The 57,671-nt window shown below is 38.1% G+C and carries 49 protein-coding genes (2 of these 49 running past the window's edge); 47 read left to right on the top strand and 2 right to left on the bottom strand.

Annotated elements, in window-relative coordinates:
• From G622_RS0102620 to G622_RS0102555, 14 genes are all read left to right on the top strand, one after another.
• Positions 1-282, top strand: the 3' end of a protein-coding gene (locus tag G622_RS0102620; RefSeq protein ID WP_026509375.1) for a chitobiase/beta-hexosaminidase C-terminal domain-containing protein. The gene continues 1,173 nt to the left of window position 1, outside the view; 282 of the gene's 1,455 nt are visible here — the last part of the coding sequence; its start codon lies beyond the left edge, outside the window; its stop codon occupies positions 280-282.
• A gap of 97 nt (positions 283-379) precedes the next feature.
• Complete coding sequence (locus G622_RS0102615; protein WP_026509374.1) at positions 380-1,255, top strand: sulfide/dihydroorotate dehydrogenase-like FAD/NAD-binding protein; 876 nt, start codon at positions 380-382, stop codon at positions 1,253-1,255.
• 26 nt (positions 1,256-1,281) lie between these two features.
• A complete protein-coding gene (gene gltA / locus G622_RS0102610; protein ID WP_026509373.1) occupies positions 1,282-2,673 on the top strand; it encodes an NADPH-dependent glutamate synthase in 1,392 nt (463 codons plus the stop codon).
• A gap of 61 nt (positions 2,674-2,734) precedes the next feature.
• On the top strand, positions 2,735-3,223 hold the full coding sequence (locus G622_RS0102605; RefSeq protein WP_026509372.1) for a hypothetical protein: 489 nt from the start codon (positions 2,735-2,737) through the stop codon (positions 3,221-3,223).
• Entirely contained in the window at positions 3,223-3,702 is a 480-nt protein-coding gene (gene rlmH / locus G622_RS0102600) for a 23S rRNA (pseudouridine(1915)-N(3))-methyltransferase RlmH (RefSeq protein WP_026509371.1), read from the top strand. The genes G622_RS0102605 and rlmH overlap by 1 nt, the downstream gene beginning before the upstream one ends.
• On the top strand, positions 3,699-4,727 hold the full coding sequence (locus G622_RS0102595) for a PhoH family protein (protein ID WP_026509370.1): 1,029 nt from the start codon (positions 3,699-3,701) through the stop codon (positions 4,725-4,727). Before rlmH ends, G622_RS0102595 begins: the two co-directional genes overlap by 4 nt.
• A gap of 3 nt (positions 4,728-4,730) precedes the next feature.
• A complete protein-coding gene (locus G622_RS0102590; protein ID WP_026509369.1) occupies positions 4,731-5,975 on the top strand; it encodes a hypothetical protein in 1,245 nt (414 codons plus the stop codon).
• Entirely contained in the window at positions 5,959-6,462 is a 504-nt protein-coding gene (ybeY, locus tag G622_RS0102585) for an rRNA maturation RNase YbeY (protein ID WP_026509368.1), read from the top strand. Before G622_RS0102590 ends, ybeY begins: the two co-directional genes overlap by 17 nt.
• A gap of 31 nt (positions 6,463-6,493) precedes the next feature.
• The gene (locus tag G622_RS0102580; protein WP_026509367.1) at positions 6,494-8,119 is read left to right on the top strand and encodes an oligosaccharide flippase family protein; all 1,626 of its coding nucleotides are present in this window, start codon (positions 6,494-6,496) and stop codon (positions 8,117-8,119) included.
• A 116-nt stretch (positions 8,120-8,235) separates the two neighbouring features.
• Entirely contained in the window at positions 8,236-9,468 is a 1,233-nt protein-coding gene (locus tag G622_RS0102575; RefSeq protein WP_026509366.1) for an NAD(P)/FAD-dependent oxidoreductase, read from the top strand.
• On the top strand, positions 9,465-11,747 hold the full coding sequence (locus G622_RS21425; protein ID WP_081675149.1) for a 5-formyltetrahydrofolate cyclo-ligase: 2,283 nt from the start codon (positions 9,465-9,467) through the stop codon (positions 11,745-11,747). Before G622_RS0102575 ends, G622_RS21425 begins: the two co-directional genes overlap by 4 nt.
• Positions 11,744-13,012, top strand: coding sequence for a glutamate-5-semialdehyde dehydrogenase (locus G622_RS0102565; RefSeq protein ID WP_026509365.1), 1,269 nt, complete (start codon positions 11,744-11,746; stop codon positions 13,010-13,012). Before G622_RS21425 ends, G622_RS0102565 begins: the two co-directional genes overlap by 4 nt.
• 15 nt (positions 13,013-13,027) lie before the next feature.
• Positions 13,028-14,110: a class II aldolase/adducin family protein gene (locus G622_RS24240; RefSeq protein WP_049945651.1), complete on the top strand. Its 1,083-nt coding sequence runs from the start codon at positions 13,028-13,030 to the stop codon at positions 14,108-14,110.
• 125 nt (positions 14,111-14,235) lie between these two features.
• On the top strand, positions 14,236-15,318 hold the full coding sequence (locus tag G622_RS0102555; protein ID WP_026509364.1) for a lactonase family protein: 1,083 nt from the start codon (positions 14,236-14,238) through the stop codon (positions 15,316-15,318).
• A 264-nt stretch (positions 15,319-15,582) separates the two neighbouring features.
• Here G622_RS0102555 and aroC read toward each other — a convergent pair whose 3' ends face one another.
• The gene (gene aroC / locus G622_RS0102550; RefSeq protein WP_026509363.1) at positions 15,583-16,692 is read right to left on the bottom strand and encodes a chorismate synthase; all 1,110 of its coding nucleotides are present in this window, start codon (positions 16,690-16,692) and stop codon (positions 15,583-15,585) included.
• A 189-nt stretch (positions 16,693-16,881) separates the two neighbouring features.
• On the opposite strand from aroC, the gene G622_RS24235 reads away from it, so the two are divergent.
• The 14 genes from G622_RS24235 (at position 16,882) to G622_RS0102480 (ending at position 35,346) form a co-directional block, all read left to right on the top strand.
• Positions 16,882-17,973 (top strand): M15 family metallopeptidase, encoded by a 1,092-nt coding sequence (locus G622_RS24235; protein WP_049945650.1) that lies wholly within the window; start codon positions 16,882-16,884, stop codon positions 17,971-17,973.
• Positions 17,974-18,204: 231 nt separating this feature from the next.
• Positions 18,205-19,386, top strand: a complete 1,182-nt coding sequence (tgt, locus tag G622_RS0102540; RefSeq protein WP_026509362.1) for a tRNA guanosine(34) transglycosylase Tgt — start codon at positions 18,205-18,207, stop codon at positions 19,384-19,386.
• A gap of 75 nt (positions 19,387-19,461) precedes the next feature.
• Positions 19,462-19,824 carry a preprotein translocase subunit YajC gene (gene yajC / locus G622_RS0102535; RefSeq protein WP_044912737.1) on the top strand — a complete coding sequence of 121 codons (363 nt, stop codon included), beginning with the start codon at positions 19,462-19,464 and terminating at the stop codon, positions 19,822-19,824.
• A 181-nt stretch (positions 19,825-20,005) separates the two neighbouring features.
• Entirely contained in the window at positions 20,006-21,112 is a 1,107-nt protein-coding gene (gene leuB / locus G622_RS0102530) for a 3-isopropylmalate dehydrogenase (RefSeq protein ID WP_026509360.1), read from the top strand.
• Positions 21,087-22,730 (top strand): ArnT family glycosyltransferase, encoded by a 1,644-nt coding sequence (locus tag G622_RS0102525; protein WP_026509359.1) that lies wholly within the window; start codon positions 21,087-21,089, stop codon positions 22,728-22,730. The genes leuB and G622_RS0102525 overlap by 26 nt, the downstream gene beginning before the upstream one ends.
• Positions 22,731-22,817: 87 nt before the next feature.
• Positions 22,818-24,482, top strand: coding sequence for a dihydroxy-acid dehydratase (ilvD, locus tag G622_RS0102520; protein WP_026509358.1), 1,665 nt, complete (start codon positions 22,818-22,820; stop codon positions 24,480-24,482).
• A 35-nt stretch (positions 24,483-24,517) separates the two neighbouring features.
• Complete coding sequence (ilvB, locus tag G622_RS0102515) at positions 24,518-26,203, top strand: biosynthetic-type acetolactate synthase large subunit (RefSeq protein WP_026509357.1); 1,686 nt, start codon at positions 24,518-24,520, stop codon at positions 26,201-26,203.
• A 15-nt stretch (positions 26,204-26,218) separates the two neighbouring features.
• Complete coding sequence (locus G622_RS0102510) at positions 26,219-27,712, top strand: L,D-transpeptidase (RefSeq protein ID WP_026509356.1); 1,494 nt, start codon at positions 26,219-26,221, stop codon at positions 27,710-27,712.
• A 199-nt stretch (positions 27,713-27,911) separates the two neighbouring features.
• Complete coding sequence (serC, locus tag G622_RS0102505; RefSeq protein WP_026509355.1) at positions 27,912-28,994, top strand: 3-phosphoserine/phosphohydroxythreonine transaminase; 1,083 nt, start codon at positions 27,912-27,914, stop codon at positions 28,992-28,994.
• Between the two features lie 44 nt (positions 28,995-29,038).
• Positions 29,039-30,208 carry a phosphoglycerate dehydrogenase gene (locus G622_RS0102500; protein WP_026509354.1) on the top strand — a complete coding sequence of 390 codons (1,170 nt, stop codon included), beginning with the start codon at positions 29,039-29,041 and terminating at the stop codon, positions 30,206-30,208.
• Positions 30,209-30,210: 2 nt separating this feature from the next.
• A complete protein-coding gene (locus G622_RS0102495; RefSeq protein WP_026509353.1) occupies positions 30,211-31,446 on the top strand; it encodes a DUF1015 domain-containing protein in 1,236 nt (411 codons plus the stop codon).
• A 256-nt stretch (positions 31,447-31,702) separates the two neighbouring features.
• Positions 31,703-33,151 carry an aminotransferase class I/II-fold pyridoxal phosphate-dependent enzyme gene (locus tag G622_RS0102490; RefSeq protein ID WP_026509352.1) on the top strand — a complete coding sequence of 483 codons (1,449 nt, stop codon included), beginning with the start codon at positions 31,703-31,705 and terminating at the stop codon, positions 33,149-33,151.
• Positions 33,152-33,209: 58 nt separating this feature from the next.
• Positions 33,210-34,073, top strand: a complete 864-nt coding sequence (gene speE, locus G622_RS0102485; RefSeq protein WP_026509351.1) for a polyamine aminopropyltransferase — start codon at positions 33,210-33,212, stop codon at positions 34,071-34,073.
• A gap of 10 nt (positions 34,074-34,083) precedes the next feature.
• Positions 34,084-35,346, top strand: a complete 1,263-nt coding sequence (locus G622_RS0102480; RefSeq protein ID WP_026509350.1) for a saccharopine dehydrogenase family protein — start codon at positions 34,084-34,086, stop codon at positions 35,344-35,346.
• 123 nt (positions 35,347-35,469) lie between these two features.
• Here G622_RS0102480 and G622_RS0102475 read toward each other — a convergent pair whose 3' ends face one another.
• Entirely contained in the window at positions 35,470-35,835 is a 366-nt protein-coding gene (locus G622_RS0102475; protein ID WP_026509349.1) for a response regulator, read from the bottom strand.
• Positions 35,836-35,982: 147 nt separating this feature from the next.
• Here G622_RS0102475 and G622_RS0102470 point away from each other — a divergent pair, with 147 nt between their 5' ends.
• From G622_RS0102470 to mutS, 19 genes are all read left to right on the top strand, one after another.
• The gene (locus G622_RS0102470) at positions 35,983-36,675 is read left to right on the top strand and encodes a tRNA threonylcarbamoyladenosine dehydratase (RefSeq protein ID WP_026509348.1); all 693 of its coding nucleotides are present in this window, start codon (positions 35,983-35,985) and stop codon (positions 36,673-36,675) included.
• Between the two features lie 34 nt (positions 36,676-36,709).
• The gene (gene nspC, locus G622_RS0102465; RefSeq protein ID WP_026509347.1) at positions 36,710-37,885 is read left to right on the top strand and encodes a carboxynorspermidine decarboxylase; all 1,176 of its coding nucleotides are present in this window, start codon (positions 36,710-36,712) and stop codon (positions 37,883-37,885) included.
• A gap of 130 nt (positions 37,886-38,015) precedes the next feature.
• Complete coding sequence (gene upp, locus G622_RS0102460) at positions 38,016-38,645, top strand: uracil phosphoribosyltransferase (RefSeq protein ID WP_026509346.1); 630 nt, start codon at positions 38,016-38,018, stop codon at positions 38,643-38,645.
• Positions 38,646-38,737: 92 nt separating this feature from the next.
• Complete coding sequence (gene aguA / locus G622_RS0102455) at positions 38,738-39,988, top strand: agmatine deiminase (RefSeq protein WP_026509345.1); 1,251 nt, start codon at positions 38,738-38,740, stop codon at positions 39,986-39,988.
• 126 nt (positions 39,989-40,114) lie between these two features.
• Positions 40,115-41,038, top strand: coding sequence for an N-carbamoylputrescine amidase (gene aguB, locus G622_RS0102450; protein WP_081675148.1), 924 nt, complete (start codon positions 40,115-40,117; stop codon positions 41,036-41,038).
• Between the two features lie 95 nt (positions 41,039-41,133).
• A complete protein-coding gene (locus tag G622_RS0102445) occupies positions 41,134-41,382 on the top strand; it encodes a ferrous iron transport protein A (RefSeq protein ID WP_026509343.1) in 249 nt (82 codons plus the stop codon).
• 11 nt (positions 41,383-41,393) lie between these two features.
• On the top strand, positions 41,394-42,848 hold the full coding sequence (gene gltX / locus G622_RS0102440; RefSeq protein WP_044956959.1) for a glutamate--tRNA ligase: 1,455 nt from the start codon (positions 41,394-41,396) through the stop codon (positions 42,846-42,848).
• A complete protein-coding gene (locus G622_RS0102435; RefSeq protein ID WP_026509341.1) occupies positions 42,838-44,670 on the top strand; it encodes an ATP-dependent helicase in 1,833 nt (610 codons plus the stop codon). The genes gltX and G622_RS0102435 overlap by 11 nt, the downstream gene beginning before the upstream one ends.
• Positions 44,671-44,812: 142 nt before the next feature.
• Positions 44,813-45,949, top strand: coding sequence for a DUF4349 domain-containing protein (locus tag G622_RS0102430; protein WP_026509340.1), 1,137 nt, complete (start codon positions 44,813-44,815; stop codon positions 45,947-45,949).
• Positions 45,950-46,126: 177 nt separating this feature from the next.
• Complete coding sequence (locus G622_RS24230; RefSeq protein ID WP_049945649.1) at positions 46,127-48,127, top strand: ATP-binding protein; 2,001 nt, start codon at positions 46,127-46,129, stop codon at positions 48,125-48,127.
• A gap of 14 nt (positions 48,128-48,141) precedes the next feature.
• Complete coding sequence (locus G622_RS0102420; protein WP_026509339.1) at positions 48,142-49,203, top strand: response regulator; 1,062 nt, start codon at positions 48,142-48,144, stop codon at positions 49,201-49,203.
• Between the two features lie 14 nt (positions 49,204-49,217).
• Positions 49,218-49,961, top strand: coding sequence for a response regulator (locus G622_RS21405; RefSeq protein ID WP_044912773.1), 744 nt, complete (start codon positions 49,218-49,220; stop codon positions 49,959-49,961).
• Positions 49,962-50,078: 117 nt separating this feature from the next.
• Entirely contained in the window at positions 50,079-50,864 is a 786-nt protein-coding gene (locus G622_RS0102410; RefSeq protein WP_026509338.1) for a DUF6033 family protein, read from the top strand.
• A gap of 12 nt (positions 50,865-50,876) precedes the next feature.
• Positions 50,877-51,224 (top strand): DUF1292 domain-containing protein, encoded by a 348-nt coding sequence (locus tag G622_RS0102405; RefSeq protein WP_049945648.1) that lies wholly within the window; start codon positions 50,877-50,879, stop codon positions 51,222-51,224.
• A gap of 211 nt (positions 51,225-51,435) precedes the next feature.
• Positions 51,436-53,403: an alpha-amylase family glycosyl hydrolase gene (locus tag G622_RS21400; RefSeq protein WP_049945647.1), complete on the top strand. Its 1,968-nt coding sequence runs from the start codon at positions 51,436-51,438 to the stop codon at positions 53,401-53,403.
• A 1-nt stretch (position 53,404) separates the two neighbouring features.
• Positions 53,405-54,022, top strand: a complete 618-nt coding sequence (locus G622_RS21395) for a DUF5662 family protein (RefSeq protein WP_330363549.1) — start codon at positions 53,405-53,407, stop codon at positions 54,020-54,022.
• The gene (gene pepT, locus G622_RS0102390) at positions 54,019-55,293 is read left to right on the top strand and encodes a peptidase T (protein ID WP_242832939.1); all 1,275 of its coding nucleotides are present in this window, start codon (positions 54,019-54,021) and stop codon (positions 55,291-55,293) included. Before G622_RS21395 ends, pepT begins: the two co-directional genes overlap by 4 nt.
• Positions 55,290-56,747 (top strand): tRNA (N6-isopentenyl adenosine(37)-C2)-methylthiotransferase MiaB, encoded by a 1,458-nt coding sequence (miaB, locus tag G622_RS0102385; RefSeq protein ID WP_330363548.1) that lies wholly within the window; start codon positions 55,290-55,292, stop codon positions 56,745-56,747. The genes pepT and miaB overlap by 4 nt, the downstream gene beginning before the upstream one ends.
• A gap of 59 nt (positions 56,748-56,806) precedes the next feature.
• On the top strand, positions 56,807-57,671 hold the start of the coding sequence (gene mutS, locus G622_RS0102380; RefSeq protein ID WP_026509334.1) for a DNA mismatch repair protein MutS. It continues 1,781 nt past the right edge of the window; 865 of the gene's 2,646 nt are visible here — the first part of the coding sequence; its start codon is at positions 56,807-56,809; its stop codon lies beyond the right edge, outside the window.

The following is a 57,671-nucleotide window of genomic DNA, read 5'->3' as shown; positions in this document are numbered from 1 at the left end:
AGACAAAGCATAATATCTATTTTGTTAAAGCTTGATATTCTGCTTGATTCCACAGGAAAAGTCAGAAGTGAGGAAGGACATTTTGATTATGTCTACGGCGGTGATATTGAAATAGAAGGCTCAGGTCAATACTATAAATTCGTAGAAACACATGTTTTTCCTGATGGTCATACAAGTGAAACAGGTCTTTTGTATGCGGTTAATACACATGATGGAAAAGTAAACAGGCTTGGCTATGATTCAAGCGGAAAATATACTCTTATTACCATATCTAACCGATAATTTAACGCTTTAATATGTCAAAGCTTGAAAATAGGTTGTATATAATATATATTTAGAATAATATTCAATTAGCAAATTTAAATTCAGGAGGAGAGCAATGTTCAAAATTTTAGAGGCTAATGAGCTAGCTGCGAATATCCATCAGCTTATCGTAGAAGCTCCCCGTGTTGCCGGCACATGTTTACCTGGACAATTTCTTATTGTTCGTGCCGAAGAAGACGGAGAGCGTATACCACTTACAATCTGCGATTATGACAGAGAGAAGGGTACGGTTGAGCTGGTAGTGCAGGCGCTTGGAGCAGAATCAAGAAAAATCTGCCGTAAAAAGGCAGGAGAATTCCTTGCTGATGTTGTAGGACCTTTAGGTAATGCTTCAGACCTTTGTAATGAGGATATTGAAGAACTTAAAAAGAAAAAAATAGTATTCATAGCAGGTGGTGTAGGAACAGCTCCTGTTTATCCTCAGGCAAAATGGCTTAAGGAGCACGGCGTAGACTGTGATGTTATCATTGGAGCCAAGAATAAGGATCTCGTAATCCTTGAAGACAGATTTAAGACTGTTTGTAACCTGTATGTTACAACAGATGACGGATCTTATGGAAGAGAAGGTATGGTAACAAAGTGTCTTCAGGACCTTTATGACGAAGGTAAGAGATATGACCATTGTGTAGCTATCGGACCGATGATCATGATGAAATTTGTATGCAAACTGACTAAGGAACTTGGAATTCCAACTGTTGTCAGCATGAATACTATCATGGTTGATGGTACTGGTATGTGTGGTGCATGCCGTCTTACAGTTGGTGGAAAGGTTAAGTTCGCCTGTGTAGATGGACCTGAATTTGACGGTCATGAGGTTGATTTTGACCAGGCCATGAAACGTATGAGACTTTATCAGACCGAAGAGGGTCGTCTTGCTCTTAAAGAACAGGAGGGCGATACTCATCATGGCGGTTGTGGAAACTGTGAATAAGGCTTTTTAAAGGATGGAGATAAAAGATGGCACAAGACGTTTGGACAAGAGTTCCGGTTCGCGAGCAGGATCCTAAGGTTCGCGCTACCAATTTTGATGAGGTTTGCCTGGGATATAATGAACAGGAGGCAATTGATGAGGCAACAAGATGCCTTAATTGTCCTAATCCCCAGTGTGTAAAAGGATGTCCTGTTTCAATCAATATTCCTAAGTTTATACAGGAGCTTAAGGAAGGCAATGTAGAAAGTGCATATCAGACTATTAGTGAATCAAGTGCACTTCCCGCAGTATGCGGACGAGTATGTCCTCAGGAGAGCCAGTGTGAGGGCAAGTGTATCAGAGGTATCAAGGGTGAAGCCGTATCTATCGGTAAACTTGAAAGATTTGTTGCTGATACTGCAAGAGAAAGAGGAATTAAGCCTCAGGGTGCTAAGGAAAAGAAGGGTAAGAAGGTTGCCATTATCGGTTCAGGCCCTGCAGGTCTTACCTGTGCGGGAGATCTTGCAAGACTTGGTTATGAAGTTACAATTTTCGAGGCACTTCATGAAGCAGGTGGAGTTCTGGTTTATGGTATTCCTGAATTCCGTCTTCCCAAGGATGCAGTTGTTAAGAAGGAAATTGAAAACGTTGAATCACTCGGCGTTAAAATTGAAAAGGACGTTGTTATTGGTAAGTCCGTAACAGTTGATTCCCTCATGAAGGATGAAGGCTTTGAAGCTGTATTTATAGGTTCAGGTGCAGGTCTTCCCAGATTCATGAATATTCCCGGAGAACAGGCTCTTGGCGTATTCTCAGCTAATGAGTTTCTTACAAGAAGCAATCTGATGAAGGCATTCTCTGAGGATAGTACTACACCTATTATGAGACCTAAGAAATGTGTTGTTGTAGGTGGTGGTAACGTTGCAATGGATGCTGGCCGTACAGCTTTAAGACTTGGAGCAGAAGTTCATATTGTTTACAGAAGAAGTGAAGAAGAACTTCCTGCAAGAAAAGAAGAAGTTGAGCATGCTAAGCAGGAGGGAATCATTTTTGACCTTCTCTGCAATCCTGTTGAAATTCTTGAAAACGAAGATGGATGGGTAAAAGGCTGCAAGTGCATCAGAATGGAACTTGGCGAGCCTGATGAGAGCGGAAGAAGAAGCCCTGTTGAAATTCCCGGTTCTGAATTCGAAATTGAGTGCGATGCAGTAATTATGTCACTTGGTACAAGCCCTAATCCTCTTATTTCAAGCACAACTGAGGGACTTGAGATCAATAGAAGAAGATGTATCGTAGCTGAAGAAGAGAATGGTAAGACATCAAAAGAAGGTGTATTTGCCGGCGGTGATGCTGTTACAGGTGCAGCTACCGTAATTCTTGCCATGGGTGCAGGTAAAGCTGCAGCTAAAGGTATTGATGAATATTTAAGTAATAAGTAATTATTCTTGCCTTCTCCCTTTATGGGAGGAGGCGGCGCTTTGCGCCGGATGAGGGAGGAATATGGTATATCAAAGTAGTGCGCAAAAAGCTGAGGACAATCAGTCATCAGGCATTATGCTAGTTACTGTTGGAGCTATAGGTCTAATCGGGGATATCATCTTTCTTATAAAAAATCCACTTGACATGCCAATGTTTAATAAATATCTCAGTTGCGGAGTTATGGGAGCACTTTTTGTGCTGTTTTTTGTTATGGGGATTTTAGCAGTTAGAAGCTATAAGATCTTTAAGGATAAGGCAACTGAGGAAGGTACGGTTATTGATAAAATAGCTAAATGGAGTGAGCAGGAACTCACTTATGAAAATATTGAAGAGCATATGTATGATGACGACGAAGTATATGAGAAGCTTACAGATAAAGAAGATCTATACTTCAAACGTTCAGAATATATAAAGAAAAGAATAATGAGACAATACGTAAACGTCAGCGAAGAATTAATAGATGCTTTTGTTGATGATTATTACGAGAAAATTTTTGGAGATGAAAATTGATAGCTATAGATATTCTCTGTGTTGGAAAGATTAAAGAGAAATATTGGAATGAAGCTATATTGGAATATACCAAGAGACTTTCCAGATACTGCAAATTGAATATTATAGAAGTTCAGGATGAAAAGACTCCTGATAATGCCCCGGAAGCAATAGAAAAACAGATTAAAGAAAAAGAAGGGGAAAGGCTTCAAAAAAACATGGATTCCAAAGCTTTAAAGTTTGCCCTGGCAATTGATGGGAAAAAGTACTCATCTACAGGATTTGCAGATACTATTGATAGAGAAAGCGTAAAGGGATACAGCAAAATGCAGTTTATTATAGGAGGTTCGCTTGGCTTGTCTGATGAAGTATTACGGACATGTGATCGGAAAATCAGTTTTTCTGATATGACATTTCCGCATCAGATGATGCGTGTAATCCTACTGGAACAGATTTATCGTGCATACAGAATAATAAACGGAGAACCATATCATAAATGAGTAATATTACTGAGAAAACGATGCATCTTGGGATTGAAGAGATGCAAAGTATATTTGGACAGCATGACAAGTATATTAGAAAAATAGAGGATAATCTTAAAGTTGAAATAATAGACAGAAGTGGTGAACTTCATATTATCGGAGCTTTAGATAACGTTAAAAAGGCTTACGATATAATAAGCGAACTGGCAGATCTTTCTGAAACAGGATCAGAGATTGAGGAACAAAGTGTTAATTATGCTATTCAGCTTTCAGAGGATCCATCTGAGGATGAAGAAGAATCCCAGGGCAATATACTTACTCAGATCGATGGGGATGTAATATGTCATACAGTTAACGGAAAGCCTATAAAGCCTAAGACATTGGGGCAGAAGAAGTATGTAGATGCCATCAGAAAGAAAATGATCGTATTTGGACTTGGTCCTGCCGGAACAGGTAAAACTTATTTGGGAATGGCAATGGCAATTACGGCTTTTCAGAAGGGAGACGTGGAGAGGATAATCCTGACAAGACCTGCAATAGAGGCAGGTGAAAAGCTTGGATTTTTACCTGGAGATCTTCAAAGTAAGGTAGATCCATATTTAAGGCCGCTATATGATGCGTTATATCAGATAATGGGCGCCGACAATTTCGTTAAAAATATGGAAAAGGGACTGATTGAAGTTGCACCTCTTGCATATATGAGAGGCCGAACTCTGGATAATGCTTTTATTATTCTGGATGAAGCACAGAATACAACCCCTGCACAGATGAAGATGTTTTTGACAAGAATTGGTTTTGGATCGAAGGTCATCATTACCGGAGACTCTTCACAGAAGGATCTTCCTGCTGATACAAAATCCGGACTTGATATTGCCCAGACGGTTTTAAAGAAAATTGATGATATTGCTTTTTGCAATCTTACAAGCAGAGATGTAGTAAGACATCCATTGGTACAGCAGATTGTTAAGGCTTATGAAGATTTTGAGAAATCTAAAATAAATGAAGATAAGAAAAAAGCAATAAAGAGGCGGGAAAGACATTAAATCATGGACAGTAGCATAGAAATTAAAGACAATATTGCAAGAACAAAGTCACTTAACAGAAAAGAGGGTATAATAAAGCTTCTTTTTGCTTCGATTTTTATAGTAACGGGGTTAATGCTGTTTGGATTTTCTATTCTATATAATTTGAAGCCGGAAGTGATTATCAGAAATACATTTACAGGTTTTTTATGTGGCGGAATCCTGATTTACATGCTTAATGATGCCGGAGAGAGAAAACTTTTTTCCTACGATAATGGGCAAAAAAGAAACAGGTTTGTAATTTCATACTTTGCCTGTCTGATCATTTCCATGGTGTTGCCGCTTGTGACGGTTGGGGTTTGGCCATATCTGTTTATTTTTCTTTTTTTGGGACTTTTCTCAACCAATGAAATAGGTCTTTTTTCAGGATCGATGCTGGTTATCTTTTCGGTAATGCTGGAAAAGGAAGGCTCATATGCAGAGTTTTTCATGTATTTTCTTGCAGGCGCTGTTATACTCGTACTTTTGCGGGATATAAATGAAACAACTAAAATCGGTATACCAATTTTTATATCTATTTCATTGCAGTTAACTTTGATCGTTGCTTTTGATATACTTTTTCAAAATAAATCATTGTCTTTTGCAATGCTGATCGTGCCAATAGTAAATATTTTAATAAACATTATTTTGATGTTTATACTGCTTAACATGTTTGGAGTATATGTCATTAGAAAGAGTAATGACAGGTATATGGATATAAATGATACAGAGTATCCACTACTGGTACAGCTTAAGGAAACAGATAAGGATGCATACTTTAAAGCTATCCATATTGCATACCTTGCTGAAAGAATCGCACTGGATTTGGGGCTTAATGCAAGAGCAGTAAAAACCATGTCCTATTATTACAATATTGGTGTGATTGATGGTTCCAAGTCCTGGGAGGATGTAAAGCATTTTTACCTGGAAAACAATTTCCCTGAGGAAGCTATTATTTATCTTGAGGAATATATAAAAAATGATAGGAGTAAGCAACTTTCAAAAGAAGCGGGTATAATATATATGAGCGAAACTCTTATCGAATCAATTTTGTATTTGTTTGAAAAGAACAAAGATACAAAAATTAATTATGATGATCTTATAGAGAAAATTTTCCGTCATAAACTGGAAAATAAAGAATTATATAACTATAATATTTCACTTTATGAATTAGAGCGAATGAAGACACTTATGAAGAAGGAGAAGCTTTATTATGATTTTCTTCGTTGATAATGAGGTGGATGCCAATTTTTCATTTGATATTGAAGAGTTGGCGAAAAAAGTTGCAGCCAGAGTACTTGAGACCGAGGGCTGCCCTTTTGATGTTCAGATAAGCCTGGTTATAACCGATGATGAAGGAATAAAGGAGATGAATGCAGAATTTAGAAATATAGATTCTGCCACAGATGTTTTATCCTTCCCTAATATTGATTTTGAAGAGCCCGGAGATTTCTCTGTGGTAGAGGGGGCCCAGAGAATTGATGTAATAGATCCTGAGAGCGGGCTTGTTGTTTTAGGGGATATCGTGATAAACGAAAAAAGAGTTCGCGAGCAGGCCAGTGAGTACGGTCATAGCGAACTGAGGGAATTTGCATTTCTTGTTGCTCATTCCATGTTGCATCTATGTGGGTATGATCATATGGAGGAAGATGAAGCAGCTGTAATGGAGAAAAAGCAGGAAGAAGTTTTACAGTCACTTAATATTACCAGAGACTAAAGTTTCATTAAGTGAAAGGTGGGAGTTTGGTATGAGTAAAAAGATGAGGATAAGACCTGATGTCGTTTTGGCATCCGCTATGATTTTTATACTTGCGATTATGGCACTGCTTGTTGTTTTTTTTGATATAACCGGTGCAGACGGGGTAGGCTTTCTTGCAGCACCCATATCACTTTTCATAATTGCTTATTGCGTTTTTATTTGCGCCTTTGAATCGACAACCAGAGAGATGGTCCGCCAGAGATTAAGCAGAGGTCAGATGTTATCTGCAAAAAAGAATGTAAGGCAGCTAATGATAATAAGCGTTGTATTTGGCATTGTTTTATCTTTAATGGTTGCAGTGTTTGCTATAGTTTTTGCTCAGTTTGTATTTCACTCACCAAGAAGCTTCTATGTTTTGCTTTTGGTTTCACCTGCATTTTTATTTTTGAGCATTCAGGGGGTATTAAGAGGTTATCTTAGTGGCTCGGGATTTGCCATTGTTTCAGTTGTTTCTGATGCAATTTTGACGATCATTACAGTCATTACTATTTTCTTTCTTTCAAACGCTATATATGATTACGGAAAAAAAGTCGATGCGTTAATGCATGTAAATGATATAGCACCAGCCTATGGAGCAATAGGAGCTGCACTTGGAATATCATTAAGTTCAATAATTAGTTTTATATTTGTTGTAATAATGGTTTTGATCAGGAGAAATGATTTAAATGAATTAACTCAAAGCAGTGCTCCTGTGAATTTAAAACAGAAAAATGAATGCGTTAAGGATCTTATTATAAGTGGAATAATAGCATCTACAGGTGGTTTGCTACTGTTCATTGATGAATGTATATATCTTAATGTCGCTCATCACCTTCATCCGCAGGAGAGCAATATAGATAATTGGGGCATATACATTGGTCAATGTGTTGCTTTGGTTGTATTTTTTGTATTTGCTTCATCAATTCCTTTTGTAAAATCATGGTTCGGCGTTCATATAAGTATTGTGAAGAAAGACTACAAAGCAGCAAGAGTAAGACTTCAGAGTCTTATTCATTTTGAAGCAATGCTTATTTTCCCTATTGTAATATGGATGATGATTCTGGCGAAAACCTTTAATACGGTTATTTTTGGAAAAAGTAATGAAGCCGGTATAGACATGGTTATTCTTTCAATACCGATAATTATTCCAGGGGCTATTATTGTTTTCCAGACATTCCTTCTTAAGCAGCTGAAGAATAATCTGATCATGATGAGTAATCTGATTTTAGGAGTAGTGATTCATCTGGTGGTTTTGATGGCGATGAGTTATGCCGGCGGCTTTGGAATACATGCGTCAATTGCTGCGTTTGCTGCAATGTTTATAATCCAGGGCATACTGGGAATGATAGAGATAAAAGTGATGCTGGATGTCAATTTTATGATGGTAAGAAACATTGTGATGCCTTTAGTTGCAGCTACTTTGGCAGGTCTTGTGGCTTTACTTATTGACAGATTACTTGTTAATCTCATAGGAGAGATTCTGACATTGATAATTGCTATCGTACTGGCATTTGTTCTATACATGCTTTTGCTTATTGTTTTAAAGAGTGTCAACAGATACGAGGTAGAGCGCATGCCTTTAGGTGACTATTTTGCCATTGTCTCCGATAGAATTTATGGTGACAGTAATCGTTAATGTGCATCTTTTTGTGAGCTTCTGATATAAAGCGGCGTTTTTAGAGAAGAGCTGGTTATTGTCAGCGAACGTTTATGGGGCGATTATTATATGCAGAGTGAAAGGGATATTAAGAATTGTCTTTGAATAATCATGTAATTGTTTGTGGGGCAGGTGCTTCAGGACTTTGCGCTGCTATAGCTGCTGCAAGGGATGGAGCGGATGTTACTGTAATTGAAAAAACTGATTCATGTGGGAAAAAACTTTCCATGACCGGAAACGGCAGATGCAACCTTTCCAACCTGAATATATCCGAAGATGATTATAATCTCAACGCCAGAAAAAGGATGAAGAATTGGCTAAGAACTTTCGGAGTCCATGAGACATGTGAATTTTTCACATCGTTAGGGCTTGTGATTAATAGTGAGGATGGTTATCTTTATCCGGTATCAGGTCAGGCGACTTCTGTTGTAAATGTTCTTGTTAACGAGTGTAAAAGACTTGGAGTCAGGTTTATTTTCAATGAGCAGTTAAAACATATCTCAAAGAACGATGATGGAAGTATCAGCTTAAAGTCAGACAAAAATGAGTATTCATCTAAAGCTGTAATCCTGGCGATTGGTGGGCTTGCAGGGCCTAAAACCACCGGTTCTACAGGTGATGGATATTATATATGTGAAAAGCTTGGATTGGAGAAGAAACAGACTTTCCCTGCTCTTGTGGGTCTACTTTCAGAGGACGATACGCTCCCTGCAAAAAGCGGCGTAAGAGCCTTGGCTAACGTGACATTTCTTATAGGTGATGAAGTTATATGTTCTGAGTATGGCGAAGTACAGATAACGGAGAAGGGTGTTTCCGGGATACCTGTCATGCAGGCATCAGGAATCATTGCTGAACATATTTCCAAGAACAGACCGGTAACCTGTTCTATCGACTTTTTTCCGCAATATAGTGACGATGAATTCAGTAACCTTATTAAAGGGCTTATCAGTCTTCCAGGAGAGAGGAGACTTTCTGAATTATTGGAAGGTTTCTGTAATTCAAACATTAATGAGATGATTCTGAAAAGAATGAAGTTCAGCGGCTCAATGAAGATAAAAAATATTGGAGAGTCGATGCTTATTTGTATATTGCAAAAATACAGGGATCTGAGAATTGAAATAAAGGAACCTGCAGAATATAAAAAAGCGCAGGTTACCAAAGGCGGAATAAGCCTTGGTGAACTTGACGATAATCTTCAGGCAAAGAAAGCTCCCGGAGTTTTTGTTGTAGGGGAACTTTGCGATGTTGATGGAAGATGTGGCGGTTATAATTTGCAGTGGGCATGGACCAGCGGTTATATAGCAGGAGAGGTGGCGAGCTGCTTATGATAAGAATTAGTTCTGTAAAATTAGTAAATAGTGGTACTGAGCGCTTACCTCAAAATAGGGAAGAACAGTACGATCAGTTAAAAAGGAAACTGACAAAAAAGGTTTCAAAATTATTAAAAGTCGATATATCGGATATAAGTGAACTTATAATAAGAAAACATTCAATTGATGCACGGAAGAAAACCGAGATAATGGATGTCTATGTTGTCGACGTTTGTATAAATAAAAAAGGCTTTACTGAAGAAAAAGTATTAAAGAAATCCGGATGTAAATCAGCTGCGATTGTAAGTGAAAAGAAATATGTTTTTCCGAATAACCGCAAAGAGGATAATGAATTAAAAAGAGACACGGGCGATAATCCGGGAAGACCTATTATTGTTGGTTCAGGTCCTGCGGGACTATTTTGCGCATATGAGCTTGCTGTCTCAGGCTATTGCCCGATAGTTATCGAACGTGGAATGGACATAGACAAAAGGCATGAAGCTGTAGAAGCTTTCTGGAGAGGTGAAGCGTTGTTACCTGATGGCAACGTACAGTTTGGCGAGGGCGGAGCAGGTACTTTTTCTGATGGTAAACTTAATACCATGGTCAAAGATAAGAACGGGCTTGGTTATGAGTGCCTGAAGATTTTCCATAATTTCGGAGCTTCTGAAGATATATTGTATGAATCCAAACCGCATATTGGTACGGATGTATTACATACTGTAATCAAAAATATAAGAAATAAAATAATTGAAATGGGTGGTGAATTCTATTTTCAGAAGAAAGTGAATTCACTTATCATAAAGAATAACAAAATAGGTGGAGTTGTTTGCGAGGATGGTCAGGAATTCATATCAAATGTAGTTGTACTCGCAATAGGACACAGTGCAAGGGACACTTTTTATGCATTGAATGATCAGGGAATTACTATGGAACCCAAGGCATTTGCTGTCGGTCTTAGGGTTGAACACTCCCAGGCTCTAATCAATAAGTCCCAGTATGGTATAGATAATCCTACAAGCCTTCCTCCGTCACCATATAAGGTAACCGCAAGGAGTAGTGACGGACGCGGAGTATATTCATTTTGCATGTGTCCGGGAGGATATGTAGTTAATGCATCTTCTGAAGATAAAAGATTATGTGTTAACGGAATGAGTTATTCGGGTAGAGATGGTAAAAATGCCAATAGCGCTATCGTAGTAACTGTTGAGCCGAAGGACTTCGGATCAGATGAAATACTTGCCGGTGTTGAATTTCAGAGAAAGCTTGAGGAAAAAGCTTATCAACTCGCAGGAGGTAAGGTTCCGGTAGAATATTTTGATGATTTTAAGAATGGTGTCTTAGGTATTGAAATAAATGCTACGGATAAAAGTAAGAGAAATCTTCCCTGTATAAAAGGTTTATGGGAATTTGCACCTGTACATGAGATACTGCCTGATGACATCAACAAATCCATTATTGAAGGAATGGGTCATTTTGGCAGAATGATTGAAGGATTTGATTCAGACGAAGCAATCTTTTCAGGTGTAGAAGCTAGAACCTCATCACCTGTCAGAATGACAAGAGATGAGAATTACGAGGCAGTCGGCATAGAAGGTCTATACCCTTGCGGTGAAGGAGCGGGGTACGCAGGTGGCATTACTTCTGCTGCCATGGATGGAATCAGGACTGCAGAAAAGATCGCAATTCATTATAGAAGCGGCAAAAGTTTTTACAGAGATATGGCCAAAAATAAGAGAGATAATTTGGATAAGGATATCAGGAAGAAGCTTGATGATAAATTATCTTTAAATATACAAAATTCCTATGAGTATAAAGATGCCAGTAATATTCTTATCTACTATAGTGCCAAAGGCGAAGCGGATACGACTTCAATTATTGATAAGGCTATTGCTGATGGAAAAAAGGTTTATTGCCCCAAAATAACAGATATAAAAAATAGAGTTATGGAATTTGTGCGAATTAATTCAAGATCAGAATTGAAGGATGGAAAATATTCTATTCCTGAGCCGACTTTAAATAATAACTCTGAAATATTTACCGCAAATAAAGAGAATACTCTGGTTATTCTTCCTGGACTTGTTTTTGATAAATCCGGAAACAGAATAGGTTATGGCGGTGGGTATTATGACAATTTCCTGATACGCTTTAGTGATGAATTAACTAATGGAATGATGAAAAGTGCAGCAATAGGATATGACTTCCAGCTTATAAAGGAAGACTTATCATGTTATATGAATAAACACGATGTCAAGGTGACCACAATACTGACAGACAAGGAGACAATACGTTTATGAGTACAGGAGCTAATATTAAAGACACTATAAACAGCATGGGTAAGAAGGCTTTTGATGCAAAGTTTGAACTTTTGAAGCTTGACGAAGAAAGCAAAAACCAGGTTCTTTTAAAGGTTGCTGATGCTCTGGTTGAAAACACCGCTAATATCTTAACTGCTAATGAACGTGATATAGAGCGAGGACTTGCAAATGGCATGCATGAAGGACTCCTTGACAGATTAAGACTAACTGACAACCGTATTAATGATATGGCTGAAGGCATAAGACAGGTTGCAGGACTACCTGATCCTGTAGGGACAGTCATGGATGACTGGACATTGGAAAACGGACTTAATATTAAAAAGGTTTCAGTACCGCTTGGAGTTATCGGGATTATCTATGAATCAAGACCCAATGTTACTGCGGATGCTTTCAGTCTGACATTTAAAGCAGGTAATGTTGTAATACTGAAGGGTGGTTCTGATGCTATCGAATCCAATATGGCAATAACTAATGTAATTCGTGATGCAATCGAAAAGGAAGGATATTCGAAAGATTTTATTCAGCTCATTCCCTTTACTGACAGAAGTGCTGTTAATGAGCTGTTGGCACTTCGTGAATATGTAGATGTCATTATTCCAAGAGGAAGTGCAAGACTTATAAAAACAGTCTGTGAAAACAGTAAGATTCCTGTAATTGAGACAGGAAGCGGTAATTGTCATATTTATGTTGATAAGGCTGCTGATATAAATAAGGCTATTCCGATAATCATTAATGCTAAAACTCAGAGAATAGGGGTATGCAATGCCGCTGAATCTCTTGTAGTGCATAAGGACATCATGGAAGAGTTTCTTCCAAAATTCAAGGAAGAAATGGCTAAAAATAATGTTGAACTTAGGGCTGATGAGGAATCCATAAAGATCCTGACTGATGCAAAGCCTGCTACAGAGGCAGATTTTGGAACGGAATATCTTGACTACATTCTTTCTGTAAAAACTGTTAATAATGTAGATGAAGCGATAGAACACATTAATAAATATAATACCGGACATTCTGAAAGCATTATAACCGAGGATAAGGAAACAGCTGAGAAGTTCCTTAAGGGAATAGATGCTGCCTGTGTATATGTAAATGCTTCAACAAGATTTACTGATGGTTTTCAGTTTGGCTTTGGTGCTGAGATTGGAATAAGCACTCAAAAGCTTCACGCAAGAGGACCTATGGGACTTAAAGAGCTCACCTCATATAAATACGCCATCACAGGTGATGGACAAATAAGAAAATAGTGGAAGATTATTTTTATGAAGACAAAAGAAGAATTACAAAGATTAAGGGAGGAGATAATCGAGACTTGTCTCTCTCTTCTGGAACAGGGACTTATAGTAAGAACATGGGGGAATGTAAGTGCCAAGATTGATGAAAAGCATTATCTCATTACACCAAGCGGAATTAAATATGAGGACCTGACACCGGAAATGTTACCTATAGTTTCCATAGAGGATAATTCATATACCGGTGATTATAAACCTTCCAGTGAAAGCCTTGTTCACGCAGCAATCTACAGCATAAGAAATGATGCGGAGTTTATTATTCACACACATCAGGTATATGCTACCTGTGTGGGGGCTCTGGGGAAGAAACGTTTAAAGGCAGAACATAAAGAGAAGAAAGTTGTTTTTCCTGTGGCACAATATGCGCTGCCCGGTACTAAAAAGCTTGCAGATAATGTAAAAGAGGCATCGAGTAAAAATGCCGATGCAAGAAGTATAATTATGGCTAATCACGGTATTGTTGCATTTGGTCATAATGCAAACGACGCCTATAAAGAGGCCCTTAAGCTTGAGATAGCTGCAAAGAAATATATCTTTAATATTTGTAAGACTGATATTTCAAATGATGTAGAAGAAGGATTTTCAAGTAAACTGGAAGATGGTAAAATAGTTTACCAAAGAAGCGATACGCCTGAACGAATTAAGCTTATTCATCAGACGATATATTCGAAAAGACCTGATATTTCCTACATTTTTCATAATAAATCAGAGGCTGTAATGACTATCTCCAGAAGAGTTAATCATATGAGGCCGCTTTTGGATGATTTTGCTCAGATTATCGGAACCAGCTTGAGGATTCCCACATCAGAAGGAACACCTCTTAGTGTAAAGAAAAATATAAATGCGGTTTTTGCATATAACGATGGTGCGTATTGCCTTGGAAATACTGAAGATGACGCGAAAGCTGCGGCAATTGTTCTGGATAAAGGATGCATTGCTCATATTGCTGTAATGCGTTTTGGTGAAGGACGATTTATCTCATTGTATGATTGTTCCAAGATGAACAGAAACTACAGAAAAAATTATAGTGTCCTTGCAAATTCTGTAAAATAACATAAAATTAAACTATGAATTCTTGAGCGCAATAGGAATAGCGTTCAAAAAATCTAGTCCAATACGATTTATGAATTTCTGAAGAATTCATGGATCTATAAATAACTAAACATGAGGTGACAGATATGGCTAATGAAAATGATAAATATGTAGCTTATGTTGCGAGCTACACTTCAGGATCAAAAGATAACTATGGTATCAGAATCTATGATGTTGATGTAAAAAACGGAAGAATGACTGAGAAGGAGAAAGTAAAAATCACAAATTCTTCTTACATCGTTCTGTCACACAGTAAGGAAACACTTTACTCTATTACAGATGCCGGTGTTGAAGCTTATCATATTGAGGATGATGGAAGTCTTACGATTCTCAATAAGGCATCAATTAATGGTATGCGCGGATGCTATATAAATATGGATCAGTTTGACAGATTCCTTATTTGTGCAGGATATCATGACGGTAAAGTAACAATACTTAAGCTGAATGATGATGGAAGCATAGGTGAGATCACTGATGAGAAGTTCCATAAGGGACTTGGAACCATTGCGGGACGAAATCATACACCGCACGTTCAGTGTATAAAAGTGACCAAGGATAATAAATATCTCCTTGCAGCTGATCTTGGAATGGACAGAGTAAATGTTTACAAATTCGATACTGAGCATGGTAAGATTTCTGATATTGATGTGATTCACTGCGATCAGGAATCATCACCGAGACATATGCAGTTCTCTAAGGACGGAAAATTCCTTTATGTTGTTTTTGAACAGCAGTGCAGCATAAATGTTTATACGTATTCTGAGGAAAAGGGATTACCTTCCTTTGAAGAAATTCAGTCAGTTCAGAATTCTGATGAGCAGGACACAATAGGTGTAGCCAGCAGTGCGCTTAAATTCTCAGATGATTACAATTATCTTGTAAGCTCTGTTGCAGGCGAGAACAATGTTGTTATTTACAAGGTAGATAAGGAAACAGGACTTCTTACCAAAAAGATTGAACTTCCTATTTCAGGAGAATATCCTAAGGACGCTTGCCTGTTCCCTGATAATAAGCATCTTGTTTCACTTAATCAGGAATCAAGTACAATGACATTTTTCAACGTTGATTTTGACAACAATACTCTTGTAATGAATGGACCTGAGCTTGAGGTAGACAGACCGAACTGTATCATATTCCATAAGCTTGGTCAGAGAGTTAAGGTAAGATAAAGATTTCGATAATATTATAAGGATAATAAAAAGTGGACTTTCTGAGTTGAAAGCCCACTTTTTTTATTCAATAGGAAATTCCTTCGGATTTCCTATTGAATAAAAAGCGCTCCGCTATGGATGCGACTGGTGCGCAGATGAATTTTGCAAGCTAAAGCTTGCGCGCACCAGCGCGCAAAGAGTCGCGAGCGACTCTTTGTTCTGTAGGAAATTCCGTTGGATTTCCTACATGACTGTTGGATAAGTAAGAGTTCACTGTAACACTTAAATGTCATTACCGTAAAAATCTGTTATGTATGTCATTTTAGAATGCATATTTGAAATGAGGAGATCAAGTATTGTAAATGCACACATGCACTCAACAACTACAACAGCTCTTGGGACCACAACAGGGTCATGGCGTCCCTTTATGTTCACCTCAATTTCATCGCCGCTTCTATTTATTGTTGTCTGAGTAGAGGATATGCTTGGAGTGGGTTTTACATGAGCCCTCAGAATAATGTCTGAACCATCACTCATACCGCCAAGAATACCTCCGGAATGGTTTGTCTTCTTTATAACATTATGATTTTGATCAAATGAAAACGAATCATTATTCTGGCTTCCGTAGGCTGCTGATGCATTGATGCCATCACCGATTTCTACCGCTTTGACAGCACCGATACTCATGACAGCATGAGAAAGCATGGCGTCAAGCTTGTTAAAAACAGGTTCACCTATTCCGGCTGGCATTCCTTTTATGACACATTCAATAACGCCACCGACTGAATCACCCTTTTTTCTGCAATTATTTATAAGTTCAACGGCTTTCTTATCAGCCTTGGCATCAGGCATGGCTGTAATAGTGCTAAGTACAACTGATTTATCTATATTAGAAGTATCAGCCTCCACATCACCGATTGATTTTGTGTAGGCAGTGACCTCAATTCCAATTTTCTTTAAAAGCTTTTGACATATTGCGCCTGCAGCGACACGACCTATGGTTTCACGGCCGGATGATCTGCCGCCTCCTCTGTAATCTCTAAAGCCATATTTGACATCAAAACCATAATCGGCATGTCCGGGTCTGTAATACTCTGCAATTTCAGAATAATCACCGGATCTCTGGGAGGTGTTTTTTACAATAAGAGAGATAGGTGTACCAGTGGTTTTGCCTTCAAATATTCCGGAGAGGATTTCTACTTCATCATCCTCTTTCCTGGGAGTAGTAACGACGGAGGATCCGGGTTTACGTCTGTCCATAAATACCTGGATATCAGCCTTATTTAAAGGCATTCCTGCAGGAAAGCCATCTAATACGACTCCCAACGCTTTCCCATGTGATTCACCCCAGGTTGTGATTGTTATGTTGTTACCGAAAACTGAACCGCTCATTATTATCATTTCCCCTTTTGTCAATTAGTTCTTTCTATTTTGGCACAGAATAAGCTTTATATCAAACTAAAAACCTTGATTTTTTCTAATTATTGTGGTATTTCTTAAAATATTCTTAATTTTTTATTTAAAATTTGAAATAAAGAGGTATAATAGTAATTGGATTATATTTTATGAGGTTATGAGGGAATGCGTGCGAATCATTTACAGATGGGACCGACCTTTAAAGATAAGGTCATGGATAATGTCCGCACTTTTAACAGAAAACATAAGTATTTAAGATTTTTGGGTACGTTCTATGCAATAGTGGCATTGATACTGTATAGGATAGCACTTCATTTTTGCAGCAATGCTAAGAGATATACATGTCTAGCGTCAATTCTTTTTTTCTTTATTTCTATTAGTAGTTTTACTTATCCTGAAGCAATTGGGCTTAACGTCAGCTTTGTAACAGATTTTACTGAAGATGAAGACACGGAGTATTTTATAGCTGATTCCCTGGAAGAGGTTTTACCGGAGTCTGAGGCAGAACTTGCGCAGATCAGTCCTGTTGATAAAGACAAAATTCTAAGTGAAGAAGATACGAATGTTTCGGAAGATCAGGAACTTAAGGAAGGATTTTTGCTTGCAGGAGATATTGAGAATCTTGAAGATTCTTCAGATTCTGAATACGTAGATAATGAAGAAAAGCAGAACGAGAAATTCGATAAGGATGATTGGAAAATAATACTTGTAAATAAACAACATCCTATTCCGGATAATTATGAATTTCCGCTGGGTGAAATTGATGATACTATGAAATGCGATGAGAGAGTATTGTCACCACTTAAGGCTCTGCTCAAGGCAGCTGCAGCAGACGGTATAAACCTTGCCATTTGTTCTCCCTATAGAGACAGCGCAAGGCAGGAGAATCTGTTTTCAAGAAAAATAAACAATTATCTTGAAGCAGGACTTTCTTATATGGAAGCATATAATGCGTCATCCCAGGCAGTAACTGTTCCCGGGGCTTCTGAGCATCAGATAGGACTTGCATTTGATATTGTATGTGGAACATATTATAATCTTGATGAAGGATTTGGCGATACGGCAGAAGGTAAATGGCTGGCTGATAACAGCTATAAATACGGTTTTGTCGTGCGTTATCTTAAGGGCAAGGAAAACATAACCGGTATCGAGTATGAACCATGGCATTTCAGGTATGTCGGTGTTGATGCTGCTACGATTATGTATAATGAGAATCTTTGTCTGGAAGAATTTTGGGATAATTATTTGTATGATTAGTTTGGGGGCTGTTGTATAATATACGACAGCTTCTTTTATCATATAGGAAAATCTGTTCGATTTCCTACATGATAAAAGCACTCCGTGGGATGCGCAGCTCGCGGAAAGGTATTTAATTGCTTCGCAATACCGATCGCGCGCGAGGATTTTGCAAACAAAATCCTTTTTATAGCATAGGATAATCCTTCAAAATCCCTGGAAGATAATAAATCTATTTACGAAAGGAATTATATGTATAAGCTTTTAAAAAAAGAGGGAATGGCGAAAAGAGCAGAATTTGAGACTGTTCATGGAACCATTCAGACTCCTGTTTTTATGAATGTTGCAACCGTTGCAGCAATTAAGGGCGCAGTTTCGACAGAGGATCTTGAACAGATCGATACTCAGGTTGTGCTTTCAAATACGTACCATTTGCATCTTCGTCCCGGTGATGATGTTATTTATAAAATGGGCGGACTACATAAGTTTATGAGCTGCAACAAGCCTATTTTAACTGATTCAGGCGGATTTCAGGTCTTTTCTCTCTCTGAAAACAGAAAGATTAAAGAGGAGGGAGTGTACTTCAGATCACACATTGACGGACATAAACTTTTTATGGGCCCTGAGGAAAGTATGAGGATTCAGTCTCATATCGCTTCAACCATCGCTATGGCATTTGATGAATGTCCTTCTGCCAGGGCAGATCATGAATATGTGAAAATGTCTGTTGACAGAACTACAAGATGGCTAAAGCGTTGTCAGGATGAAATGAACAGACTTAATTCACTTCCTGATACCATTAATAAAAATCAACTTCTTTTCGGAATCAATCAGGGAGCAATATTTGAAGATCTTCGAATAGAACATGCAAAGCGTATATCAGAAATGGAGCTTGACGGATATGCTGTTGGCGGACTTGCCGTAGGCGAGACCCATGAGGAGATGTATCACGTACTTGACATTGTTACTGAGCATCTGCCTGAAAATAAACCCACTTATCTTATGGGAGTTGGTACACCTGCCAATATTCTTGAAGCTGTTGACAGAGGAATCGATTTCTTTGACTGTGTATATCCCAGCAGAAACGGCAGACATGGGCATCTTTATACAAAGAGAGGTCATATTAATCTGATGAATGCCAAGTATGAGCTTGATGACAGACCGATTGAAGAAGGTTGTAATTGTCCTGCATGCAGAAGATATTCAAGAGGATATATAAGACATCTTCTTAAGGCAGGAGAAATGCTTGGTATGCGACTTTGTGTTCTGCATAACCTGTATTTCTATAATCATCTTATGGAAGATATAAGAAACGCCCTGGATGCAGGCTGCTACAAAGCTTTTAAGAAAAATACCCTGAATGCAATGCTTGAATACGATTCAGAGGAGCCGACTGAGCGTTATGATATAGCAAAGGGATGGAAAAAGGGTTAAATTGTTACTTGTTAAAAAAGGCTATTAATTGTAAGATACTACATATGTTTAATAAAAGGTAATTTGGAGGTTGATATGAGTTTTGTGAACAGAATGGCCCTTGAAAGTGCCGGGGCTGTAAATGGTACCGGAAGCATTATGATAATTGTGGTTTATATTGCAATTTTTGCGGTACTTTATTTTATCATGATTCGTCCACAGAGAAAGGAACAGAAGCAGAAGGCACAGATTCTTTCCCAGCTTGCTGTTGGTGACAGTGTCAGAACTACCGGTGGATTCATCGGAACAGTAATTGATATTGATGATGAATCATCTACAGTAATCGTTGAATTTGGTAATAACAAGAACTGTCGTATTCCTATGGTTAAGGAAGCTATTGTTGAAGTTGAGAAGCCTGAGGATGCTGTAAAGGACAGCTCAAAAGACGATAAAAAGTAACTTAAAAGAGGACTGGTTTCAGTCTGCATTATAACGTGGACAGCCGGCGAACTTTATTTTTGCCGGCTGTAACTATATGGGGAGTTGGTTACCGCCAGCGTGCATACCTTTCACACTTGCAGATTTGTATTTGACCATAATGAGTCAAATATAAACATATAGTTTAAAGAGGAGAAAAAATATGAAAATGGGGATAACCTGTATACCGGGTGATGGTATAGGACCGGAAATTGTAGCAGAGGCTAAGAAAGTTCTTGATAAAGTCTGCTCTGTTTACGGCCATGAAATAGAGTTTACTGATGTTCTTATGGGCGGAGCTTCTATTGACGCCTATGGTAAACCTCTTACTGAAGAAACAATCGAGGCCTGCAGAAAAGCAGATGCCGTTTTGATGGGTTCAATTGGTGGAAACACTTCTACTTCACCCTGGTATAAACTTGAACCGTCTCTTAGACCCGAAGCCGGACTTCTTGCGCTTCGAAAATCCTTAAATCTATTTGCAAATTTAAGACCAGCTTTTTTATATGATCAGCTTCAGGATGCATGTCCGCTTAAAGCAGAGACATCAGATAAGGGCTTTGATCTCCTTATTATGAGAGAATTAACAGGCGGATTGTATTTTGGTGACAGGAAAACTGAAGAAGTCGATGGTGAGCTTGTTGCAACCGATACGCTTGTTTATAAAGAGAGCGAGATAAGAAGAATTGCAATCAAAGCCTTCGAAGTAGCAATGCAGAGATCCAAAAGCGTAATAAGTGTTGATAAGGCGAATGTACTTGATTCCTCAAGACTTTGGAGAAAGGTGGTTGAGGAAGTAGCAGCAGACTATCCGGAAGTAAAGCTCTCACATATGCTTGTTGATAACTGTGCAATGCAGCTTGTTAAGGATCCTTCTCAGTTTGATGTTGTATTAACTGAGAATATGTTTGGAGATATCCTTTCTGATGAGGCAAGTATGATTACCGGATCAATAGGTATGCTTCCAAGCGCTTCTTTAAATGAGACCAGTTTTGGATTATATGAACCAAGTCATGGAAGTGCACCGGATATAGCAGGCATGGATATTGCCAATCCTATTGCCACAATTTTGTCAGCAGCTATGATGCTAAAATTCACGTTCAAGCTTGATAAAGAGGCTCAAAGCATAGAAGATGCAGTAAAAAAGGCTCTTGAAGATGGCTATAGAACTGTAGATCTTATTCGTGGTGATGAGAGCATTGATGAGAGTAAAAAGTGTGGATGCTCTAAGATGGGAGATATAATTGCTTCGCGAATCGAAAGAATCTGAAGATGACTTAACTTTATATGATTATCTGCCCCAGGAACCTATAGATATGGTGGTTGTGCTTACAGTGATAGCTATGTTCTTTTACTATATCTGGCGCTCCACTTATCTGACTCCCTGGTATGATGAATTATATACATATTATTATTTTATAAGCAGAGGACCTGTATATGCGGCTATTCATTGGCCGCTTCCGAATAATCACGTAGGGTATTCAGTGCTTTCATCTATACTCGACTTATTCGGCAATTCATATATGGGGCTGAGGGGAATATCTTTCTTTTGTGCTGTTTTAAACCCTTTTCTTGTTTATAGGCTGGGCAGACGTTTTTTTGATGATTGGTATGCATATGGAGCTATGCTTTTGTATTTTTCCAATATGCTTGTTAATGAAATGTCGGTTCAGGGAAGAGGATATACTCTTGCAACGACCTGTTTTCTAATTACTATAAGGCAGCTGACGATTATATGCAGATCTGGTGAGTTTAAGCTTTTTGATTACATTGCTTTTGGAACTGCATTGGTACTGGGTTTATACACATTGCCAAGCAGTATTTACTGGGTTATACCATCATGCCTTGCAGCAGGTTTCTTTCTGGTTGTAAATGGCTACAGAACGTATGACAATAGAGGTCAGATTTGGACTTCAAGATATTATAAAATACTAAAGAACTGTATTATCACAGGGCTTATCAGCGCGCTGATCGTGTTTGTCCTTTATCTTGTTATATGGCTTGCAATTGGATCGAATCTTCTTGTTAAGGATGAGAGCAGTGTATTTTATGGTATGTCACATGTCAGACTAATACTTACACATCCGTTCAAGGCTTCTTTTACGGGTATTGATTATATGCTCTCTCAGCCTTATATACAAAGTGTAAGCAGGAATGGCTATATCCAGAATCTTTTAAATTGGGCAAGAGGCTTATGCGGATATAATTATCCGGGTTTAAATGCTGTTACGTATTTTTTTATAATAAGCGCAAGTATTATTCTGATATTTGAGTGTATAAGACATTTTGAAAACAGCAGAACAATTTTTAATCTGCTTATGGTGTTTAATATAATCGGCTATCCTATTATGCTTATTATTCAGGCTAAATTACCATATTTTCGTGTATTTTCCTATGCAGGAGTTCTTTCTGCCATGTCATTTGCTTTTGTGCTTGAGCATTTAAGCGTAAAGCTAAGATACTTACTCAGGAAAAGGGAGAAGAGCAGGGGGCTGAAAAATATTATAGTTTCATTACCTGTTTTAATGATGGTCGTAATGTCAGTTGTAATGATTTTAAGACCGGATTATCATAATCAGCTCGGCAAAAGAGAAACCAATTGTTATAACGCTCTCTATATTGCACATCCCACGAGTGCTAAAAAGATATGTGCCATTGATTGTGATCAGCAATTTCTGCTTAAATTCGGATGGGGAATTGATTGCGAAAATTATGATATAACGGATTGTGATTATATTCTTGTCGATAAAAATATGATGTATGAAGGCTATAATGGGCCGGACTTATGGAAATTTTATCAGACCTATGAAACAATACCCTGGGACTATGTAAATGCTAACTATTTTATCTTTTATGAGAATGAGAACTTTGTTTTATATAAAAGATAAGAGAGATAGTATAAATTATGAAAATTGTGGAACGTTAGAGATTTATCTTAAGCGGATCCGCTAAAGATATTATTAAGGAGGTTTTTTATGAACAGTGATCGCGTAATGGAAGGACTTCAACAGGCACCTCACAGAAGCTTGTTTAATGCACTTGGCTTCACAGCTGAAGAGAGGAAAAAGCCTCTTATTGGTATAGTAAGCTCTCAGAGTGATATAATTCCGGGACATATGGAGTTGGACAGAATTGCACAGGCAGTAAAGCTTGGTGTTGCCGAGGCTGGCGGAATGCCCGTAATCGTACCGGCTATAGCTGTATGTGACGGTATTGCAATGGGACATGTAGGAATGAAGTATTCACTCGTAACAAGAGATCTTGTTGCAGATAGTACTGAGTGTCTGGCAATGGCTCATGCTTTCGATGGAATGGTAATGATTCCCAACTGTGATAAAAATGTTCCCGGACTTCTTATGGCTGCTGCCAGAGTAAATATTCCCACTATTTTCTGCTCAGGCGGTCCTATGATGGCAGGACGTGTGCACGGTAAAAAACGCTCATTAAGTTCAATGTTTGAGGCAGTAGGCAGTGTATCAGCTGGAAAAATGACTGATGAAGAACTGTCTGAATTTGAAGAAAAGGTTTGTCCTACCTGTGGTTCATGTTCAGGAATGTATACTGCTAATTCCATGAACTGTCTTACAGAGGTTATAGGAATGGGCCTTAGAGGTAACGGAACTATTCCTGCGGTATATTCTGCGCGCATAAGACTTGCTAAAAAGGCAGGATATCAGATCATGGAGCTTGTTAAGAATAATATTCGTCCCAGAGATATCATGACAAAGGAAGCTTTTGAGAATGCTCTTGCCATGGATATGGCGCTGGGATGCTCTACAAACACCATGCTTCATCTGCCGGCAATTGCTCATGAGGCAGGTATAGAGATCAATATGGAGATGGCAAATGAGATTTCCGACAGAACACCAAACCTTTGCCATCTTGCACCTGCAGGTCCTACTTACATGGAAGATCTTAATGAGGCAGGCGGTATTTATGCGGTAATGAGCGAGCTCGCAAAGAAGGATCTGCTTCATCTTGATCTGCTAACCTGCACAGGAAAAACTGTGGGCGAGAATATAAGGAATGTTCATAATCTTGATCCGGAAGTTATAAGACCGATAGATAATCCATATATGCCAAACGGCGGTATCGCTGTTCTTAAGGGGAATCTTGCTCCTGATACCGGCATTGTAAAGAGATCGGCAGTTGTTCCTGAGATGATGGTACATGAAGGCCCCGCAAGAGTATTTGATTGTGAAGAAGATGCTATCGCTGCAATTCTTGGTGGAAAGATAGTAGAAGGTGATGTGGTAGTTATCAGATACGAAGGTCCTAAGGGCGGTCCCGGCATGAGGGAAATGCTTAATCCTACCTCTGCAATTGCAGGTATGGGACTTGGTTCAACTGTAGCACTTATCACAGACGGACGCTTCTCGGGCGCAAGCAGAGGCGCTTCAATAGGCCATGTATCACCTGAAGCAGCTGTTGGGGGACCGATTGCACTTGTAAAAGAGGGAGATATTATTTCTATCGATATTAATAACAATAAACTCGATATGAAGGTATCTGATGAGGAGCTTGCTAAGAGAAGAGCTGAGTGGACTCCCAGAGAACCCAAAATCACAACAGGATATCTTTCCAGATATGAAAAGATGGTTACAAGTGGTAACAGAGGAGCAATTCTTGAAATAAAATAATAAAAAAGCAGGTTGAGAAAAGGAGCAATATTTAAATGCAGCTTACAGGAGCACAGATTGTACTGGAATGCCTTAAAGAACAGGGAGTAGATACTGTTTTTGGTTATCCGGGGGGAACAATTTTAAATGTTTACGATGAATTATATAAGCAACAGGATCAGATAAAGCACATTTTAACGTCACATGAGCAGGGCGCATCACATGCTGCGGACGGATATGCAAGAGCAACAGGAAAAGTTGGCGTTTGCCTTGCAACCAGCGGCCCGGGCTCTACAAACCTTGTGACAGGTATTGCATCTGCATATATGGACTCAGTTCCTATGGTTGCAATTACCTGTAATGTAAATCTGCCGTTGCTTGGTAAAGATACCTTTCAGGAGGTAGATATCGTAGGTATAACCATGCCTATAACAAAACACGGTTATATTGTTAAGGACATAAAACAGCTTGCAGATACTATAAGAAAAGCATTTGATATTGCAAGGAGCGGAAGACCGGGACCTGTAATTGTTGATATTACTAAGGATGTAACAGCAGCAAAATGCGATTATAAATTCTCAGAACCTGTTCATAAGGACAGACCGTTAAAGTATACTGAAGATGATATTGCTACAGCAGTTAAGATGATTGAGCACGCTAAAAGACCATTTATATATGTCGGTGGTGGTGCTGTTATTTCAGGTGCTAATAATGAACTGCTCACATTTGCTGAGAGAATTCAGGCACCTGTATGCGATACACTTATGGGAAAAGGCGCGTTTAATGGTCATCACAGCCTCTATACCGGTATGATTGGTATGCATGGCACTAAAACTTCTAACTTTGGTGTCAGTGAATGCGATCTTTTGATTACTCTTGGAGCGAGATTCTCTGATCGTGTTATAGGAAATGCCAAGACTTTTGCTAAGAAAGCAAAGATACTGCAGATTGATATAGATGCTGCAGAGATCAATAAGAATATACGTACTGATTATTATATAGTGGGTGACCTTAAGGAAGTGCTTGAGAAAATCAATGATAAGCTTACCCAGCAGAATCATTCTGAATGGATTGCTCATATTAAAGAATATGAGAAGAAGTTCCCGCTTAATTATGACAAAGAATCTCTTACATGTCCTTATGTAATTGAGACTTTGGATAAATTAACTGATGGTGAAGCTATCATTTCAACTGATGTAGGACAGCATCAGATGTGGACTGCGCAATTCTACAAATTCAAGCATCCCAGAACTTTCCTCACCTCCGGTGGCCTTGGAACTATGGGATATGGACTTGGCGCAGCCATTGGTGCAAAGGTTGGCATGCCTGAAAAGACTGTAGTAAATATTGCAGGTGACGGATGCTTCAGAATGAATATGAACGAACTGGCAACTGCCAGCAGATATAATATTCATGTGATTGAGGTAGTTATAAACAATCAGGTTCTTGGTATGGTAAGGCAGTGGCAAAACTTGTATTATAATCAGCACTATTCAAATACCATTCTTACCGACAAAGTGGACTATTGTAAAGTTGCTGAAGCACTTGGATGTATGGCAATCAGAGTTACAAAGAAGGATGAGGTTCTTCCTGCCCTTAAAAAAGCTCTGGATGCGAAAGGTCCTGTACTTCTCGATATTGCAGTTGATCCGGATGAGAAGGTATTTCCTATGGTATCTCCCGGCGGATCAATAAGTGAAGCTTTTGATGAGAAAGATTTAGAGGGAAAGGACAGGGCATAACTGTCCGGATAAGGTATGAAGAAGAGGGGAATTTTATATTTAGTTCTGGCATTATCTTTGGGTTCTTTTATAACAATATATTTACTGTTGGGCTTTTACTACAGCGGAAGCTTTGCTTACGGTACATGGATCAATCATGTTTATTGTACCGGTAAGACAGTGAATGAGGCCAATAATGAGCTGAAGAACAATACCTTTTACAATGGTATTGTTGTTTCAGCTGCCGATGGGGAAAAGTACTTCATCAATTCAGATTCTATTGATTTTAGTATCGATTACTATGATGAGCTTAAAAATATAATGGATTCCCAAAATCCATTTATTTGGGGAGAAAATTTATTTATATCAAAGAATCGTGAAATCCCGGGCAGTCCTTCTTTTGATGAGGAAAAGCTTGAAAAAATATTGCTTGAATGGAATCTGTTTGATGTAACAGATAAGCCATATTATCAGCTAAAGAAAAATGATAGCGGATATTATTTGGAAACATCCTCTGAAAAGACGGCTAATTTCCGTAAAGTTTATGATTTTGTGAAAGATGCTGTTTATCAGAAAAAGTATGAAGCTGATGTGAGCTCGTTATCTGACTTTTATGATGATATAAAAGCGACAGAGGACGACATGAAGGTCTATGATCTGTTTGAGAGAATAGATAAAGTTCAAAATAACGATGCTTCGATTAGGATAGCCGAAAATAAAATAAGTGCCGCTCCGTCTGATATCACTGAATGGATGATCACTCTTGATGAGTTGGATAAGGCTATTGATGAAGAAAAGAGCGAGGAAAATCCGGGAAATGGTTACTTTATTGCAGGTGATAAGGTAATAGAGTTTCCAAGAGATTATCGTGTCGAAGAGAATATTGTAACTGATAAAGATGGTAATATTCTTTTAAGCTGCTCCAATGTATACGATTTTATCTGTGACAAGCTGGCTGAGATAGATACAAATCAATGTATAGAAAGATATCAGAAAGATGGCAAAGGTCTCATTTATGTCAGCGGCAACAAGAACGGAAAGCTATATGATGAGAATAAGGAATATGAGAATTTCGTAAATTCTATTGATGGTGCCGGACCTGCTGTGTCTGAAATAGCTCTTCCCAATAAATCATTAGTTTTGGATGGTGCTGAGCTTGGTAAGGAATATATTCTTGTTGATATGGGTAATCAGCATCTTAGATATTACAAGAATGGAAAAATCTGTATTGAGTATGACATTGTAACCGGTAATATCGGCCTCGGAAGAGGTACTCCTGTAGGACTTTACCACATTTACAATAAGCGATATCACACAATTTTACGAGGTGCTGACTATGCTTCATTTGTAAATTATTGGCTTGGTGTTAATAAGGGAATAGGGATACATGATGCCACCTGGAGAAAGGAATTTGGTGGCGAAATTTACAAACGTTCCGGTTCTCATGGATGCATAAATTCACCACTTGATCTCATGGAAAAACTGTATAATCAAGTTGAAGTTGGCGTACCTGTATTGCTTTATTACTAAATTAAAACTCCTGAATTTCTAATGAAATTTAGGAGTTTTTTCTTTTAAAAATATTAAATAACATTAATTATGGAATATACAGTTGACAAAAAAATATTTGTGATTTAAATTATTTTTAAATCAAAGATTCGAGTTCTAAAAAAATAAAAAATTAAATTTGTGTTTGCCAAATATTTTTTTATCACAGGAGGAAAAAACAGTGTCCAGAGTTTACAATTTTAGTGCAGGTCCGGCAGTACTTCCGGAAGAGGTTTTAAAACAGGCTGCAGCAGAGATGCTTGATTATAACGGAAGTGGAATGTCAATTAATGAGATGAGCCACAGATCCAAGGCCTTTGATCAGGTTATTCAGACAGCTGAACAGGATATCCGCGATCTTATGAATATTCCTGATAATTATAAAGTTCTATTTTTTCAGGGCGGTGCAAGTCAGCAGTTTGCAGCGGTACCAATGAACCTTATGCAGAATAAAAAGGCAGCATATATAGTTACCGGACAGTGGGCTAAAAAGGCAATGGCAGAAGCAAAGAAGTATGGAGAAGTGGTCGAAGTTGCTTCAAGTGCAGATAAGACTTTCTCATATATTCCTGATTGCTCTGATCTGGATATTCCGGAAGACGCTGATTATGTATATATTTGCGAGAATAATACAATTTATGGAACAAAGTTCAAGAAGCTTCCTAATACTAAAGGACACATTCTTGTATCCGATGTATCTTCATGCTTCTTATCTGAGCCTGTAAATGTAAATGATTACGGTGTTATTTACGGCGGCGTTCAGAAGAATGTAGGACCTGCAGGACTGGTAATCAGTATCATAAGAGAAGATCTTATCAGAGATGATGTTCCTGATTTTGTTCCTACAATGCTTAAATGGAAGACTCAGGCTGACAACGGATCTCTTTACAATACACCTAACTGCTGGGCTATTTATATGTGCGGTCTTGTGTTTAAATGGCTCAAAGCTCAGGGTGGTCTTGAGGAGATGAAAAAGAGAAATGAAGAGAAAGCAGCGCTTCTTTATGATTTCCTTGATAACAGCAAGATGTTCAAAGGAACAGTAAGACCTGAGGACAGATCTCTGATGAATGTACCGTTTGTTACAGGTAATGATGACCTTAACGCAAAATTCATCGCAGAGGCAACTGCAAATGGTCTTGTAAGTCTTAAGGGACACAGAACAGTTGGTGGTATGCGTGCAAGCATTTATAACGCTATGCCTAAGGAAGGTGTACAGAAACTTGTAGACTTTATGGAAACATTTGAAAAAGCAAATTCATAATTTTTCAGAAATTTGACTTAATAAATTATTGAAAGGAAAACAAAATGTTTAAATATAAATGCTTAAATCCTATCGCAAAAGTAGGTTTAAATAATTTCACAGATCAGTACTCGGCAGTAGATAATGTGGATGATGCAGACGGAATTCTTGTCCGTAGCGCTAATATGAATGAGATGGAGTTCTCTGATAATCTTCTTGCAATTGCAAGAGCAGGCGCCGGTGTTAATAATATTCCGGTAGACAGATGTGCAGAGGAAGGTATAGTAGTATTTAATACTCCCGGAGCTAATGCAAACGGTGTTAAGGAGATGGTAATAGCAGCAATGCTTATTGCTTCCCGTGATATCATCGGTGGTGTTGAATGGGTAAGAGCAAATGCCGGAGATCCTGAAATTGCAAAGCTTACTGAGAAGACAAAGAAGAAATTTGCTGGAACAGAGATTGCTGGTAAGAAGCTCGGTATCATAGGTCTTGGTGCTATCGGAGTAAGAGTTGCAAATGCAGCAAGAAATCTGGGCATGGAAGTATACGGTTATGATCCTTATCTTTCCGTAGATGCAGCATGGAGCCTTTCATCAGATGTAAAGCACGTTACCAACGTTGATGATATCTATTCGAAATGTGACATAATCACAATTCATGTTCCTGCACTTGATAATACTAAGGGAATGATCAATGCAGAAGCAATTGCAAAGATGAAGAAGGGCGTTATTATTCTCAATCTTGCAAGAGATATCTTATGCAATGAAACAGATGTCCTTTCTGGAATCAACTCAGGTAAGATCAGAAAATATGTAACTGATTTCCCGAACACAGTAACTGCAGGTCATGATGATTGTATCGTTATTCCTCACCTTGGAGCTTCTACAGAGGAGTCAGAAGATAACTGCGCTATTAAGGCAGTGTTACAGATGAAGGACTACCTTGAAAATGGTAATATCGTGAATTCTGTTAATATGCCGCGCTGTGAGCAGGGCATTTGCACAGGTCCCAGACTTGCTATTATCCATAAGAATGTTGCAGGTATGATTGGTAAGTTTACTCAGGTACTTGCAAATGCGAATTACAATATTTCAAATATGACAAATAAATCCAGAGGTGATTTCGCTTATACTATTATTGATGTTGAAAGTAGTATTTCTGATGACCTTGTTAAGGAAATCCAGGACATTGATGATGTAATACGTGTTCGTGTAGTAAGAAAGGATGTATAAAAATGGCTGACGTAAGAGCTTTTGCTGCATATAGACCAAGAAAAGACATAGCTGATAGAGTTGCAGCACTTCCTTATGATGTTTACAACAGAGAGGAAGCGAGAGCTGAGGTTGAGCGTGAACCAATGTCATTTCTTGCAATAGACAGACCTGAAACACAATTTCCGGAAGATCATGATATGTATGCTGAAGATGTTTATCAGAAGGCACATGATATGCTTTGGGAAAAGATTGAAAATGGAATTTTCATACATGATGAAAAGCCTTGCTATTATCTGTATGAACAGACCATGAACGGCAGAGTTCAGACAGGTATCGTGGCATGCAGCTCTGTAGATGACTATGATAATAATGTTATTAAAAAGCATGAGAATACTCTTGCAAAAAAAGAAGCTGACAGAATACATCATGTAGATTCATGTGATGCTCAGACAGGACCAATCTTTTTATGCTATAGAGAAAATGATTCCATAAGAAAGGTGATAAACAGAGTCAAGGCTGAGGATGAACCCCTTTATGACTTTGTGACCAAAGATGGAATAAAAAGCAGAGTTTTCATTATTGATAAGGATAATGAGATAGAAACCATAGCTGAAGCTTTTAAGGGTATGGACAGCATCTATATAGCAGATGGTCATCACAGATGCGCTTCTGCGGTTAAAGTTGCAAAGAAAAGAAGGGCTGAGGATCCTGACGCTAATGGAAACAAGGAATATGATTTCTTTTTATCTGTACTGTTTCCTGATAGCGAGCTGATGATCATGGATTATAATCGTGTGATCAAGGATTTAAATGGAATGTCTAAGGAAGATTTTCTTCAGAAAATATCCGAGAAGTTTGATGTTCAGGAGGAAGCCGGACAGGTTAAGCCTTCACAAAAATGCGAGATCGGAATGTATCTGGGAAATAAATGGTACAGATTAAATGCACACGATGATATTAAGAGTGATGATGCTGTAGAGGGGCTTGATGTAAGCGTTCTTCAGAACCATGTACTTACACCTCTCTTAAATATCAGTGATCCCAAGAATGATCCCAGAATTGATTTTGTAGGTGGAATCCGTGGATTATCTGAACTTGAGAAGAGATGCGATAATGACTGTGTTTTAGCATTTGCTATGTATCCAACAGACATTCATGAGCTCTTTGCTGTAGCAGATGCTGGAAGACTTATGCCTCCAAAGTCAACATGGTTTGAACCTAAGCTTTTAAGTGGCTTGTTCATCCATACAATTTAATTTACGAATAATCTGCACAGATTCTTTATTTTGCTTGACATTAAATGCATCTATGCTAAGATTATTTTGCCTGATTAATGAGTGTTTAGAAGGGCTGCATGCGAAATATGCATGCTGCCCTTTTTCTATCGTATATAATTAGTGGTTACGGAGTAGCTGGAAACCGTTAGTACATGTCCTTGGGGGCGTTTATGGTATCCGCATCCGATTTATTATGATAAATTTCATTTATTGGTTACAGAGGAGGAAAAAGTAATTGGATCTGGATCGTCAGAGAAAAGCGCCTGTGTATGAAGCGCTTGAAAGATTTAGAAAGCAGAGGGTTGTTCCATTTGACGTACCCGGACATAAAAGAGGACGTGGTAATGCTGAGTTAGTGAGATTTCTAGGTGAACAGTGTGTTGGAATTGATGTTAATTCCATGAAACCTTTGGATAATTTATGTCATCCTGTCTCTGTAATAAAGGAAGCAGAAGAACTTACAGCAGATGCTTTTGGAGCTGAGCATGCTTTTTTAATGGTTAACGGTACAACAAGTGCTGTACAGGCTATGGTATTGTCCTCAGTAAAGCATGGCGAAAAAATCATTATGCCAAGAAACGTTCACAAAAGTGCAATTAATGCGCTTATTTTATGTGGAGCTGTTCCTGTTTACATCGATCCTAAGGTTGATACCAAGCTAGGAATTCCTCTTGGCATGGAAATTTCTGATGTTGAGGCTGCAATCAAAGAGAATCCTGATGCGAAGGCTATTTTAATCAATAATCCTTCCTATTATGGAATATGTTCAAATCTTCAGGCAATTGTTGACCTGGCTCATGAGAATGGAATGAAGGCGCTTGTTGATGAAGCTCACGGAACTCACTTGTATTTTGGACCTAACCTTCCCTTGTGTGGTATGAGGGCAGGAGCTGACATGGCCGCAATAAGCATGCATAAGTCGGGAGGCAGCCTGACTCAGAGCTCACTTCTTCTTTGTGGTAAGAATGCAAATATTGGATATATAAGCAGAATAGTTAATCTTACACAGACCACCAGCGCAAGCTATCTTCTGATATCAAGCCTTGATATTTCAAGAAGAAATCTGGCACTTCATGGCCATGACAGCTTTGAGAAGGTTACAGCAATGGCAAAATATGCAAGAGAAGAGATTAATGAAATTCCCGGCTATTATGCGTATGGTCACGAGCTGATTAATGGTGGAAGCATCTATGACTTTGACGAGACTAAGCTTGTTGTTAATACAAGAGGTGTAGGGCTGACCGGTATAGAGGTTTATGATCTCCTCCGTGATGAATATGACATTCAGATGGAATTTGGTGACCTTTCTAATGTAATGGCGTACATTTCTATCGGTGACAGGCTCCAGGATATAGAGAGACTTGCAGGAGCATTGTCAGATATAAGAAGATTGTATGCAAAACCTGAGCAGGAATTCTTCTCAGCAGAATATGTAACACCTATAGTAAAGGCTACTCCACAGGAAGCTTTTTATGCTGAAAAGGTATCACTTCCTATAAAAGAAACAGTTGGAAGAATAAGTGCTGAATCAGTAATGTGTTATCCTCCGGGAATACCTATCATTTCACCAGGAGAAGTAGTTACCGAGGAGATACTTGATTATATTCTTACTGCAATGGAAAAAGGATGCTCAATGCAGGGGCCTGAAAGTGAAGATATATCAGAATTACAGGTACTAAAATAGATTTCTGATTTTAATATATTAAGTCTGTTTATTTAATGGAGGAAACAAGATGCCACAGATGGACTATTGGTTTGGTGAAATGCATACCAATAATGTGAAAATAAATATCAGATTAAGTAAGCAATTATTTTCAGGCTCTAGTGAATTTCAAAGGATTGACGTATTTGATTCACCGGAATTTGGTAAGTTTCTTGCATCGGATGGTAATATTATCTTCTCTGAAAAAGATGAGTTTACTTATGACGAAATGATTGTTCATGTACCCATGGCTGTTCATCCAAAGGTACAGAGAGTGCTGGTACTTGGCGGAGGTGATGGCGGGGTGGCCAGAGAGCTGAGCTACTATGATGAGATCAAGGTAATTGATGTTGTAGAGCCTGACAGCATGTTTGTAGAGGTATGTAAGCAGTACTTCCCTGACAACGCCTGTGGACTTGATGATGACAGAGTGCATATCTATTATCAGGATGGATTGAAGTTCCTTAGAAAATGCGAAGATATGTATGACCTTATAATAAATGATGTAACAGAGCCTCTTGGACATGAAGCCGGACTTTTTACTAAGGAATTTTACGGAAGCTGTTACAAGGCACTTCATGATGACGGAATAATGGTATATCAGCATGGAAGCCCTTTCTATGATGAAGATGAGGAGAGCTGCAGAGCTATGCACAGGAAGGCATACAGAGTATTCCCTGTCAACAGAGTATATCAGGCTCATATACCCACCTGTCCAGCTGGGTACTGGCTTTTTGGATTTGCCAGCAAAAAGTATCATCCTCTAAAGGATTTCAATCCTGACAGATGGGATGAGAGAAATATAAAGACATGGTATTATACAACACATCTTCATAAAGGAGCTTTTATGCTTCCAAAATATGTTGAGGATCTTCTTCAGGAAGAAGAAGCAATGTCAAGGTAAAGGAGAAATTATGAGCAGATTATTAGTTATTGGCTGTGGCGGAGTAGCACAGGTTGCAATTCAGAAATGCGCACAGAACAGTAAAGTATTTACTGAGATGTGCATAGCTTCAAGAACTGTTTCTAAGTGTGATGCGCTTAAGGAAAAACTTGAAAAGGCAGGTACTCCTGTTAAAATCACGACGGATACCGTTGACGCAGATGATGTAGAAGATATAAAGAGAGTAATAAACAGTTATAAGCCTGATGCAGTGCTTAACGTTGCACTTCCTTATCAGGATCTCACAATAATGGATGCATGCCTTGCATGTAAGGTTGACTATATTGATACTGCCAATTATGAGCCCGAAGACACTGATGATCCTGAGTGGAGAAAAATATATGAGAAGCGTTGTAAGGAGAAAGGATTTACAGCATACTTCGATTACAGCTGGCAGTGGGCTTATTTTGACAAATTCAAGGAAGCCGGACTTACAGCTCTTTTAGGAACAGGATTCGATCCTGGTGTAACTTCTGTATTTACAGCATATGCAAAAAAGCATTATTTTGATGAGATTCATTACATTGACATCATGGATTGCAATGGTGGAGATCATGGTTACGCTTTTGCTACAAACTTCAATCCTGAGATCAATTTAAGAGAAGTTTCTGCAAACGGAAGCTATTGGGAAGATGGACACTGGGTTGAGACAAAGCCCATGGAAATAAAGAGAGAATATGATTTTGCCCAGGTTGGTAAAAAGGACATGTATCTGCTTCATCATGAAGAAATCGAAGCTCTTGGCAGAAATTTCCCCGAAGTAAAAAGAATTCGTTTCTTCATGACATTTGGACAGAGCTATCTTGATCATATGAGATGCCTTGAAGACGTAGGAATGCTTTCAACAAGTCCTGTTATGTTCGAAGGACGCGAAATAGTGCCGATTCAGTTTTTGAAAGCACTTTTACCTGATCCTGCAAGTCTTGGCCCCAGAACAGTTGGAAAGACAAACATCGGTTGTATTTTCAGAGGCATCAAGGACGGTAAAGAGAGAACAATCTATATTTATAACGTATGTGATCATCAGGAATGCTATAAGGAGCTTGGAAGTCAGGCTATTAGCTACACAACAGGTGTTCCTGCTATGATAGGTACTGCTCTTGTAGTTACAGGTCAGTGGAAGAAACCCGGCGTATTTACTACGGATGAGTTTGATCCCGATCCGTACATGGAGATGCTTAATGAGTATGGTCTTCCCTGGGTTGTAGAAGAGAATCCTACTCTTATAGATTGATACTATTACATTCGCAGAAGGGCTATATAGTAAGCAGTCTAATCTGATGCTTGATATAAATATACGAAATAAAAAAGGGGTGTTCTCCGAATGGAGATCACCCTTACTTTAACTAAAAGAAATCTATTCATTAAAAATCTTTTTGAGGGCACGCATGACATCACTTGCCATAAAAGGTTTTACTACAAAATCTTTTGCGCCTTTTTTAAGAGCAAGAACAATCATGGGTTCCTGTTTTTGATCGGAACACATGATTACGTTTGCGTTTGGATCAAATTCCATAACGCCTGTAAGAGCGTCTATGCCGTTCATAACAGGCATATTTATATCAAGAATTAAAAGATCCGGCTTTTTCTCTTTATATTGATCTACAGCCTGCTGTCCGGTAGTTGCCTCTCCAACAATCTCGTATTTTTCTTTGTCCAGTGCTGATTTTAGCATCTCTCTCATGAATGTTGTATCATCGGCTATAAGGATACGTTTGCGCATATTAACCCCCATGTGTATAGTTATTCATTAATAAGTATTTAAAAATCTTATATAAATAATTATTACAACAAAATCATCCAATATCCAATAAAAAAGAGTTACAATTCTATTAATTAAAAATAAACAAAGAAAGGGATTTTCAAATAAATGGAAACTCAGTTTTCAAGAACTGAATTACTTATAGGAAAAGAAGCGCTTAATAAACTTGCTGACAGTCATGTGGCTGTATTTGGAGTGGGCGGTGTTGGCGGCTATGTATGTGAAGCCCTGGCGCGAAGCGGCATTGGTGAATTTGACCTTATTGATAGTGATACGGTAGCATTAAGTAATTTAAACCGTCAAATAATCGCCCTAAACAGCACAATCGGTAAATATAAAACTGAAGTAATGAAGGATAGAATGCTGGACATTAATAAAAATATAAAGGTTAATGTTCATAACTGTTTCTTTCTTCCGGAAAATGCATCCGAATTTGATTTTACAAAATATGATTATATAGTAGATGCAGTTGATACAGTTACCGCAAAGATTGAAATAATAATGAGGGCAAAGCAGTTAAATATTCCTGTAATCAGCGCAATGGGTGCGGGAAATAAGATGGATCCCTCACGATTTAAAGTTACAGATATTTATAAAACCAGTGTCTGTCCTTTGTGCAGGGTTATGAGGAGAGAACTGAAAAAGAGAAATATTGATAGTTTAAAGGTTGTTTATTCAGATGAGGAACCGATAAAAACAGAAGCCGGAAGGCTTCCGGGAAGCACTGCTTTTACGCCTTCAGCATGCGGACTTGTTATAGCCAGTGAGGTGGTAAAGGACCTGATAAAAGGCATAGAGTAATTACTGATAATATATAGTTTTTGAGGATTAATAGATGAAAATCAATGAAGTAAATACACCGGCGTATGTTATTGATGAAAAAAAGCTGCGTGAAAACTGTGAGATTTTAAAGCGCGTTCAGGATAGTTCAGGCGCAAAAATATTACTTGCGCAGAAAGCTTTTTCTGCATACAGTACTTATCCGATTATTGCAAAATATCTAGCGGGAACAACATCATCAGGCCTATTTGAAGCAAAACTTGCCCATGAAGAATTCTATCCGGAGAACGATAAAAACATTAAGCCGGAAGTTCATGTTTTCGAACCGGCATATAATGACGATGAGATGGAAGAATTGTGTAACATCTGCGATCATATGGTCTTTAACTCATTAAATCAACTGGAGCATCACAGAAATAAATGGGAAAAAGCTGTTCACGACAGCACATTATCAGTAGGACTTCGTATTAACCCTGAATTTTCAACTCAGAGCGATCACGAAATCTATGATCCCTGTGCTCCGGGATCAAGACTTGGAATCAGATTATGTGATCTACCGGATGAAATACCTGAAGGTGTTGAAGGACTGCATTTCCATACACTTTGCGAGCAGGGATTTGAACCCTTAAAGGCTACTTTTAATGCTTTTGAGAAGCACTTTAGAAAATATTTAACTGACAAAAACCACAAGATTAAATGGTTAAATCTTGGAGGCGGCCATCATATTACAAAAGATGATTATGACAGAGAAGGACTTATTGAGCTTGTAAGATACATAAAAGAAACCTATGATGTTGAAGTATATCTTGAGCCAGGTGAAGCTATAGCTATAGATGCGGGATATCTCATAACTACAGTAATGGATGTTGTAAAAACTGAAAAATATCCTGTACTCATACTTGATACTTCAGCTGCCTGTCACATGCCTGATGTTCTTGAGATGCCCTACAGACCACCTCTTAAAGACAGCGGAGAAGCCGGTGAAAAGGAGTATACTTACAGACTTTCATCAAGAACCTGTCTTGCTGGAGATATCATCGGTGATTACAGCTTTGATAAAGAAATACAGATCGGTGACAGACTGATATTCGAAGACATGGCTATATACAGTATGGTGAAAAACAACACCTTTAACGGCATGGCTCTGCCTGATATTGTACTTTTACATGAGAATGGAGAAGTAAATATCATAAAACATTTCGGATATGAAGATTTTAAAATGAGATTATAGAAGCCGGATTTCTTTAGAAATACACAGAGGTATGTTTTTTTTAATATTATAAAAAATGAAGAATACTAATGTAGCGTATGTTATAAATATATGTTAAAATTTCATACAGTAAATTTGGAGGTAGTTAAAAATGGATAATGTAACAGCTTTAAATCATCCGCTTATTGAGCATAAGCTTTCAATTTTAAGAGATAAAAATACAGGAACTAAACTTTTCAGAGAACTCGTAGGAGAAATTGGTGCTTATCTGATTTATGAAGCAATGCGTGATGTTGAGCTTGACGAAACAACAGTTGAGACTCCCATTAAAACAATTAAGATGGGAAGACTCAATGAGGATAAATATGCATTTGCTCCTATCATGAGAGCCGGAATGGGACTTCTTGACGGCGTTCTTAAGGTAATTCCTAATGCGAAGATTGCTCATGTAGGTATGTATCGTGATGAGACAACTTATGAGCCTGTTAATTATTTCTTCAAGGCTCCTGAAGATATTTCTGACAGAGAAGTTATAATTCTTGATCCCATGCTTGCAACTGGTGGTTCTGCATGTGATGCAATTGAACTCTTTAAGAGCAAAGGCGTAAAGAAAATGAGATTTATCTGCCTTATTGCTGCACCGGAAGGACTTAAGAAGGTTACTTCAGAACATCCTGATGTTCCGATCACATGTGCGCATATCGATGATATGCTTAACGAGAATAAATACATTGTTCCGGGTCTTGGAGATGCCGGAGATCGTATTTTCGGAACAAAATAATCGTATTACAGATATAAATATATATAATAAAGCTGGAACACTTTGAATTTTTTGATTGTTCCAGCTTTTTTAAGGAAATACCGAGGCAAAATATGAACAAAAAATTAAATGGTATTCCAATAAATGATGGGTTCAGTATGCCTGCAGAATATGATATTCATGATGGAACCCTTATGATATGGCCAAGCCGTCCGGGAAGTTGGGGGAAAGATTCGACTGAAGCAAGACTGGCGTTTTGCAGTATCTTTTCTGAAATTATAAAATCAGAAAAATTATACGTGCTTTGCAGTAGTGATGATTTTGAAAGTGCTGGAAATTTTATACGACAAAATGTTAAGGGACTGGATAAAATCATAACTGTACGTGAAGCCGATAAAGAGACTGGTATTCTTCAGGCTGATATATTAAAGGAAACTAATGAATCTGAGACCGGGATTATCTGTTTGATAGAACAGCAGACAGACGATTCCTGGGCTCGGGATGTGGGGCCAACCTTTTTAAGGAACCCAAGTGGAGAAATACGAGGCATAGATTGGGAGTTTAATGCCTGGGGAGGCGACTATGACGGCCTTTACAGCAGCTGGGAATATGATGATAAGGTTGCCGCTGATTTTTCTGCTTTAATAGGTAAAGCTTATTATGATGCGCATCCTTTTGTCCTCGAAGGCGGTTCAATACACTCTGATGGAGAAGGAACCGTAATGGTTACCGAAAGCTGTCTATTAAGTAAAGGAAGAAATCCGAAGCTTACAAAGCAGCAGATTGAAGAAAGCATAAAAAACTACCTGGGAGTAGAGAAAGTACTATGGCTTCCTTTTGGTATATATAATGATGAAACAAATGAGCATGTTGATAATGTCTGTGCTTTCATAGCGCCGGGAGAGGTGGTTCTTGCCTGGACTGATAATAAGGATGATCCGCAGTATGAAATGTCATTAAAGGATTATGAATACCTTTCCGGAGTTACTGATGCAAGGGGCAGGAAACTTAAAATTCATAAGCTTTATATACCTGATGTGCCTGTCTGCTGCACAAAAGAAGATATAGATAATTATGTTTTTGAAGACGGCGAAGATGAAAGAGAAGTCGGTGAAAGACTTGCTGCAAGCTATGTGAATTTTTATTTTACCAATACAGAAGTGCTTATACCTGCTTTTGGCGGAGAAAATAAAGAAAGTGATGACAGGGCTATGCAGCTGCTTTCAGAAATCTGTAAGAACAGAACTGTTGTACAGATTAAGGCAAGGCCGATTCTTCTGGGAGGAGGAAACATTCACTGTATTACACAGCAGATTCCTTCAAAGATAAGTAATATGCATAGAAAAGTTATTCATTTTGAATGATATGATGATAGGATCAAAAGTTCAAAACGCGTTTACTCTTGCATAAATCATATTATGATATGTAACTGATAAAAATGGATTTCTAGATTACGAAGAAACCTATTCTGATAGAAAGGCAAAACAATTATGTATAAGGGAAATACATCTACAACAGTAGCTGCTATACAGTTTGCATGCGGAAAAGAAGCCTATAATAATCCTGATATTTCGGATGATGAGCTTGTTTCCCTGAATATTAAAAAAGCTGATAAGATGGTGAGAAAAGCTGCAATGCAGGGAGCTCAGATAATTCTTTTATCTGAGTTGTTTGAGAGACAGTACTTCTGCCAGGAAAGAAGATATGATTACTATGATTTTGCGACTACTACAGAGACCAATCCTGCAGTATTGCATTTCAGAAAGGTCTGCAAAGAGCTTAAAGTAGTTATGCCTATAAGCTTTTATGAAAGAGAAGGAAATGTTCTTTATAATTCTGTTGCCATGATAGATGCAGATGGAGAAATCCTTGGAGTATACAGGAAAACACATATTCCTGATGATCATTATTATCAGGAAAAGTTCTATTTTACTCCTGGTGATTTAGGTTTTAATGTATTTGAGACTGCTTATGGCAGAGTTGGTATCGGAATTTGCTGGGATCAGTGGTTTCCGGAGACTGCAAGATGTCTTGCCCTGCAGGGAGCAGATATAATACTCTATCCAACCGCTATAGGTTCAGAACCGATTCTGAATGTTGACAGTTCAGGACACTGGCAGAGAACCATGCAGGGACATTCAGCAGCTAATATTGTTCCTGTTGTTGCTGCAAACCGAATTGGAACTGAAAATGTAATACCATCAGAGGAAAATGGCGGACAGTTATCTTCTCTTAATTTCTATGGCCATAGCTTTATGACTGATGAAACAGGAGATATATTAAGGCAGGCCGGAAATAATACCGAAGAGATCATTATGGCTGTATACGATTTTAATGAAATCAGGCAAAACAGATTGTCCTGGGGCCTTTTCAGAGACAGACGACCAGAATGTTATAAGGAAATTACAGATTAAACTTTACCACATTAAAGCGATGCTCTTTTCATTTATATAAAGGTGTTATATAATTCCAAAGTATTTGAAATTTTAATGTTTTTTGAGGTAATTTTATGACACTTATCGATGGGGAAAAGAATGGTGTTTATCTTGTCAAAGAGATGAACATCGAGCAGTTAAGCTACTCAGAGAGGCTTAAATCAATAGGCGTTGCCAGTGGATCTCACATTAAAGTAATCAATAAAAAAGAACGCGGCGGACTTATTATACAGGTCGAAAAAAAGCAGATAGCTTTATGCCGTAACGTGGCTTCGGGAATAGTTGTAGAATTTGAGAAAAAAGAATTTCCTGAGGTTATGTAGAAGGAGTAATAATGTCACAGAAGATTAGAACCCGTTATGCACCAAGCCCGACGGGAAGAATGCATGTAGGAAATTTGAGAACAGCACTATATGCTTATCTTATTTCCAAGCATGAGGGTGGTGATTTTATCCTCAGAATAGAGGATACTGACCAGGAGCGTTATGTAGAAGGCGCAACTGAGATTATTTACAGAACACTTGAAAAGACAGGTCTTATTCATGATGAAGGACCTGATAAGGATGGAGGTGTAGGTCCTTACGTTCAGAGCGAAAGACAAAAGCAGGGACTTTACCTTAAATATGCCAAGGAACTTGTTGAAAAGGGAGAAGCTTATTACTGCTTCTGTACCCCGGAGAGACTTGCTACACTTACACAGATAATTGATGGCAAGGAAGTAAGTGTTTATGATAAGCACTGTCTTCACCTTTCAAAAGATGAAGTTGAGAAGAATCTGGCTGAAGGAAAGCCTTATGTAATAAGACAGAACAACCCTACTGAAGGTCAGACAACTTTTAACGATGAACTTTATGGAGATATCACAGTTGACAACAGTGAGCTTGATGATATGGTACTCATTAAGTCAGACGGATATCCTACATACAACTTTGCAAACGTAGTTGATGATCATCTTATGGGAATTACACATGTTGTAAGAGGAAATGAATATATTTCTTCTTCACCAAAGTACAACAGACTCTACGATGCATTTGGTTGGGAAGTACCAAAGTACATTCATTGTCCTCTTATTACTGATGAAGATCATCATAAGCTCAGTAAGAGAAGTGGACATTCATCCTTTGAGGACCTGATCGAGCAGGGATTTCTTCCTGAGACAGTAGTGAATTTTGTTGCACTTCTTGGCTGGTCTCCTGAGGATAATACAGAGATCATGAGCCTTGAAGAGCTCGTTGAGAAATTCGACTACAGAAGAATTAACAAATCACCTGCTGTATTCGATTATACTAAGCTTCGTTGGATGAATGGTGAATACCTCAAGAAGATGGATGATGAGAAATTCTTTGAACTTGCACTTCCTTATATGAAGGAGGTTATAAAGAAGGACCTCGATCTTCACAAGATTTCAGCGATGATAAAGACCAGAATTGAAATATGGCCGGATATTGCGGAAATGATAGATTTCTTTGAAGAAATGCCGGATTACGATATTTCAATTTATAAGCACAAGAAGATGAAGACAGATGAAGCTTCTTCACTTTCAGTATTAAAAGAGCTTCTTCCGATTCTTGAAGAGCAGCAGGATTACAGCAATGATGCTTTATATGCCAGACTTCAGGAATATATAAAAGAAAAAGAATACAAGAACGGTTATGTTCTCTGGCCGATTCGTATAGCAGTTTCCGGTAAAGCCATGACTCCCTGTGGAGCTACGGAAGCAATGGAAGTCATCGGAAAGGATGAGACTCTAAAGAGACTTAGAGCTTCAATAGCAAAGCTTGAAGCCTGATAATACAATTAAATGTAATTCCGCTCAGAGGCGTGCAATTGAGCACGATAAGGGACCTGCCTGTGTTATAGCAGGTCCCGGAAGCGGAAAAACATTTGTAATAATACAGAGAATAATCAATCTGATCCGGAAGGGAGTAAGGCCCGGATCAATACTTACAATTACATTTACAAAAGCTGCTGCCATAGAGATGCAGCAAAGATTTATTAAAGACACTGATTCTATGTATCCGGAGGTTCTCTTCGGAACATTTCATTCCATTTTTTATCATATTTTAGATAATGGTAAGCTATCCATTATCAAAGAGACGGATAAGTATAAAATACTTAGCCATATTTTGCATGGTCGTGATTATGATAATGAAATGATAAGACTGATCTTATATGAAATATCACGAATCAAAAACAGCGGGGTTTCACCTGAAGAAAGGGATAAAGCAACGCCTTTTTACGAGGAGTTCCCACGAATCTATGATGAATATGCATCCATATTAACTGAGCAAAAGCTTATTGATTTCGATGATATGGTTCTATGCTGCCGGAAATATCTGATAGAGAGACCTGATGTAAGGAAAAAATGGCAGGATAGATTTGAATATATTCAGATTGATGAGTATCAGGATATTAATAGAATGCAATTTGAAGTTATAAAGCTCCTTTTGAATAAAGAACAAAATATATTTGTTGTTGGAGATGATGATCAGTCGATTTACGGATTTAGAGGCTCTGATCCTGGAATTATGCTTGGGTTTAAAGAAAGCTTTAGTGATTCTGAAGAGATATTACTGGATACAAATTACAGGTGTGCCAGACATATCCTTAAGTCAGCTATGAACGTCATAGAAGAAAATACAATCAGGTTTAAGAAGAATATAATTGCTGGTAAGAGTGAGCCTGCCGGAATTATTAAAGGATATAGCTTTACAGACAGAAAAGAACAATATGAGTATTTGTTAAACAGTCTGAAGGGAAGAAATGATCTTTCCGATATAGCAGTAATATTAAGAACAAACGTTGAAGCTACTGCTGTTGCACGCACTTTGACTGAAGCAAATATACCATGCAGTTATAAAGAAAGAGTAGTTGCCCTTCATGAAAAACAGGGAGTGAGGGATATCGTTTCATACATGGCATTTGCATGTGATGGCGCAAAAAGAACTGATTTTTTACGAATAATGAATAAACCTCTCAGATACATAAGCAGGAAATGCTGTATAAGCGAAAAGGTTCTTGAAAACGAAGTTCTTATGTATTACGCAAGAGAAGGAAAACTATCAATGACTTCAACTGTTCAAAAGTTATTCAGGGATATTCGCATGTTAAGTAAGTTAGGTCCCAAGGCATCTGTACATTTTATCAGAGGATATATGGGATATGATAAATTTCTAAAGGAAAAATATATTGCAAATCCCAATATATATAATGAACAGATCTCTGATCTGAATGATTTTGAGAAGTTATGTGAAAATTTCAGAAGTTTTAATGAATTAAAGGAATATCTGTCGGACCTCCAAAAACAGTTAGATAGTCTGAAACGTATAGATATTAAGAATAAAAACGGTGTTAAAGTAATGACAATGCATGCTTCTAAAGGGCTTGAGTTTAAGGCAGTGTTTCTTCCGGACCTTAATGAAGGCATTGTCCCATCAAGAAAGAGTATTACCATAAAAGAACTGGAAGAAGAACGAAGAATGCTTTACGTGGCTATGACAAGGGCAAAAGAAGAATTATATATGTCTTATGTTAAGGGAACCAGAGAAAACCCTATGAGAATGTCCGGGTTCCTCAGACCTGTAAGAAGTATTTTTGATAAAAATGATTAAATCAGCAAAATGGCAGACTTTATTATGGATTAACTGATATTATAAACAATTATATTTTTTATCATGATAAATGGAAAAATCTTCGTAATTTTGATAAACTAAATATAACAATTTATTGGAATTTCGTAGATGGAGGGATCTTATGAAAAGGAATAAAGGGACTATAATTAGACTAATTGTTGGGACTCTTTCCTACATCATGATTGTTACAGGCTGTGGTGGGAGCGATAGTGCTTCTAAAAGTACAGACTATTCTGCTGAAAGCTCATACGAGGCAGCTGAAGAAGCAGCAGGGCTTTATGATCAGGCTTATGAGACAGATTCGGAAGGTGCCACAAATGGAGGGGCAGCAGATGAGATAACTGAGGAAAAGGCCACCAATAAACGTAAGCTTATTACAAATATGAGCATGAGGGCTGAAAGTAAGGAATTTGATAAGACCCTTGATTTTATAAAGAACAGAACAACAGAACTTGGCGGCTACATTGAAAGCTTTAGTACTGAAAAAAGCTCATACAATGATGAGAGAACCGCAAATCTGACATTAAGAATTCCGGAAGAGAAACTGACCGGATTTGTAGATGAATTTTCACAGAACAGCAATATTACTTCCCAGGAAATGAATGTGACTGATGTTACCTTAACCTATGCGGATTTAGAGAGTCATAGAAATGCTCTTCGGGCTGAGGAACAGCAGCTTCTTTCGCTTATGGAGAAGGCTGAGACCATTGAAGATATAATGACAATCCAGGATAAGCTTACCGATGTCCGCTATCAGTTGGAATCAATGGAGTCGCAGCTACGTACCTATGATAATCAGATTACTTTTAGTACATTAAATGTTACCTTAAGAGAGGTGATAGAGTACACTCCTGAACCTGTTAAAAATCCAACATTTGCAGAGAGAGCTAAAGAAGGATTTGTTGAAAATCTTGAAGGCGTTATAGCATTCTTTACAGAACTCTTATTGCTTCTTATAACGCATATTCCGGTTCTTGTTATACTTTTGGTAATAGTAATTGTAGTAATAGTATTTATCAGAGCTTATGAAAAGAAGAGAAAGAAAAAGCTTGCTTCAATGCCACGTGTGCAGCAGCCTGTAATGCCCAAGGGACCTGTAACGTATGGCACATATAACGGATATCAGGCTCCGAAAAATGATGTAACAAATGGTGCACATAATCCAGCAAAGCCGGATACTGCAAATTCTCAAAGTCAGCAAGGCACTGGTTTGGAAAATAAATCTAATTTAAATAGTACTGAGAATACAGATAAATAGGAAAGTTTAGAAAAATGCCCTGTAATTTATTAATTACAAGGGCATTTTTTTCTTATTTTTTTTTAATAACTAATATTATTGTTATTGAATAACGCTAATGTTATGATGAAAAAAAGTAGTTTATCGGTGGGAGTTTGTAATAACGAGCGAATTGACTGATCACGGAGATGACTTTCAATGCTTGGAGAGACCATTAAAAAGTTTAAAGAACAAGAAGATAAATACTTCACTATATGTGAACATGACATTATTAAGATGAATATGAGCGTTCAAAAGAAGATGTCTATAACGCTGGTAGGCGTCTATTTAGTAATGCTTATAGTTGCAAAACTCATTCTAAAGGGCTTTAAGATACATAACATTTACTACATCTTATTTGTTATTATCATTTTGTTTTTTATAACAAATCAATTTTTGACTGATAAAAAGATAAATATAAGGTTTTGCAGGGCTGAATCAATTTTTTATTACGGACTTTTATATGTAACTCTGATTTTTATTGATGTGTGGCCCTACAGAGACCAGCCGGCCGGATTGTTTCCATTTTTTCTGATCATGTTTTCTGTAATATATATAGACCGGCTTCAGCTATATGCTTGTTTTGAATTTGCGTTGTGCGTATGCTTTTGCATAATTTGTTATTTCAGGAAGGATAGCTTTTATTTTTCAAGGGATGTATTTTCGATAATTTCCAGTTTTTTTGTATCGACTATATGTACGCTGATACTTGTTAATCTTAGAATACGAGAGGCTTTAAATTCCGCTAAATTTGAGGAACTAAGTGAAAAAGCTGCAGAAGCAGAGGCAAACGCTATTGCGGCAAATGGTGCAAAAACCCAGTTTTTGTCGCAGATGTCGCATGAGATAAGAACTCCGATAAATGCAATTCTCGGTATGAATGAACTCATTATGCGTGAGTATGATGAGCCCCAGCTAAAAAAATATACACATGGAATAAAAACTTCAGGTAATACTTTGCTTGCCCTTATAAATGATGTACTTGATTTTTCTAAGATTGAAGCAGGCAAAATGGAGCTATATACGGTAGATTATGATCTGGCTGACCTTATAACCGATCTTATTAATATGGTTGATGAAAGAGCCAAGAATAAGGGGCTGGAACTTAATGTTGTGGTGAATAAAGAAATACCACATCTTTTACATGGAGATAATGTAAGGCTTAAGCAGGTAATTTTAAATATATTGACTAACGCCATCAAATATACAGAAAAGGGAAGTGTTCAGTTTTCCGTAGATTATATAACGGGAAGCCATCTTGATGTTAATGGTTCCATAGGACTTAAGATTGCCGTTTCTGATACAGGAATAGGAATTCGTGAAGAGGATATGAAAAGATTATTTGATCCTTTTGAACGAATTGAGGAATCAAGAAACAGAAATGTAGAGGGCTCAGGACTAGGTATGAGCATCGTACAGAAATTTCTTGAACTTATGAACTCTGAGCTTCATGTAAAAAGTGAATACGGTAAGGGGTCAACTTTTTCTTTTATAGTAGAACAAAAAACTGTCAGCTGGGAACCAATAGGTGATTTCAAAGTAGCCTATGACAGGATTATTGAGGATGATGGTAAATACACAGAACTATTTACAGCTCCGGATGCCAGAATTCTCGTTGTTGATGATAATGAGATAAACCTTGTGGTTACACAGAATCTCTTAAAGGATACATTAGTAGAGATCGAGACAGCTTCAAGCGGCAAAGAAGCCCTTGAGCTAACTACCAAAACCAAATATGACGTAATGCTGATTGACCATCAGATGCCTGAAATGGATGGAATGGAGATGCTTTGGAGAGTTAAGAGCGATGATTCGAATCCGAATATCAATACTCCAAGTGTTGCGCTTACCGCGAATGCATTTGCTGGTGCCAGGGAAGTTTATATAAAATCAGGATTCCAGGATTATCTGTCAAAACCGATAATCGGTGATGCACTGGAAAGAATGCTTCTCACTTACATTCCTAAGGATAAAATCAATTCTGTGCAGGAGCATGAGAAAACCAGGATCAATCCTAAAAAGGTAGTAAGACATGAAAAGAAGTCATTGGAAAACAGCAATATGATAGATATCAGTGAATTACGTGAGAATTATAATGACGATAAAGAACTCTACGATGCGATAGGGCTTTTGATGAAGCGCGCAAGCATGGATCATTGATGGTGGAGGCTCGTGTGAACGCTAAAGTTTTAATAGTAGACGATTCAGAACTTGATAGATTTTTTATAAAAAAATTGTTGGAGTATTTAGGCGTTGACTCTGATGAAGCCGAAGGTGGAAGAGAGTGCCTTAAAGCAGTACGTTCCACGGAATATTCTCTTATACTTATGGATTATCTTATGCCCTATATGAATGGGATTCAGACACTTGTTCAGATAAGAGATGGCGTAGACAACAGAAATGAGTCAACTCCGGTCATAGCCCTGGTATCACCCGATGATCCGAATGAAGGAAAGACGTGTCTGGAGGCAGGTTTTTCAAATTATCTCGATAAACCGGTGGAATTCAAGCAGCTTATGGCAGTACTTATTATGTATCTTCCGGACAATATACGTAATAATATTAAAATACCTGCTGCAGAAAATGCCGAGAAAGAAAGCACTTTTAATGATTCTGCAGTGGCTGATACGGCTGGAGAAGTATCCTCTGATACTGATATTATTTCTCAGATATCAAGAGTGCCGGAAATTGATTACAAGAAAGGTATATCATTATGCGGATCTGAGGATGGATACCTGACTGCAATAGGAATTTTCTTTAATTCCATTGATTTCAAGGCAGATGAAATCGAGAACTATTATAAGAACGAAGATTATAAAAACTATACTATTAAAGTACATGCTTTAAAAAGTTCAGCGAACCTGATTGGAGCATCAAAGCTTTGGGAAGATGCCAAAGATCTTGAGGAAGCAGGTAATAATAACAACATTGAGAAGATTAAAAATGAAACGGAAGCATTGCTTTCCGACTACAGATCTTTTAGACAAAAGCTTTCTTTCCTTTCAGATGAAGATGAGGATGACAAGCCTCCTGTTCCGGAAGATGCGCTTAATGATGCATATGCTGCTCTTTCGGAATTTACAGAAGCAATGGACTTCGATCTTGCTGACATGGTAATAAAATCCATGAAGGATTATAAACTTCCGGAGGCTGATGAAAAGAGATTTAATGATCTGGAGAGACTTTTAGCCGGTCTTAATTGGGATGACATGAGATCAATTCTTTCAGAAAGATAAGTTTGGAGAATGTTATGGCAAAGAATGCGACTATCATAAGTTCAAATGAGACTTTTATGGTAAAGGGACTTATTATGAAGTTAAAAGATGTAGGTATTACTGCATCGTTTTGTCCCGATAAAATGGAAGATCTTCAAAAAAAGCAGGAATCAGCAGATGTCTTTATATATTATCTGGATGAAATTGCTCCTAAAACGCTTATTTACCTTAAGGATCTCTGTCTCGAAACCCACAGGCAGGTAATATTTATCTGTAATCCGCTTGAATATGAAGAAGCTCTTACATATCTTCCGGAATCTCATGTTCATAGTTTTTTTGAAAGACCGCTCAGGATGGATGACTTTTTGGAAACCATGAATAAGTTCTATATGGACGAAATGATGGAGACCAATAAAAAAAGCGTTCTTATTGTAGATGATGATGTTTCTTATATGAGAACCATAAGAGACTGGCTTAAGGATGAATACAAAGTTTCAATGGCTAACTCAGGAATACAGGCAATTACCTGGCTTGCCAAGAATAAAGCAGATCTTATACTTTTGGATTATGAGATGCCTGTGACATCAGGTCCAAAGGTCCTTGAAATGTTTAAGAGTGATATGAGTATAAAAGACATACCTGTTATGTTTCTTACTTCAAAGGGAGATAAGGCAAGCATTGTACGAGTTTTGGCCCTTAAGCCTGCCGACTATATTTTAAAGACTATTGATAAGAATTCACTACATATTAAAATTGATAATTTCTTTAGAATGAGATAAAAAATTAGTATAAAAAGTATTAAGAAAAACATTAAACCATCCGATAAAAAGATTGGAGTAGTATATCCATCTAAGTGACAAGGATGTCACGGTTTCAAAGACAAAGGAGGGTTTCATATGAGTATGGTAAATGGCATTGGTTCGAATATAGCGAACCAGCTAAGTGCTTATCAGACAAAGAATCATCATGCGCAAAAGGCAGATTCTTCAAAAAACACAGATTCACAACTGGGAATACAGAAAAATAAAGGTATTTCAGAAACGCACGTTCAGGAAGGCGTGGATCTTTCTGATGGTGCAAAAAAACTTTTGGATGAACTGAAAGAAAAATATGGCAATATGGATTTTTTTGTGTCAAACTATTCTTCAGACGAGGAAGCAGAGGATATTATGTCCCGAGGCACAAAAGAATACAGCGTTCTGATCGATCCTGATCTTCTTGAAAGAATGGCTGCCGATGAAGAGACCAAAAATAAATACATGAATGTTATTGATGAGTCCACAGGCAAGCTTGATGAGATTAAGGAAAAAATAAGTGAATCCGGTCAGGAAGTTGATTCAATCGGAATGAAGATTGACGCTGAGGGTACAGTCCAGTTCTTTGCCAAAATTAAAGAGCAGAATGAGAAGTATCAAAAGCAGACTGCTGATGCTAAGGAAGCTGCAAAAGCTGAAGAAGAAAAGGCTGAGAAACGTAAAGAGCGGGACGAGGCCATGGAGAAACTTCGTGAAGGACATGGAACTAATCCTTACAGCAAGAAAGAAGCTCCTTATGAGAAATCGACAACTGTTTATGCAGATACTGTCGAAGAGCTCTTGGATAAAATAAAAAATGTGGACTGGAGTCAGATAGAAGCCACTCCTGTAAAGGATTATGGCAATAAGTTTGACTTCTCGGTCTAAGCGGAGGTGTATATGATCTTTTCAGAGATCGCAACAGAGATGAATACTAAAATTCAGAACGACGAGCAGATTACGGTGGACATAGAGCTCGAAGACGGTAAAAATGTTACCTGTGCTGTTCTGATAGTACTCACAGTTAATGAAAAAGACTATATTGTTCTTCTTCCATTAGATGAGCATGGACAAAATAATGATGGAAATGTATGGTTCTATCAGTTTATTCAAAAATCCAAGGATGATGAACCTGAACTTGGATACATTGAGGATGATGATGAATACGAGGCAGTTGCAGATGCTTTTGATGAGTATCTTGACGATGTTGAGTTTGACGAATTGATAGATGCAGAACCTGAGGACTGAAAAGATCATAAAAGAGATTTCCTATAGCATACAAGGCAGTGTGGTTGTTTCCATGCTGCCTTTTTTATATATTAGGAAATTCCTCCGAATTCCCTAATATATAAAACGCTCCGCTATGGAATATATTCAGATGAGTGTCTTTGATTTTATTCGATAAGTATTTACTTTTTGTGGTATAATACTATGTCGTAAATTGGAAAAAGGAAAGCTGATGAATAATAATCTGAGATTGGCAGCCTCCCAGCCGTATCCAATGGGAGTAAAAAGAACATCCAAAGGTATCCGTGTTTGTGCAGTTTATAGCGGAAAAAAAGACTGTGGAATTATTCTGTATCGAAAAAATGACAGGAAAGGGACAGAAATCATATTTTCTGATGATTTTCGGTATGGAAAGATTTTTTGTGCAGAAATAATAGGTGATACTGATGTATATACGCATTATATGCTGATTGAAGAAGGAAAGCTGTTTGCAGACCCTTATGCATGTTACATTGAAGGCCTTGAAAAATGGGGCAAAAATGTAAAAATGGATGATCTTAGCTGCAGGATTGATGGATCTGATTACGATTGGGGGCAGGATGTTCATCCGGGCTGGAGATATGAAGATTCTTTCATATATACATTACATGTAAGAGGCTACACAAAAAGTCCCAGCAGCGGAATTGAACTGAAAAAACGTGGCACATATAAAGGAATTATCGAGAAGATTCCTTATATTAAGAGTCTTGGTGTAACTGCTGTAGAGATAATGCCTACATATGAAATGAACGTTCTTGATGTTCCAAAGACAGGAAGCACCTCTAATGGTGGTAATATGCCTGAGGGGTCATTCAGACATCATAACAGGACATCCGGTGAAATTGTATATAGTGAGAACGGTTCTATAAAAAGCAGAAATTCAATTCGTCAAAAGATTAATTTCTGGGGGTATAAGCAGGGTTATTATTTTGCTCCCAGAACAGCATATGCTGTTGATACAAAGAATGCTGACCTTGAGCTTAAGGACATGATCAGGGAGATGCATAAAAACGGCCTGGAAGTAATACTACAGTTTTATTTTGGCGAGGACGATACGGAGGATATTATCAGTGCTGCAATAAGACACTGGGTATTTGAGTATCACATAGATGGTGTTCATATGAAAGGAAGCCATCTGGCACCGGCAATAGTTGCTGCTGATCCGGCTCTTTCTGACATTAAGATATGGTATTACGGTTTTGATTATGGCAGGTTATACTCTGGTAAAGCCCCGGAAGTTCGCACTTTGGCTGAGTTTAAACCTGATTTTATGTATGCTTCAAGACGTTTCTTAAAGGGCGATGACAACTCACTTGGAGATTTCATTAAAGCAATGCTCACGAACAATCGCGATGCAGGAAGCATTAATTATATTTGTGACTATGAAGGCTTCAGACTGGCTGACCTTGTCTCTTATGAACATAAGAGAAATGAGACAAATGGTGAGAATAACACTGACGGCACAGACAATAATCTTAGCTGGAATTGTGGAATTGAAGGAAAAACCAGAAGAGCTGCCATTTTAAGCCTTAGAAACAAGCAGGTAAAAAATGCTCTCACAATGGTTATGTTTTCACAGGGAACGCCTATGATATTTGGCGGTGATGAATTTGGTAATTCACAGGATGGAAACAATAACCCATATTGTCAGGACAATGCCACAGGATGGATTGACTGGAGTCAGGCAGATAAGGCTGCAAATATTGAGATAACAAATTATCTCAGATTTTTGTCAAAGCTCAGGTTTAAATACAGAATCTTACATGAATCCAAAGCCTTTAAGCTTATGGATTATAAGGCATGTGGTTATCCTGATCTTTCTTATCATGGAATAGAAGCATGGCGCCCTGATCTTTCGAATTACAGTCACAGTATAGGAATGCTTTATTGCGGATTATATGAAGATAAGGATAAGGATCAGGACTTTTTCTACATAGCATATAATATGCATTGGAATCCTGTGACTTTTGCGCTTCCTAAATTGCCTGATGGCATGAGATGGTATGTTTTAAATGATACCGAAGAGACAGTAGATAATTTGAAGATGAAGGCGGTTAAGGATCAGACAAAGATTGAATGCAGTGAAAGGTCAATCAAAATACTGATTGGAGCCGGTAAACCTGCAAAAAAGGCAGACAAAATGACAGCTAAGAGTAACTGATATGGAAAATACCGATAGAATAACACTTCGAAGTACATTCATGCATTTTAAGACCATTACAAAACACAGGCATCTTGTGAGAAAACACTGCTTTAAAATGGGATTATTTTATCAGGGACTTACCCATGATCTTTCAAAATATTCTCCCTCTGAGTTTTGGAATGGCGCCAGATATTTTCAGGGTACACGTTCACCTAACACCAGAGAACGTGAACTTTTTGGCTATTCAAAGACATGGCTGCACCACAAGGGCAGAAATAAGCATCACTTCGAGTACTGGATTGATTTTTATAAGATAAATGGAAAAGAAAATAACGGAATCGTTCCCTGTCCGATGCCGGACAGGTATATTGCTGAGATGATTGCCGACAGAGTTGCTGCCTGCATGACTTACAGAGGTGATGAATATAATTCATGGGATTCATTTAATTACTATCAGCGAGAGAAGGAAGTATTGAAACATCTTGTCCATCCTGATACCTTGAATAAACTGGAGTTTTTCCTTAATATGCTTGGTGAACAGGGTGAACAGGCAACATTTAAATATATAAAAGAAATTTTTCTCAAAGGCAAAGACAAAGGCCGTTGGGAAAGAGAATTAGAGGAGAGCTTAAATTGAAAAGTATAAAAGATTCAATTAAGAACAAGCCTGAAAATTTAATTGAGAGATTTATCAGGTATACAAAAATCGACACACAGTCAAATGAACATACAAACACAAGTCCTTCAACTCCCGGACAACATGATCTTGCAAAGCTCTTATATAAAGAGCTCACAGAAATGGGTGCTTCTGATGTTTATTATGATCAGGAGCATTGTTATGTATATGCCAAAATTCCGACAACTATAGATTCGGATAAAAAAGGTCCTGTAATAGGATTTATTTCACATATGGATACATCAGATGCTGTAAGCGGAAAAGATGTAAAGGCACGAATCGTAGAAAAATATGACGGTGGAGATATAAAACTTTCAGATGACGGCAGATACATTCTCTCACCAAAGGATTTTCCTGTTTTAAATGAGAAGAAGGGGGAAGATCTTATTGTAACTGATGGTTCTACACTCCTTGGTGCAGATGATAAAGCCGGAGTCGCTGAAATAATGACAATGGCTGAGACTTATCTTAAGAACCCTGAAATCCCTCATGGTGAAATAAGAATTGCATTTACTCCTGATGAGGAAATAGGTGAAGGTACTGATCATTTTGATCTTGAGAGATTTGGTGCTCAGTTTGCATACACTGTTGACGGAGGAGATCTCGGTACTCTTGAATATGAAAACTTCAATGCTGCTGAAGTTGAGCTCATCATAAATGGAAGAAGTGTTCACCCCGGTGATGCCAAGAATCGTATGCTTAACGCAACACTTATTGCATATGAATTCCAGTCTATGTTACCTGTAGAGCAGAACCCTATGTATACAGAAGGCAGAGAGGGATTTTTCCATCTCACCATGATGAAGGGTACTTGTGAAAAGGCAGTTGTTTATTATATTGTCCGTGATCATGACATGGATAAGTTTACTAAGAAAAAGGACATCGTTAAGGATATTGTTGAATTCCTCAATAAAAAATATGGGGAAGGCACAGTTGAACTTACGATGGAAGATTCATATTATAATATGATCGAAAAAATCCGTCCTCACATGCATCTTGTGGACAATGCCATGAAAGCAATGAAAGAGCTTGATATTGTACCTGTAGCTATTCCGATAAGAGGCGGTACTGACGGCGCAATGCTTTCTTACAAGGGCCTTCCCTGTCCAAACCTTTGCACTGGTGGATATAACTATCATGGAAGATATGAATTCGCAGTAATAAGTGAAATGGAAAAGACAGTAGATATTATTCTTAATATCTGCAACATATATGGAGATTTTGAGATTTGAGTAATGAGATTTTAAATAAAAATACCCTGCTTCATTCTGAGGTTGTTGAGGACTCGGGTGAAGAGACAAGAAGACAGTTTGATTACATGGAAAAGGTAAGAAAACACGTCGAAGAGCTTTCAAAAGAACTTGGAAGAAAGCCTACTGCGTGCGTAGTTACCTTTGGCTGCCAGATGAATGCCAGGGATTCAGAAAAGCTTCTTGGTGTGCTAACTAAGGTTGGATATGAAGAAGTGGATTCCGAAGATGCTGATTTTGTAATTTATAATACCTGTACTGTTCGTGACAATGCAGATCAGAGGGTATTTGGCAGACTTGGATACGTTGGCGGAATCAAAAAGAAAAAACCATGGATGAAAATTGCACTCTGCGGATGCATGATGCAGGAACAAGGGGTAATTGAGAAGATTCAGAAAAGCTACAGACATGTAGATCTGATTTTTGGTACGCATAATATATTTAAATTTGCAGAGCTTCTTAACACCTGTTTTGAATCTGACAGAATGATAATTGATATTTGGAAGGATACAGATCAGATAGTTGAGGATCTTCCTATTGTAAGAAAGTACAAGTTTAAGTCTGGCATCAATATAATGTTTGGCTGTAATAATTTCTGCACTTACTGCATCGTGCCTTATGTTCGTGGAAGAGAACGCTCCAGAAGTCCAAGGGATATCATCAGAGAGATTGAGTATCTTGCTTCTGACGGTGTAAAAGAAATTATGCTTCTTGGACAGAACGTTAATTCCTATGGAAGAGGACTTCCCGATAGCGATAAAATGAGCTTTGCAGAACTCCTTAGTGAGGTATGCAAGGTGCAGGGAATTGAACGTGTAAGATTCATGACATCTCATCCCAAGGATCTTTCAGATGATCTTATTAAGGTAATAGCCGAGAATGAGAAGGTGGCAAGACATATTCATTTGCCGCTTCAGTCAGGATCCGATGAAATCCTGAAAAAGATGAACAGACATTACACTAAGGAAAGCTATCTCAATCTTGTGGATAAGATTAAAAAGGCAATTCCTGATGTATCAATTACTACAGATATCATTGTCGGATTCCCGGGAGAAACTGACAGTGATGTAGATGAGACGATTGATGTAGTGAGAAAGGCTGCATTTGATAATGCATTTACCTTTATATATTCAAAGAGAACCGGTACTCCTGCTGCCGGTTGGGAACAGGTTCCGGAATCCGTAAGTAAGCCTAATTTTGACAGACTTCTTAAGGTTGTTCAGGAGACTGCTAAGGAGCGTGCTTCGAGATTCACAGGTCAGACACACCGTGTGCTTGTTGAAGAGATTAATGAGCAGGATTCATCCCTGGTTACGGGTAGAATGTCAAACAATACATTGGTTCATTTCCCCGGTGATGCTTCACTGATAGGGGAGTTTGTTGATGTAAAGTTAGTGGAATGCCGTGGTTTCTACTATACCGGAGAACAGGTATGATAAAAACAGACATTTAAGAGGAAAAAGTTTTGGAAATAGAATTCGAAAAGTTAAGTCCCATGATGCAAAATTACATGAGGACTAAGGAGGAGTATAAGGACTGTATTCTCTTCTACAGACTTGGGGATTTTTATGAAATGTTCTTTGATGACGCTAAAGTGGCATCTAAAGAGCTTGAGCTTACTCTCACAGGGAAAGCCTGCGGCCTTGAAGAGCGTGCTCCCATGTGCGGAGTACCCCATCATGCCGTTGAAAGCTACTTAAGTAAACTTGTTAACAGAGGCTATAAAGTAGCGATTTGTGAGCAGTTAGAAGACCCTAAGGAAGCAAAGGGCATAGTTAAGAGAGATGTAACGAGAGTAGTCACTCCCGGAACAAATCTCAATATGCAGGCACTTGATGAGACCAAGAACAATTATCTCATGTGTGTCTTTTATTCTGATGATAAAAGCGGAATTGCCTTGGCTGATGTTACAACAGGTGATTTCTTCCTTACGGAAGTAGATAAGCTCAAGGATATTATTGATGAGATTCAGAAATTTCAACCTTCTGAGCTCATATGTAATGATGCTTTTTTACTTAGCGGAGTAGATATTGAATTATTAAAGGACAGGAATAACATTGTTGTAAATCCGCTTGATCCCAGATACTTTGATGATGAGTCCGGAAAACAGATCATCATGAAGCACTTCAAGGTTGGAAGCCTTGTGGGGCTTGGAATTACCGATTTTCCTAATGGGATAGTCTCTGCAGGCGCAGTGCTTAAATATCTGACAGAGCTTCAGAAGGATGAGTTATCAAATATAATTCATATTTATCCATATCTTAACAGCAAGTATATGCTGCTTGACTCCTCTACAAGAAGGAATCTTGAGCTTATCGAGACAATGCGTGACAAGCAAAAAAGAGGTACTCTTTTATGGG

The organism is Butyrivibrio sp. LC3010 (genome assembly GCF_000424385.1).
GTDB lineage: Bacteria > Bacillota > Clostridia > Lachnospirales > Lachnospiraceae > Butyrivibrio.
The sequence above is the reverse complement of the archived record's forward strand: the minus strand, read 5'-3'. Positions and strand labels throughout refer to the sequence as shown.

Coding starts and splice junctions, on each gene's coding strand:
- G622_RS0102615 (WP_026509374.1), top strand. CDS start 380: ATGTTCAAAATTTTAGAGGCTAATGAGCTAGCTGCGAATATCCATCAG.
- gltA (WP_026509373.1), top strand. CDS start 1,282: ATGGCACAAGACGTTTGGACAAGAGTTCCGGTTCGCGAGCAGGATCCT.
- G622_RS0102605 (WP_026509372.1), top strand. CDS start 2,735: ATGGTATATCAAAGTAGTGCGCAAAAAGCTGAGGACAATCAGTCATCA.
- G622_RS0102595 (WP_026509370.1), top strand. CDS start 3,699: ATGAGTAATATTACTGAGAAAACGATGCATCTTGGGATTGAAGAGATG.
- G622_RS0102590 (WP_026509369.1), top strand. CDS start 4,731: ATGGACAGTAGCATAGAAATTAAAGACAATATTGCAAGAACAAAGTCA.
- ybeY (WP_026509368.1), top strand. CDS start 5,959: ATGATTTTCTTCGTTGATAATGAGGTGGATGCCAATTTTTCATTTGAT.
- G622_RS0102580 (WP_026509367.1), top strand. CDS start 6,494: ATGAGTAAAAAGATGAGGATAAGACCTGATGTCGTTTTGGCATCCGCT.
- G622_RS21425 (WP_081675149.1), top strand. CDS start 9,465: ATGATAAGAATTAGTTCTGTAAAATTAGTAAATAGTGGTACTGAGCGC.
- G622_RS0102565 (WP_026509365.1), top strand. CDS start 11,744: ATGAGTACAGGAGCTAATATTAAAGACACTATAAACAGCATGGGTAAG.
- G622_RS24240 (WP_049945651.1), top strand. CDS start 13,028: ATGAAGACAAAAGAAGAATTACAAAGATTAAGGGAGGAGATAATCGAG.
- G622_RS0102555 (WP_026509364.1), top strand. CDS start 14,236: ATGGCTAATGAAAATGATAAATATGTAGCTTATGTTGCGAGCTACACT.
- aroC (WP_026509363.1), bottom strand. CDS start 16,692: ATGAGCGGTTCAGTTTTCGGTAACAACATAACAATCACAACCTGGGGT.
- G622_RS24235 (WP_049945650.1), top strand. CDS start 16,882: ATGCGTGCGAATCATTTACAGATGGGACCGACCTTTAAAGATAAGGTC.
- tgt (WP_026509362.1), top strand. CDS start 18,205: ATGTATAAGCTTTTAAAAAAAGAGGGAATGGCGAAAAGAGCAGAATTT.
- yajC (WP_044912737.1), top strand. CDS start 19,462: ATGAGTTTTGTGAACAGAATGGCCCTTGAAAGTGCCGGGGCTGTAAAT.
- leuB (WP_026509360.1), top strand. CDS start 20,006: ATGAAAATGGGGATAACCTGTATACCGGGTGATGGTATAGGACCGGAA.
- ilvD (WP_026509358.1), top strand. CDS start 22,818: ATGAACAGTGATCGCGTAATGGAAGGACTTCAACAGGCACCTCACAGA.
- ilvB (WP_026509357.1), top strand. CDS start 24,518: ATGCAGCTTACAGGAGCACAGATTGTACTGGAATGCCTTAAAGAACAG.
- G622_RS0102510 (WP_026509356.1), top strand. CDS start 26,219: ATGAAGAAGAGGGGAATTTTATATTTAGTTCTGGCATTATCTTTGGGT.
- G622_RS0102500 (WP_026509354.1), top strand. CDS start 29,039: ATGTTTAAATATAAATGCTTAAATCCTATCGCAAAAGTAGGTTTAAAT.
- G622_RS0102495 (WP_026509353.1), top strand. CDS start 30,211: ATGGCTGACGTAAGAGCTTTTGCTGCATATAGACCAAGAAAAGACATA.
- speE (WP_026509351.1), top strand. CDS start 33,210: ATGGACTATTGGTTTGGTGAAATGCATACCAATAATGTGAAAATAAAT.
- G622_RS0102480 (WP_026509350.1), top strand. CDS start 34,084: ATGAGCAGATTATTAGTTATTGGCTGTGGCGGAGTAGCACAGGTTGCA.
- G622_RS0102475 (WP_026509349.1), bottom strand. CDS start 35,835: ATGCGCAAACGTATCCTTATAGCCGATGATACAACATTCATGAGAGAG.
- G622_RS0102470 (WP_026509348.1), top strand. CDS start 35,983: ATGGAAACTCAGTTTTCAAGAACTGAATTACTTATAGGAAAAGAAGCG.
- nspC (WP_026509347.1), top strand. CDS start 36,710: ATGAAAATCAATGAAGTAAATACACCGGCGTATGTTATTGATGAAAAA.
- upp (WP_026509346.1), top strand. CDS start 38,016: ATGGATAATGTAACAGCTTTAAATCATCCGCTTATTGAGCATAAGCTT.
- aguA (WP_026509345.1), top strand. CDS start 38,738: ATGAACAAAAAATTAAATGGTATTCCAATAAATGATGGGTTCAGTATG.
- aguB (WP_081675148.1), top strand. CDS start 40,115: ATGTATAAGGGAAATACATCTACAACAGTAGCTGCTATACAGTTTGCA.
- G622_RS0102445 (WP_026509343.1), top strand. CDS start 41,134: ATGACACTTATCGATGGGGAAAAGAATGGTGTTTATCTTGTCAAAGAG.
- gltX (WP_044956959.1), top strand. CDS start 41,394: ATGTCACAGAAGATTAGAACCCGTTATGCACCAAGCCCGACGGGAAGA.
- G622_RS0102430 (WP_026509340.1), top strand. CDS start 44,813: ATGAAAAGGAATAAAGGGACTATAATTAGACTAATTGTTGGGACTCTT.
- G622_RS24230 (WP_049945649.1), top strand. CDS start 46,127: ATGCTTGGAGAGACCATTAAAAAGTTTAAAGAACAAGAAGATAAATAC.
- G622_RS21405 (WP_044912773.1), top strand. CDS start 49,218: ATGGCAAAGAATGCGACTATCATAAGTTCAAATGAGACTTTTATGGTA.
- G622_RS0102410 (WP_026509338.1), top strand. CDS start 50,079: ATGAGTATGGTAAATGGCATTGGTTCGAATATAGCGAACCAGCTAAGT.
- G622_RS0102405 (WP_049945648.1), top strand. CDS start 50,877: ATGATCTTTTCAGAGATCGCAACAGAGATGAATACTAAAATTCAGAAC.
- G622_RS21400 (WP_049945647.1), top strand. CDS start 51,436: ATGAATAATAATCTGAGATTGGCAGCCTCCCAGCCGTATCCAATGGGA.
- G622_RS21395 (WP_330363549.1), top strand. CDS start 53,405: ATGGAAAATACCGATAGAATAACACTTCGAAGTACATTCATGCATTTT.